This window comes from Ruegeria sp. AL7, from assembly GCF_056536105.1.
The window spans coordinates 1,592,474-1,645,268 of sequence record NZ_JBQFJF010000001.1 but is presented as its reverse complement, the minus strand read 5'-3'; the positions used below and the strand labels follow the sequence as shown (position 1 = coordinate 1,645,268).

64 protein-coding genes and 2 tRNA genes (2 of these 66 cut by a window edge) are annotated in these 52,795 nt (G+C 59.3%); 43 read left to right on the top strand and 23 right to left on the bottom strand.

The annotated features are described in order from the left end of the window. Positions 1-2,137, bottom strand: partial view of an ATP-dependent helicase HrpB gene (hrpB, locus tag ACR3E2_RS08200; RefSeq protein ID WP_480484526.1) — the 5' portion only. The gene continues 317 nt to the left of window position 1, outside the view; the window shows 2,137 of its 2,454 coding nt (coding positions 1-2,137); the start codon lies at positions 2,135-2,137; its stop codon lies beyond the left edge, outside the window. 172 nt (positions 2,138-2,309) lie between these two features. On the opposite strand from hrpB, the gene meaB reads away from it, so the two are divergent. The 5 genes from meaB to ACR3E2_RS08175 all read left to right on the top strand — a co-directional run bounded on the left by meaB (position 2,310) and on the right by ACR3E2_RS08175 (position 5,072). Next, entirely contained in the window at positions 2,310-3,281 is a 972-nt protein-coding gene (gene meaB / locus ACR3E2_RS08195) for a methylmalonyl Co-A mutase-associated GTPase MeaB (protein ID WP_209598140.1), read from the top strand. 232 nt (positions 3,282-3,513) lie between these two features. Further along, positions 3,514-3,801 carry a 50S ribosomal protein L28 gene (gene rpmB, locus ACR3E2_RS08190; protein WP_008756960.1) on the top strand — a complete coding sequence of 96 codons (288 nt, stop codon included), beginning with the start codon at positions 3,514-3,516 and terminating at the stop codon, positions 3,799-3,801. A 189-nt stretch (positions 3,802-3,990) separates the two neighbouring features. Next, entirely contained in the window at positions 3,991-4,140 is a 150-nt protein-coding gene (locus ACR3E2_RS08185) for a hypothetical protein (RefSeq protein WP_480484525.1), read from the top strand. 30 nt (positions 4,141-4,170) lie between these two features. Beyond that, the gene (locus ACR3E2_RS08180) at positions 4,171-4,560 is read left to right on the top strand and encodes a hypothetical protein (protein ID WP_480492710.1); all 390 of its coding nucleotides are present in this window, start codon (positions 4,171-4,173) and stop codon (positions 4,558-4,560) included. Positions 4,561-4,598: 38 nt separating this feature from the next. After that, positions 4,599-5,072, top strand: a complete 474-nt coding sequence (locus tag ACR3E2_RS08175; protein ID WP_209505710.1) for a copper chaperone PCu(A)C — start codon at positions 4,599-4,601, stop codon at positions 5,070-5,072. A 92-nt stretch (positions 5,073-5,164) separates the two neighbouring features. Here the strand turns inward: ACR3E2_RS08175 and ACR3E2_RS08170 are convergent, their stop codons facing one another. Next, positions 5,165-5,773 (bottom strand): HdeD family acid-resistance protein, encoded by a 609-nt coding sequence (locus ACR3E2_RS08170; protein WP_480484523.1) that lies wholly within the window; start codon positions 5,771-5,773, stop codon positions 5,165-5,167. A 62-nt stretch (positions 5,774-5,835) separates the two neighbouring features. Next, positions 5,836-6,534 (bottom strand): NAD-dependent deacylase, encoded by a 699-nt coding sequence (locus ACR3E2_RS08165; protein WP_480484522.1) that lies wholly within the window; start codon positions 6,532-6,534, stop codon positions 5,836-5,838. 27 nt (positions 6,535-6,561) lie between these two features. On the opposite strand from ACR3E2_RS08165, the gene ACR3E2_RS08160 reads away from it, so the two are divergent. Next, positions 6,562-7,005, top strand: coding sequence for a low molecular weight protein-tyrosine-phosphatase (locus tag ACR3E2_RS08160; protein ID WP_480484521.1), 444 nt, complete (start codon positions 6,562-6,564; stop codon positions 7,003-7,005). On the opposite strand, the gene ACR3E2_RS08155 is transcribed toward ACR3E2_RS08160, so the two are convergent. Further along, positions 7,002-7,955 (bottom strand): LysR family transcriptional regulator, encoded by a 954-nt coding sequence (locus ACR3E2_RS08155; protein WP_480484520.1) that lies wholly within the window; start codon positions 7,953-7,955, stop codon positions 7,002-7,004. The two genes, ACR3E2_RS08160 and ACR3E2_RS08155, sit on opposite strands and share 4 nt — an antisense overlap. Before the next feature lie 65 nt (positions 7,956-8,020). Further along, a complete protein-coding gene (locus ACR3E2_RS08150) occupies positions 8,021-8,329 on the bottom strand; it encodes a hypothetical protein (RefSeq protein WP_209598134.1) in 309 nt (102 codons plus the stop codon). A 193-nt stretch (positions 8,330-8,522) separates the two neighbouring features. Between ACR3E2_RS08150 and ACR3E2_RS08145 the strand changes: the two genes are divergently transcribed. From ACR3E2_RS08145 to ACR3E2_RS08135, 3 genes are all read left to right on the top strand, one after another. Then, complete coding sequence (locus tag ACR3E2_RS08145) at positions 8,523-9,536, top strand: hypothetical protein (protein ID WP_480484519.1); 1,014 nt, start codon at positions 8,523-8,525, stop codon at positions 9,534-9,536. Between the two features lie 163 nt (positions 9,537-9,699). After that, positions 9,700-11,499 carry a translation elongation factor 4 gene (lepA, locus tag ACR3E2_RS08140; RefSeq protein WP_480484518.1) on the top strand — a complete coding sequence of 600 codons (1,800 nt, stop codon included), beginning with the start codon at positions 9,700-9,702 and terminating at the stop codon, positions 11,497-11,499. A gap of 68 nt (positions 11,500-11,567) precedes the next feature. After that, entirely contained in the window at positions 11,568-12,611 is a 1,044-nt protein-coding gene (locus ACR3E2_RS08135; protein WP_480484517.1) for a hypothetical protein, read from the top strand. 349 nt (positions 12,612-12,960) lie between these two features. On the opposite strand, the gene ACR3E2_RS08130 is transcribed toward ACR3E2_RS08135, so the two are convergent. The 4 genes from ACR3E2_RS08130 to ACR3E2_RS08115 all read right to left on the bottom strand — a co-directional run bounded on the left by ACR3E2_RS08130 (position 12,961) and on the right by ACR3E2_RS08115 (position 15,950). Further along, positions 12,961-13,683 carry an SAM-dependent methyltransferase gene (locus ACR3E2_RS08130; protein WP_480492709.1) on the bottom strand — a complete coding sequence of 241 codons (723 nt, stop codon included), beginning with the start codon at positions 13,681-13,683 and terminating at the stop codon, positions 12,961-12,963. A 480-nt stretch (positions 13,684-14,163) separates the two neighbouring features. Beyond that, entirely contained in the window at positions 14,164-14,580 is a 417-nt protein-coding gene (locus ACR3E2_RS08125; RefSeq protein WP_480484515.1) for a type II toxin-antitoxin system Phd/YefM family antitoxin, read from the bottom strand. An 830-nt stretch (positions 14,581-15,410) separates the two neighbouring features. After that, a complete protein-coding gene (locus tag ACR3E2_RS08120) occupies positions 15,411-15,548 on the bottom strand; it encodes an entericidin A/B family lipoprotein (protein ID WP_209505735.1) in 138 nt (45 codons plus the stop codon). A 60-nt stretch (positions 15,549-15,608) separates the two neighbouring features. Then, a complete protein-coding gene (locus ACR3E2_RS08115) occupies positions 15,609-15,950 on the bottom strand; it encodes an ArsR/SmtB family transcription factor (RefSeq protein WP_480473625.1) in 342 nt (113 codons plus the stop codon). A 359-nt stretch (positions 15,951-16,309) separates the two neighbouring features. On the opposite strand from ACR3E2_RS08115, the gene ACR3E2_RS08110 reads away from it, so the two are divergent. The 6 genes from ACR3E2_RS08110 to ACR3E2_RS08085 all read left to right on the top strand — a co-directional run bounded on the left by ACR3E2_RS08110 (position 16,310) and on the right by ACR3E2_RS08085 (position 20,194). Further along, the gene (locus tag ACR3E2_RS08110; protein WP_480484514.1) at positions 16,310-16,942 is read left to right on the top strand and encodes an ATP-dependent Clp protease proteolytic subunit; all 633 of its coding nucleotides are present in this window, start codon (positions 16,310-16,312) and stop codon (positions 16,940-16,942) included. Between the two features lie 132 nt (positions 16,943-17,074). Continuing rightward, the gene (gene clpX, locus ACR3E2_RS08105) at positions 17,075-18,343 is read left to right on the top strand and encodes an ATP-dependent Clp protease ATP-binding subunit ClpX (protein ID WP_209505741.1); all 1,269 of its coding nucleotides are present in this window, start codon (positions 17,075-17,077) and stop codon (positions 18,341-18,343) included. 195 nt (positions 18,344-18,538) lie between these two features. Beyond that, positions 18,539-18,901, top strand: coding sequence for a RidA family protein (locus tag ACR3E2_RS08100; protein WP_480473622.1), 363 nt, complete (start codon positions 18,539-18,541; stop codon positions 18,899-18,901). A gap of 80 nt (positions 18,902-18,981) precedes the next feature. After that, positions 18,982-19,365: an NADH:ubiquinone oxidoreductase subunit NDUFA12 gene (locus ACR3E2_RS08095; protein WP_480484513.1), complete on the top strand. Its 384-nt coding sequence runs from the start codon at positions 18,982-18,984 to the stop codon at positions 19,363-19,365. An 11-nt stretch (positions 19,366-19,376) separates the two neighbouring features. Beyond that, complete coding sequence (gene mlaD / locus ACR3E2_RS08090; protein WP_480484512.1) at positions 19,377-19,829, top strand: outer membrane lipid asymmetry maintenance protein MlaD; 453 nt, start codon at positions 19,377-19,379, stop codon at positions 19,827-19,829. After that, the gene (locus ACR3E2_RS08085) at positions 19,826-20,194 is read left to right on the top strand and encodes a DUF2155 domain-containing protein (protein ID WP_480484511.1); all 369 of its coding nucleotides are present in this window, start codon (positions 19,826-19,828) and stop codon (positions 20,192-20,194) included. The genes mlaD and ACR3E2_RS08085 overlap by 4 nt, the downstream gene beginning before the upstream one ends. On the opposite strand, the gene aat is transcribed toward ACR3E2_RS08085, so the two are convergent. The 4 genes from aat to ACR3E2_RS08065 form a co-directional block, all read right to left on the bottom strand. Next, the gene (aat, locus tag ACR3E2_RS08080; RefSeq protein ID WP_480484510.1) at positions 20,140-20,781 is read right to left on the bottom strand and encodes a leucyl/phenylalanyl-tRNA--protein transferase; all 642 of its coding nucleotides are present in this window, start codon (positions 20,779-20,781) and stop codon (positions 20,140-20,142) included. The genes ACR3E2_RS08085 and aat overlap by 55 nt on opposite strands. A gap of 48 nt (positions 20,782-20,829) precedes the next feature. After that, a complete protein-coding gene (accC, locus tag ACR3E2_RS08075) occupies positions 20,830-22,179 on the bottom strand; it encodes an acetyl-CoA carboxylase biotin carboxylase subunit (protein ID WP_480484509.1) in 1,350 nt (449 codons plus the stop codon). Between the two features lie 9 nt (positions 22,180-22,188). Then, the gene (gene accB, locus ACR3E2_RS08070) at positions 22,189-22,683 is read right to left on the bottom strand and encodes an acetyl-CoA carboxylase biotin carboxyl carrier protein (protein ID WP_480484508.1); all 495 of its coding nucleotides are present in this window, start codon (positions 22,681-22,683) and stop codon (positions 22,189-22,191) included. A gap of 151 nt (positions 22,684-22,834) precedes the next feature. Continuing rightward, on the bottom strand, positions 22,835-23,371 hold the full coding sequence (locus ACR3E2_RS08065; RefSeq protein ID WP_209505755.1) for a LuxR C-terminal-related transcriptional regulator: 537 nt from the start codon (positions 23,369-23,371) through the stop codon (positions 22,835-22,837). Between the two features lie 209 nt (positions 23,372-23,580). On the opposite strand from ACR3E2_RS08065, the gene ACR3E2_RS08060 reads away from it, so the two are divergent. The 5 genes from ACR3E2_RS08060 to ACR3E2_RS08040 all read left to right on the top strand — a co-directional run bounded on the left by ACR3E2_RS08060 (position 23,581) and on the right by ACR3E2_RS08040 (position 29,481). After that, positions 23,581-24,873 carry a helix-turn-helix domain-containing protein gene (locus ACR3E2_RS08060; RefSeq protein ID WP_480484507.1) on the top strand — a complete coding sequence of 431 codons (1,293 nt, stop codon included), beginning with the start codon at positions 23,581-23,583 and terminating at the stop codon, positions 24,871-24,873. A gap of 77 nt (positions 24,874-24,950) precedes the next feature. After that, positions 24,951-25,331 (top strand): response regulator transcription factor, encoded by a 381-nt coding sequence (locus tag ACR3E2_RS08055; RefSeq protein WP_480484506.1) that lies wholly within the window; start codon positions 24,951-24,953, stop codon positions 25,329-25,331. Continuing rightward, complete coding sequence (locus ACR3E2_RS08050) at positions 25,328-25,636, top strand: hypothetical protein (RefSeq protein ID WP_209505761.1); 309 nt, start codon at positions 25,328-25,330, stop codon at positions 25,634-25,636. Before ACR3E2_RS08055 ends, ACR3E2_RS08050 begins: the two co-directional genes overlap by 4 nt. Continuing rightward, positions 25,636-28,314: a sensor histidine kinase gene (locus ACR3E2_RS08045; protein ID WP_267364699.1), complete on the top strand. Its 2,679-nt coding sequence runs from the start codon at positions 25,636-25,638 to the stop codon at positions 28,312-28,314. The genes ACR3E2_RS08050 and ACR3E2_RS08045 overlap by 1 nt, the downstream gene beginning before the upstream one ends. Positions 28,315-28,392: 78 nt before the next feature. Further along, complete coding sequence (locus ACR3E2_RS08040) at positions 28,393-29,481, top strand: FliM/FliN family flagellar motor switch protein (protein WP_480484505.1); 1,089 nt, start codon at positions 28,393-28,395, stop codon at positions 29,479-29,481. A 12-nt stretch (positions 29,482-29,493) separates the two neighbouring features. Here ACR3E2_RS08040 and ACR3E2_RS08035 read toward each other — a convergent pair whose 3' ends face one another. Genes ACR3E2_RS08035 through ACR3E2_RS08020 form a run of 4 tightly spaced genes read right to left on the bottom strand, consistent with a single transcriptional unit; the run spans position 29,494 to position 31,695 of the window. Continuing rightward, a complete protein-coding gene (locus ACR3E2_RS08035; RefSeq protein ID WP_267366616.1) occupies positions 29,494-29,925 on the bottom strand; it encodes a protein tyrosine phosphatase family protein in 432 nt (143 codons plus the stop codon). 9 nt (positions 29,926-29,934) lie between these two features. Next, on the bottom strand, positions 29,935-30,369 hold the full coding sequence (locus ACR3E2_RS08030) for a DUF6691 family protein (RefSeq protein WP_267366618.1): 435 nt from the start codon (positions 30,367-30,369) through the stop codon (positions 29,935-29,937). Then, positions 30,369-30,797, bottom strand: coding sequence for a YeeE/YedE family protein (locus tag ACR3E2_RS08025; RefSeq protein WP_267366620.1), 429 nt, complete (start codon positions 30,795-30,797; stop codon positions 30,369-30,371). Before ACR3E2_RS08025 ends, ACR3E2_RS08030 begins: the two co-directional genes overlap by 1 nt. Positions 30,798-30,831: 34 nt before the next feature. Continuing rightward, positions 30,832-31,695 carry an MBL fold metallo-hydrolase gene (locus ACR3E2_RS08020; protein ID WP_480484504.1) on the bottom strand — a complete coding sequence of 288 codons (864 nt, stop codon included), beginning with the start codon at positions 31,693-31,695 and terminating at the stop codon, positions 30,832-30,834. Between the two features lie 244 nt (positions 31,696-31,939). Here ACR3E2_RS08020 and ACR3E2_RS08015 point away from each other — a divergent pair, with 244 nt between their 5' ends. After that, positions 31,940-32,155, top strand: coding sequence for a hypothetical protein (locus tag ACR3E2_RS08015; RefSeq protein WP_209505776.1), 216 nt, complete (start codon positions 31,940-31,942; stop codon positions 32,153-32,155). Positions 32,156-32,164: 9 nt separating this feature from the next. Here the strand turns inward: ACR3E2_RS08015 and ACR3E2_RS08010 are convergent, their stop codons facing one another. Together ACR3E2_RS08010 and ACR3E2_RS08005 are read right to left on the bottom strand one after the other, a co-directional pair. Continuing rightward, positions 32,165-32,383 carry a hypothetical protein gene (locus ACR3E2_RS08010; RefSeq protein WP_209505778.1) on the bottom strand — a complete coding sequence of 73 codons (219 nt, stop codon included), beginning with the start codon at positions 32,381-32,383 and terminating at the stop codon, positions 32,165-32,167. Next, the gene (locus ACR3E2_RS08005) at positions 32,376-32,612 is read right to left on the bottom strand and encodes a hypothetical protein (RefSeq protein WP_480484503.1); all 237 of its coding nucleotides are present in this window, start codon (positions 32,610-32,612) and stop codon (positions 32,376-32,378) included. The genes ACR3E2_RS08010 and ACR3E2_RS08005 overlap by 8 nt, the downstream gene beginning before the upstream one ends. Before the next feature lie 17 nt (positions 32,613-32,629). On the opposite strand from ACR3E2_RS08005, the gene ACR3E2_RS08000 reads away from it, so the two are divergent. Continuing rightward, the gene (locus ACR3E2_RS08000; protein ID WP_209505782.1) at positions 32,630-32,893 is read left to right on the top strand and encodes a DUF2312 domain-containing protein; all 264 of its coding nucleotides are present in this window, start codon (positions 32,630-32,632) and stop codon (positions 32,891-32,893) included. 271 nt (positions 32,894-33,164) lie between these two features. Here the strand turns inward: ACR3E2_RS08000 and ACR3E2_RS07995 are convergent. Beyond that, a tRNA-Thr gene (locus ACR3E2_RS07995) sits at positions 33,165-33,239 on the bottom strand. An 83-nt stretch (positions 33,240-33,322) separates the two neighbouring features. On the opposite strand from ACR3E2_RS07995, the gene ACR3E2_RS07990 reads away from it, so the two are divergent. The 9 genes from ACR3E2_RS07990 (at position 33,323) to ACR3E2_RS07950 (ending at position 39,132) form a co-directional block, all read left to right on the top strand. Next, positions 33,323-33,478, top strand: a complete 156-nt coding sequence (locus ACR3E2_RS07990; protein ID WP_209505784.1) for a hypothetical protein — start codon at positions 33,323-33,325, stop codon at positions 33,476-33,478. Positions 33,479-33,484: 6 nt separating this feature from the next. Beyond that, positions 33,485-34,753: a UDP-N-acetylglucosamine 1-carboxyvinyltransferase gene (gene murA / locus ACR3E2_RS07985; protein WP_480484502.1), complete on the top strand. Its 1,269-nt coding sequence runs from the start codon at positions 33,485-33,487 to the stop codon at positions 34,751-34,753. Next, positions 34,750-35,226, top strand: a complete 477-nt coding sequence (locus tag ACR3E2_RS07980) for a DUF2948 family protein (protein ID WP_209598118.1) — start codon at positions 34,750-34,752, stop codon at positions 35,224-35,226. Before murA ends, ACR3E2_RS07980 begins: the two co-directional genes overlap by 4 nt. Then, complete coding sequence (locus tag ACR3E2_RS07975) at positions 35,227-35,748, top strand: GNAT family N-acetyltransferase (RefSeq protein WP_480484501.1); 522 nt, start codon at positions 35,227-35,229, stop codon at positions 35,746-35,748. Between the two features lie 61 nt (positions 35,749-35,809). Continuing rightward, complete coding sequence (hisD, locus tag ACR3E2_RS07970) at positions 35,810-37,111, top strand: histidinol dehydrogenase (RefSeq protein ID WP_480484500.1); 1,302 nt, start codon at positions 35,810-35,812, stop codon at positions 37,109-37,111. A gap of 98 nt (positions 37,112-37,209) precedes the next feature. After that, positions 37,210-37,689: a UPF0262 family protein gene (locus ACR3E2_RS07965; RefSeq protein ID WP_171722821.1), complete on the top strand. Its 480-nt coding sequence runs from the start codon at positions 37,210-37,212 to the stop codon at positions 37,687-37,689. A 3-nt stretch (positions 37,690-37,692) separates the two neighbouring features. Further along, positions 37,693-38,151: an arsenate-mycothiol transferase ArsC gene (locus tag ACR3E2_RS07960; RefSeq protein WP_480484499.1), complete on the top strand. Its 459-nt coding sequence runs from the start codon at positions 37,693-37,695 to the stop codon at positions 38,149-38,151. Further along, positions 38,148-38,546 (top strand): ketosteroid isomerase-related protein, encoded by a 399-nt coding sequence (locus ACR3E2_RS07955; protein WP_480484498.1) that lies wholly within the window; start codon positions 38,148-38,150, stop codon positions 38,544-38,546. Before ACR3E2_RS07960 ends, ACR3E2_RS07955 begins: the two co-directional genes overlap by 4 nt. After that, positions 38,539-39,132: a GNAT family N-acetyltransferase gene (locus tag ACR3E2_RS07950; RefSeq protein WP_480484497.1), complete on the top strand. Its 594-nt coding sequence runs from the start codon at positions 38,539-38,541 to the stop codon at positions 39,130-39,132. The genes ACR3E2_RS07955 and ACR3E2_RS07950 overlap by 8 nt, the downstream gene beginning before the upstream one ends. Before the next feature lie 160 nt (positions 39,133-39,292). Here the strand turns inward: ACR3E2_RS07950 and ACR3E2_RS07945 are convergent, their stop codons facing one another. Next, positions 39,293-40,072, bottom strand: coding sequence for a class I SAM-dependent methyltransferase (locus tag ACR3E2_RS07945; RefSeq protein ID WP_480484496.1), 780 nt, complete (start codon positions 40,070-40,072; stop codon positions 39,293-39,295). Between the two features lie 230 nt (positions 40,073-40,302). Between ACR3E2_RS07945 and ACR3E2_RS07940 the strand changes: the two genes are divergently transcribed. The 6 genes from ACR3E2_RS07940 (at position 40,303) to ACR3E2_RS07915 (ending at position 43,430) form a co-directional block, all read left to right on the top strand. Then, positions 40,303-41,178 carry a carbon-nitrogen hydrolase family protein gene (locus tag ACR3E2_RS07940; protein WP_480484495.1) on the top strand — a complete coding sequence of 292 codons (876 nt, stop codon included), beginning with the start codon at positions 40,303-40,305 and terminating at the stop codon, positions 41,176-41,178. Positions 41,179-41,269: 91 nt separating this feature from the next. Then, complete coding sequence (gene infA / locus ACR3E2_RS07935; RefSeq protein ID WP_005978431.1) at positions 41,270-41,488, top strand: translation initiation factor IF-1; 219 nt, start codon at positions 41,270-41,272, stop codon at positions 41,486-41,488. Positions 41,489-41,499: 11 nt separating this feature from the next. Next, positions 41,500-42,075, top strand: a complete 576-nt coding sequence (locus tag ACR3E2_RS07930) for a Maf family protein (protein ID WP_480484494.1) — start codon at positions 41,500-41,502, stop codon at positions 42,073-42,075. Continuing rightward, positions 42,075-43,097, top strand: coding sequence for a ribonuclease E/G (locus ACR3E2_RS07925; RefSeq protein WP_209508066.1), 1,023 nt, complete (start codon positions 42,075-42,077; stop codon positions 43,095-43,097). The genes ACR3E2_RS07930 and ACR3E2_RS07925 overlap by 1 nt, the downstream gene beginning before the upstream one ends. Then, a complete protein-coding gene (locus ACR3E2_RS07920) occupies positions 43,094-43,276 on the top strand; it encodes a DNA gyrase inhibitor YacG (RefSeq protein ID WP_480473599.1) in 183 nt (60 codons plus the stop codon). Before ACR3E2_RS07925 ends, ACR3E2_RS07920 begins: the two co-directional genes overlap by 4 nt. A 79-nt stretch (positions 43,277-43,355) precedes the next feature. Next, a tRNA-Phe gene (locus tag ACR3E2_RS07915) sits at positions 43,356-43,430 on the top strand. Positions 43,431-43,496: 66 nt separating this feature from the next. On the opposite strand, the gene ACR3E2_RS07910 is transcribed toward ACR3E2_RS07915, so the two are convergent. Continuing rightward, positions 43,497-44,675, bottom strand: coding sequence for a tyrosine-type recombinase/integrase (locus ACR3E2_RS07910; RefSeq protein ID WP_480484493.1), 1,179 nt, complete (start codon positions 44,673-44,675; stop codon positions 43,497-43,499). A gap of 10 nt (positions 44,676-44,685) precedes the next feature. After that, on the bottom strand, positions 44,686-45,090 hold the full coding sequence (locus ACR3E2_RS07905; RefSeq protein WP_480492708.1) for a hypothetical protein: 405 nt from the start codon (positions 45,088-45,090) through the stop codon (positions 44,686-44,688). 269 nt (positions 45,091-45,359) lie between these two features. Between ACR3E2_RS07905 and ACR3E2_RS07900 the strand changes: the two genes are divergently transcribed. The 6 genes in view from ACR3E2_RS07900 to ACR3E2_RS07875 are tightly spaced (at most 13 nt apart) and all read left to right on the top strand, a layout consistent with a single transcriptional unit that may run on beyond the window. Beyond that, complete coding sequence (locus tag ACR3E2_RS07900) at positions 45,360-45,608, top strand: helix-turn-helix transcriptional regulator (RefSeq protein ID WP_480484491.1); 249 nt, start codon at positions 45,360-45,362, stop codon at positions 45,606-45,608. A gap of 10 nt (positions 45,609-45,618) precedes the next feature. Continuing rightward, positions 45,619-46,125 (top strand): helix-turn-helix domain-containing protein, encoded by a 507-nt coding sequence (locus ACR3E2_RS07895; protein ID WP_480484490.1) that lies wholly within the window; start codon positions 45,619-45,621, stop codon positions 46,123-46,125. Beyond that, positions 46,100-47,176: a tyrosine-type recombinase/integrase gene (locus ACR3E2_RS07890; RefSeq protein ID WP_480484489.1), complete on the top strand. Its 1,077-nt coding sequence runs from the start codon at positions 46,100-46,102 to the stop codon at positions 47,174-47,176. The genes ACR3E2_RS07895 and ACR3E2_RS07890 overlap by 26 nt, the downstream gene beginning before the upstream one ends. Further along, the gene (locus tag ACR3E2_RS07885; RefSeq protein ID WP_480484488.1) at positions 47,160-49,808 is read left to right on the top strand and encodes a DEAD/DEAH box helicase family protein; all 2,649 of its coding nucleotides are present in this window, start codon (positions 47,160-47,162) and stop codon (positions 49,806-49,808) included. Before ACR3E2_RS07890 ends, ACR3E2_RS07885 begins: the two co-directional genes overlap by 17 nt. Before the next feature lie 13 nt (positions 49,809-49,821). Continuing rightward, the gene (locus tag ACR3E2_RS07880; protein WP_480484487.1) at positions 49,822-52,401 is read left to right on the top strand and encodes an N-6 DNA methylase; all 2,580 of its coding nucleotides are present in this window, start codon (positions 49,822-49,824) and stop codon (positions 52,399-52,401) included. Then, positions 52,401-52,795: the 5' portion of a hypothetical protein gene (locus ACR3E2_RS07875; protein WP_480484486.1), read on the top strand. 352 nt of this gene lie beyond the right edge of the window; 395 of the gene's 747 nt are visible here — the first part of the coding sequence; it begins with the start codon at positions 52,401-52,403; its stop codon lies off the right edge, out of view. The genes ACR3E2_RS07880 and ACR3E2_RS07875 overlap by 1 nt, the downstream gene beginning before the upstream one ends.

Sequence of the window (52,795 nt, the reverse complement as noted above, 5' to 3'; positions counted from 1 at the left end):
CGCGCCGGTCCAGTTCCTGGGACTGGGTCCAGTCCAGCCGCGCGCGCAAGGCGGGCAGCGGGTCGAACCGTTTCCAGTCCTCCGCGCTTTTGACACCGGACAGCATCGGCAACAGCCAGTCGTCCAGCTCGGCCATCAGACCCTCGACCGAAAAGTCGGGCAGGTCCACCCCGTCGGCGCGCACCAGTTCCACCCGCGCGGCCAGCCGTGCGGTGGCCCCGTCCAGCCGCAACCCCAGATCGCGCACCCCGTCCAGCATCGCGCGCGCCACGGCGTTGTCCGGAACATCCTTCCAGATGCGGTCGTCCAGCGTGATCGCTCCGAACCGCTCCTGCTGCCGGGACACGACCCGCCGTTCGCGTTTCGACCAGGCGCAAACCTCGACCCAATCGATCTGATCGGCGAACAGTTCGCGGATCTCGCGTTCCGAAATCTGGGTGGCCATCCGCACCTTTGCCTCGCGCGGGTTGCCATCGGTGTCAGTGACAACCAGAAAAGGCGCGGCGGCCAGTGAATCGCCGCTGTCCAGCACGACACCTTTGCCCCCCGACAACACATAACGCGGCGCATCGCCCTTGCGCCGCTGTCCGATACGATCGGGATAGGCGAGGGCGGCCATGGCAGCAGCGCTCAGATCATCCGTCTTGCTTCCGGCCTGTTTCCTCAACCGCTTGGCCTCGGCATTGATCCGATCCACGGCGCCCATGTTCACCTGCCAGACCCGGTTGCGCTGAAAGGTGCGCACATCCCGCTGTGCCTCTTGCCGCAAGGCGATATCCACCGGCGCGCCGCGCAGGGGGTCGCGCTCGGCCATCAAGGCGGCCAAAGGCGCGGCACTCGGTCCGGCCCGCACCAGCATATGCCCCAGCCGGGGATGCAACGGCAGCGCCGCCAGCGCCCGCCCGTGTTCGGTGATCCGCCCCTTGCCGTCCAGCGCGCCCAGCATCGCCAGAAGCGCGCGCGCCTCGACCATCGCGCCTTCGGGTGGCGGGGTCAGAAAGGCCAGATCGGCGGCATCCGCGCCCCACAGCGCCAGCTCCAGCGCCAGCCCGGTCAAATCGGCGGCTTCGATCTCGGCAGGCGGGTACGCGGCCAGCGCGCCATCCTCCCCCTTTGACCACAGCCGGTAACACAGCCCCTCGGCCACACGGCCCGCACGACCTGCGCGTTGCGTGGCCTCGGCCCGTGTTACCCGCTCGGTCACCAGCCGGGACATGCCCGAGCCCGGATCGAACCGCGCCCGCCGCGCTTGCCCCATATCCACCACCACCCGGATATCGGGGATCGTCAGCGAGGTTTCGGCAATCGACGTCGCCAGCACCACCTTGCGTCCGGTCTCAACCGGGGCAATCGCCGCGCGCTGGGCCGCAAAGGGCATGGCCCCGAACAGCGGGCGCACCGTGCAATTGGCGGGCAGGCGTCCGGTCAAGGCTGCCTCAGCCCGCCGGATTTCACCCTCACCGGGCAGAAACACCAAGATCCCGCCACCGGTGGAGCGGGTCTCGCGCTCGGCCTCAACGACCAGATCGACCAATGCATCCAGCCGCCGCGCCTGTGGCCCCAACGGCCGATCCAGCCAGCGCATCTCGACGGGATAACTCCGCCCTTCCGACGTAACCAGCGGCGCGGCCATCAGGTGCCCCACCGGGTCCGCGTCCAATGTGGCCGACATGGCCAGCAGAATCAGATCGTCCCGCAACGCGCCCGTGACCTCAAGGCACAGCGCCAAGCCCAGATCCGCGTTGAGTGAGCGTTCGTGGAATTCATCAAAGATCACCGCGCCGATGCCCGGCAGGTCAGGGTCCGATTGCAGCATCCGGGTCAGAATGCCCTCGGTCACCACCTCGATCCTTGTGTCTTTTGACACTTTCGCATCGCCCCGCACGCGGTAGCCAACACTCTGGCCCGCGCGCTCTCCCAGCGTCTCTGCCATCCGCTCTGCCGCGGCCCGTGCCGCCAGCCGCCGCGGCTCCAGCATCACGATCCTGCCGCCGCACAGACCCGCCTCCAGCATCGCCAGCGGAACCCGCGTGGTCTTGCCCGCACCAGGCGGCGCTTGCAGCACGGCCCGCCCCTGCGCGCGCAGGGTGTCCAGCAGGCCGGGTATGGCATCGTCTATGGGCAGGCGTAGGGTCATCCGGCCCTTATCCGCGATCCCGCGGGTGGCGTCCAGTTTCCGCGCTCAAATCGGCAAATCGCCCCGCACGAAATGACGCAGGCTGCGCGATCTTCGCACTTCCCGCCGCCTCCGGTCTGGACAAACGCCCCCCAAGCACGGCAACTGTTCCTGCCTCTAGGAACGGACGAGAATGCAGACAGACAGCCTGAGCGACAGAATTCTGAAGGGCGAGCGCCGGGCGCTGGCGCGTGCGATCACCCTTGTTGAAAGCAACCGCGCCGATCACCGGGCACAGGCCAGCGACCTTCTGGCACAGCTTGCCGGTTCGGGGCGTCAGGCGCTGCGTATCGGTCTGTCAGGCACGCCCGGTGTGGGCAAGTCCACCTTCATCGAAAGCTTTGGCATGATGCTGACCGGGCAGGGGCTGCGCGTCGCGGTTCTGGCGGTCGACCCCAGCTCGGCCCGCTCGGGCGGCTCGATCCTGGGCGACAAGACCCGGATGGAACGCCTGAGCCGCGAGCAGAACGCCTTCATCCGCCCTTCTCCCAGCCAGAGCCACCTTGGCGGCGTCGCCCGCCGCACCCGCGAGGCCATCGCCCTGTGCGAGGCCGCAGGCTATGACGTGGTGCTGATCGAAACCGTGGGCGTGGGGCAGTCGGAAACGGTGGTGTCCGAACTGTCTGACCTGTTTCTGCTGCTGCTGGCCCCGGCGGGCGGTGACGAGTTGCAGGGCGTTAAGCGCGGCATCATGGAAATGGCCGATATCATTCTGGTCAACAAGGCCGATGGCGACCTGAAAGCTACCGCCACCCGCACCTGCGCGGATTATGCCGGTGCCCTGCGGCTGTTGCGCAAACGCCCGCAGGATCCCGAAGGTTTCCCCAAGGCGATGACCGTTTCCGCTGTCGAAGAACACGGGCTGGAACAGGCCTGGGACGAAATGCAAACCCTGACCCAATGGCGCCGCGACACCGGTATCTGGGAGGCAAACCGCGCCGCCCAGGCCCGCTACTGGTTCGATCAGGAGGTCCGCCACGCCCTTCTCGCCCGCCTCGACACACCGCAGGCCCGCGCCGAGATGGAGCGCCTGAACGACGAAGTCTCGCAAGGGCGACTCAGCCCGGCGGTCGCTGCCGGTCAGCTTCTGGACACGCTCGGCTGAAGGGCCGTCATGGCCGTTTCACCTTTTGCCAAATACTCTTGCCAACGGCATGGCCCATCCGGGCCATTCCTGCATGGCAGGCAAATTGAAAGATTTCGCGCAGCCCGTCTTGACCCCCCGCGCGATTCCCACTACACGCATCCAACCAGTTTTCGGGCGCGACTTCGGGTTGCGCCCCTTGTGATTTGGCCGCGGGTATCCAGCCCGGCCTCCAGAAACAAAGGAAGAAACCATGTCGCGCCGTTGCGAACTGACCGGAAAAGGCCCGATGACTGGCAACAATGTCAGCCACGCCAAAAACAGAACTCGTCGTCGTTTTCTGCCGAACCTGAATGACGTTACCCTACAGTCCGAAACTCTGGGCCGTGGCGTCAAGCTGCGCATCTCGGCGGCTGCGCTGCGTTCGGTTGACCACCGCGGTGGTCTGGACGCGTTCCTAGCCAAAGCCAAGGATGATGAGCTGTCGGCAAACGCTCTGAAAGTGAAGAAAGAAATCGCCAAGGCGCAAGCTTCGGCCTAAGGTCTTTCAACCAACAGAATTTCAGGCCCTGCACCCTCTCGGTGCGGGGCCTTTTCTGTTGGGCCAGCCCCTTTCGGCCCCCATTGTTCTCAATCTGGAACTAATTTTTCGCCATTGGTGAACTTCTTCACATACAGGATTGCGAATCTGACCTAACGTCACTGTCATTCATCAGGCGGGGGCCACATTATGACGTTAAAAAGTTTTTATCTTTTCCTGTTTCTGGCCGCGGTATTCCGCAAGGCGATTGCAACCTGCACGCGGATGCAGCGCTGGGTGAACCGGTCCCATACCAGCTTCACCACAGACAGGGTGAAAAGACCCGGACTGGATTATTGAAAATCAGCTTCAAGCGCGACCCTTTGGCGCTTGAAGCTTTTCCCGCTGCTGACCTATAGCTGGGTCAGGATGAGACCTGTTGTTACCAGATTTCTGCCTTATGCGCTGTCCCTGCTGCTGGTTCTGACCGGGCAGGGGCTGGCCATGTCGCGCGGCATGGACAAGGCCGTGGGCCAGATGGTGCTGTGTACGGGCACCGGTCCGGTCGTCGTCTATATGGACGAAAACGGGCAACCGACTGTACCGCCGCATTATTGCCCGGACTACGCGATATCCCTGCTGGGGGCCGTTGCAGTTGCCGAACCGGCACTGCCAGCCGCACCGGAACAGGCGCAGCCGTCACCGCTGCGGCATCTGGGCAACCAGATCGCCCTGCCGGTTCCCGCAACCCCGGCCCGCGCGCCTCCTGTCAGCGTTTGAAACCCACCCTTTTCAAACCTTTATACAGGAGAGGCACGATGTCCCTCAAAACCACTCTGCTTGCAACTCTGGCCGCCGTGTCGCTGGCCATCCCCGCCTTTGCCGAAGGCCCCATCAAGGTTGACGACGCCTATGCCCGCTCCTCGGGCAAGACCGCCATCGCCGGAGCCGCGTTCATGATGATCCACAATCAGGGCGACGCCGATGACCGGCTGATCGGTGCAACCTCGGACGCGGCAGCGCGTGTGGAATTGCACACCCACAAGGTCGATGAAAACGGCGTAGCCAAGATGGTGCATGTCGAAGAAGGCTTTGCCATTCCGGCCGGTGAAACCCACATGCTGAAACGTGGCGGCGACCATGTGATGTTCATGGGGCTGACGGCCCCGTTCGAACAGGACGCCATGGTGCCGGTCACGCTGATCTTTGAAAAGGCAGGCGAGGTCGAGATCGAGATTCCCGTCGATCTGGAACGTCAGGACAAAGGCGGCCACGGATCACATTCGAACTAGGGCAGCGCCTGTCTTCGGGCCGCGCTGCGGCCCTCATCCATGCGTCAGGCCGGGCTTTGCCCGGCCTGATTTCCATGCGGCTGCGGATAGAGCTACTTGTTGATGGTTTTCATACCGACGCGGTCGCCCGCCTGCCGAAACCGAGAGGCCAGCCAGAACATCACAGCGGCCATGGCCAGCGCCGAGAATGCGATACCCCATCCCAGCGCAACCAGCGCCACCGCCGGCCAGATCATCAGGACAAGCCCGACGACAAGCGCGACAAATCCCGAGACGCGCATGGAACCGCGTTGCGGGTCACTTGCATGCATCTGCCCGGCAGCCGCCAGGGATCCGATCCCGATGATCAGTGCCCATGCGCCCATGAGGAAAAACGCCAGTTTCACCGTGCCTTCCGGCCAGATCAGCAGGACAAGCCCGATCAGAAGCGCGCTGATCGCAGCACCTCCCAGCACCCCGCGACGACCAACACCCAAAAGCGTCAGCCCACCGTCGAGGATCAGCAACACACCGACCAGCCGCAGCAGCAGCGCGATGCTGCCAGACGGCCAGAACAGCGCTGCAATACCGACAAGCCCGGCCAGCACCCCGCGCAGCAGAAAAGTCCACCACAGGCTGGACAGCTGTTCCCCCAGCATGTCACGCCCGGCCATGCTGCCGTCATCCAGGATTTCACCGGTGCGGGGGTCTTGATCAGTCATGGCGTGTCCTCCAGTCGCTATCGCAGATAGTGTACACAAATTAAGCCAGCGTTGTCTGTAGCTTAAGAATATCCCGCAAGAAGCTGACCGACCCATCGCGGAACCGTTTCGGATGCCCTGCCGACAATGCGCTCATCAAAGCCCGACGGCCCGGGCGTCGGCTCCAGATTGATCTCGACCGTCCGCGCGCCCACCGCCTGCGCCTCGTGGACAAAGGCCGCCGCCGGATAGACCTGACCCGAGGTGCCGATGGCGGCAAAGATCGATGCGCTGGCAAGGTGGTCGTAGATGTCGTCCATGTAATAAGGCATCTCACCGAACCAGACCACATCGGGCCGGGCGGTGGGCTGGCCGCAGGCGGGGCAGGGCTCGGCGACGGCCATCTCGGGCGGGGCGGGCCAGCGATGATCACACCCGGAACACAGGGCACCCGCCAATGTGCCATGCATGTGGATGACACCCGTCGCACCGCCCGCTTCATGCAGGCTGTCGACGTTTTGGGTCACGATCACGACCTCTGCGGGCCAGCCCTGCTGCAACCGCGCCAGCGCCATGTGGGCCGCATTGGGCTGCACAGCGGCGGCCTGAACGCGGCGCGCATTGTAAAACCCCTGCACCAAGGCGGGATCGCGCGCAAAACCTTCGGGTGTGGCCACATCCTCGATCCGGTGCTGCGCCCACAGCCCGCCTTCGTCGCGGAAGGTGCTCAGCCCGCTTTCTGCCGAAATCCCGGCCCCGGTCAGAATGACGATCTTTCCCATATCCCCTCCGCGCGTTACACCTTGGCCATGACACACCGTATCCTCTTTGTCTGCCTGGGCAATATCTGCCGCTCTCCCGCGGCCGAAGGCGTCTTTCGCGCCCGCGCGCCGCATCATGCAACCGACAGCGCCGGAACCATGGGCTGGCACGCGGGCAATCCGCCCTATGGCCCGATGCAGAAGGCCGCAAACCGCAGAGGCGTCGACCTCGGCGACCTGCGCGCGCGCCAGTTCACCGCCGCGGATTTCGACCGGTTCGACCTGATCATCGGCATGGATGCCCAAAACATCGCCGATATCGAAGACCTGCGCCCACCGGGCAACGGCACACCGGTTCGCCTGTTAACGGATTTCGCCCCTCAGACCGGTGCCGATCACGTACCCGATCCGTATTACACGCGGGATTTCGACGGCGCGCTGGACCTGATCGAAGCCGCAGTTGACGGGCTTGCCGCCCATCTGGACACCTAGCCGCCGGTCACCCGCAACTGGCCGCTCAGCCAGGGCAGCTTGGCAACCGCCGGGTCCACGATCTGGTTCTGCATCAGACGCCGGGTCATGCCCGCAACCTCCTGCGGGACCTGATCGGACCACTCGGTGCGCGCCAGCAGCGATATGTTGCGCGAGAACTCCCCGAACGGGGCAGGGTGCGCCTCCAGCCCCTCATGGAACCGCGCCGCGCGCATGAAGCCCAGCGGCGTCGTGATGGCCCAGCCCAGACCCCGCGCCACCATGGCCATCAGCGCCATGTGCGAGCCGATCTCGAACCGTTCCTCGAACACCTGCGACCGGCGCGCCAGATGCGCCTCGATCTGGCGGCTGATCAGCTGCTCGCGGGCATAGCGCAGAAACGGCAGCCGCTCCTGCACGGCCTCGACGCCCCCCGATCCCTGTGGGGCCACCAGAATGAACGGATCGTGGACCAGCGGGTATTCGACCACCCCCTCCAGCACTTCGCCGCTATGGGCGGTGACCGCCATATGCAGGCGCTGCTCGGCCAGCGCCTCGAACAGATCAAGGCTCGACAGGGTGATCAGCTTGAATTTCGACCGGGTCAGGCTGTCGGCCAGCAAGGTGGCCAGCCGCGGCGTCAGATCATTGTCGAAATCGTCGATCAGCCCGATCGACAGCGTGGTCAGATGGCCCAGATCCATGACCGACAGCTCGCTCTGGGCCATGTGCAGCTCGGACAGAACCGCCTCGGCCCGCGCAAGGAAACTGCGCCCCGCCTGCGTCAGCCGCATCGGTCGCCGCCCGTGATCGACCAGTTCGGTCCCCAGCGCGTTTTCCAGATTGCGCAATTGCTGCGAAACGGATGGCTGGCTGAGCCCCGTGATCTCGGCAGCCTGCGCCACCGATCCCGTCCGCGCCAATGCCTCGAACACTTCAAGGCCCCGCAGGGTCAGCCCTTTCATTACCATGCAATACACCTTTCGCTGCGCCTTTCTGGGACGCAGCGTGGATCAGGTCAAGCATTCTGAACGGGTTAGCTGCAGATCGCCTGCGCCATCTGGCCAAAGTTCTGGTACCGATCCCACAGCGCATCATCGCGCGCGGTTTTCGACATCTTCAACACCTGCGCCTGATGGGGGTCCTTGAACCATTTCGCCACGGTTTTCTGATCGCTGCGCGTCAACGCCTGATCCGCCACGCGCTGAATGCAGCTGCACCGGTCCCGCGTCGCCGCCGAGCGGTCCGACGCCATGCACGCCTGCCTGATCTGCGCCGCATCCGCGACCTGAGCCACCGCCGTCAGCGATGCCGCACAAAATGCGATAATGAGGAACTGTTTCATACTCGAGCCTCGTTTTTGCCTGCCCGGACGGGTCTTGCGCCCCTCTCGGTCTGCGGCGGAGTATGAATCAAACGGGCCCGCGGATCAATTGTTTTGACAGGCAAATCAAACGGTGTTGATTTGACGAGGACAAAAGCCGCGCATCGGGAAATGCCGGAAGCGAATTTGAGCGGCGAATACAAGGGGTAGGGCAGTGATTTCGATAAAAAAGCTGATTCTGTCAGCCGCAGTTTGGTTTTATCCAATGGTGGCTTTGTCGGAAGTGCCCTCTTTGCAAGGTCAAGACGCGCCGGAATTCAGAGAAGCGGTTCTAGCTTGGTTGGGTGGCGAAGATCTGGCTGCATTGCAAAGCCTTTCTGCTCAGGCCCAAAATGGAAACGCTGCAGCTCAAATATTGCTGGCGAACATCGCAAGTCGAAGTAGTTTTCATGCGCATGTGACGTCCGAAATGGATCGCAAGGATCGCATAGCTCTACTGCGAAAACCTGGTGGTCTGTCGGGCAAATCATGGCTAACGGAAGTGCAAAACTCCGAGCCTCTGGCCCTTGCCCTGCTACAAGTTGCCAAATTCGAGAATAAAGCTCCTGCGATTGCAGTGTTGGTCGAACTTGGTGAACCAATTACCGCGATGCTTGCAGCGCAATCTATGCTCTACGATGGTGAAGGGGCTGATTTGGTTGAGGTTTTGCAAGGCCTCGACCACAAACTACCCCAAGACGCCAGTGTCTTTTTGTTCTGGGCATTGTACCTGCAGAAACATAATTCGGAGGGTTCCAATCTGGGAGGTTCGGCATCGCTCGCTTGGCTGAATACTGGAGATGATCGCTTCTTATCTTCCGAACTAGCTTGGGGCCTATTTACTCCAAGAGAATTGATTAGTGACGCCGGCATCAGGGAAAAAGCAACGAAACTTAGCTCAGAGATAGTGGCCTGGACCCCCATTCGTAACTTTTGTAGCATTTACTGTGCGGATGAGGTCGCCGATTGTACGGTAACTGCTGCTGCGTTGCTCGCCTCACCTTATTCTCCAAGAAGCCCGCTACAGAGCTTGATCGCCAATGAAGACTATTGGTCGAGTGATCGCATTGAAGGCGACGTTGCGCGTTCAATTCTTGACATCCGGGATGTGGAGTTTGCTTCAGAGTATACGTACAATCAGTGCTTTACATCCAACATGCAGGCCCTTCAGCGAGCGCATTGGCCTTGAAACGGTGTTTCGCCGCAATGCAAGTTTATCTCCTGCATCAAGTTTGGTGCTAAGTACATTCCTTGAAGCGATTTGTATGCGATTGGCAATGAAGTTGTATTGGTCGCGGCAGATCATCTTGAACCATTGACCACAGCCCATTTCCGACGCATATCCCCACTCCATGACAGACCTCGCTCATATCCGCAATTTCTCCATCGTCGCGCATATCGACCATGGCAAATCCACCCTTGCTGACCGGCTCATCCAAGAGACCGGGACAGTGCAGGATCGTGACATGAAGGAACAGCTGCTCGACAGCATGGATATCGAGCGCGAGCGTGGCATTACCATCAAGGCCAACACCGTTCGGATCGACTATACCGCCGATAATGGCGAGACATATGTGCTGAACCTGATCGACACCCCCGGCCACGTGGATTTCGCCTACGAGGTCAGCCGGTCGATGCGCGCGGTCGAAGGCTCGCTGCTGGTTGTGGACAGCACCCAGGGGGTCGAGGCGCAGACGCTGGCCAACGTCTATCAGGCCATCGATGCCGATCACGAGATCGTGCCGGTGCTGAACAAGATCGACCTGCCCGCCTCCGATTGTGACCGCGTGGCCGAGCAGATCGAGGACGTGATCGGTATCGACGCAAGCGACGCCATCCGGGTCAGCGCCAAGACCGGGCAGGGCATCCACGAAACGCTGGAGGCGATCGTGCACAAACTGCCCGCGCCGCAGGGTACTCTGGACGCGCCGCTCAAGGCGATGCTGGTGGATTCGTGGTACGACGCCTATCTGGGCGTCATCGTTCTGGTCCGCATCATGGACGGCACGCTGAAAAAGGGGATGCGGGTCAAGTTCATGTCGAACGGCACTCTGCACCATGTCGACCGCGTCGGTGTCTTCCGCCCGGAAATGCAGATGATCGACAGCCTCGGCCCGGGTGAGATCGGGTTTCTCACCGCCTCGATCAAGCAGGTCCGCGACACCCGCGTCGGCGATACCATCACCAATGACCGCAACGGCACCGAAGTCGCACTGCCGGGCTTCAAACCCGCGCAGCCGGTGGTGTTCTGCGGCCTCTTCCCGGTGGATTCCGCCGAATTCGAAGACCTGCGCGACGCGATCGAAAAGCTGGCGCTGAACGACGCCTCATTCTCGTATGAAATGGAAACCTCGGCCGCGCTTGGCTTTGGCTTCCGCTGCGGCTTCCTGGGCCTTCTGCACCTCGAGGTCATCCGCGACCGGATCGAGCGTGAATATGATATCGACCTCATCACCACCGCGCCCAGCGTGATCTATCACGTCTACATGAAAGACGGTGAGATGATCGAGCTGCACAACCCCGCCGACATGCCCGACCTGTCCAAGGTCGACCATCTTGAGGAACCGCGCATCAAGGCGACCATTCTGGTGCCCGACGAATATCTCGGCGACGTGCTGAAACTCTGCCAGGACCGCCGCGGCATCCAGATGGACCTGACCTATGCGGGCCAGCGCGCCATGGTCGTCTATGACCTGCCCCTGAACGAGGTCGTCTTTGACTTCTACGACCGCCTGAAATCGGTGACCAAGGGTTATGCCAGCTTCGACTACCAGATGACCGGCTACCGTCAGGACGCGCTGGTCAAGATGTCGATCCTTGTGAATGACGAACCGGTCGATGCGCTGTCGACCATGGTTCACCGCGACCGGGCCGAGATGCGGGGCCGCGCGATGTGCGAAAAGCTCAAGGACCTGATCCCGCGCCACATGTTCAAAATCCCGATCCAGGCCGCCATCGGAGGCAAGGTCATCGCGCGCGAGACCCTCTCGGCCCTGCGCAAGGATGTGACCGCGAAGTGCTACGGAGGCGACGCCACGCGGAAACGCAAGCTGCTGGACAAGCAGAAGGCGGGTAAGAAGAAGATGCGTCAGTTCGGAAAGGTGGATATCCCGCAGGAGGCGTTTATCTCTGCGTTGAAGATGGACTCATAGACTAATTCTATCCGGAAATTGGTCCGAAGCTCGTTTGCTTGGTAGATAGAACATTTGGAAGTGTGCTGATGAAGCGGACTAAGACGTTTATTGTTGGCGCGGGCGCGAGTGCGGAGTTCGGACTGCCAACGGGAAACGAACTTGTCAAAAAGATTGAGCAGATTTGCAGAGTCGAAGTTGATAGCTTCGATATGCTTAGGTCGGGTGACACAAATTTCTGCCATGCTTTCAGCTATTTGCCAAAGACAAAAGAAAAGGGTTGGAACCGACAGTTTTTTGCATCAATTGCAAAAAGTATTCGTCAAAACATGGGGCTCGCGCCTTCAATTGACAACTTTCTCGACACTCATCAGTCAAAAGAGGGTTGGGCGGAAGTTGGGAAACTGGCTATCGCACGAACTGTTCTCGAGGCAGAAGCGCGTTCCCGACTCTGGTTCGACACGGGGAATACGTACAATCAACCGTCATTCGCGCAACTGCCAAATAATTGGCTTTCGGAACTGTTCCGAATACTGGTTGCTCAAAAAGGTGAGAGTGAGTTCTGTGCAGCACTTTCTTCCTGCCGGTTCATCACCTTCAACTATGATCGAGTTATCGAGCAGTTTTTTCATCAAGCAATAAAATCGTACTTTGGCGTGAGCAATGAAACTGCGAATACCATTTGTGTCAATTCGCTGAAAATTGTGCATGTCTATGGCAGCCTGGGAAACGTAAGTTGTTCTTATCCAAATTCATTCGGTAACTGGAAAGACCCTAGATACCTTGCAGAAGCTGCGATGGGCTTGAGGACTTTCACCGAAGGTGCTTCAGAACTAGGCGAAATTGAGCGCGCAAAATACTGGTTGAACTCTTCCGATCTGGTCTGTTTTTTGGGTTTTGGATTTCTTCCGCTCAATCTCCGCGCTTTGGCAACACAAGAGCATGATCGATATCTGCATAGTGTACGTTTAGGAACGGTTAAGGGCATTCCACCGTCAAACTTGGAAATCGCTTTAACCGTACTGAGAAATCAATGGTATGATAAGCGAGATTATACAATGCCGTTCGAAGACGTTAGTGCCAACGAGCTGATTTGGAGGAATTCACTTCTACTCTCAGAGGAAGACTTGTAAATCGAATTGTGCAAAATCTCTTTTACTTGTGGCTCAGTAGTTTCTACTTTTTGTCGCGCCAACCCTCCCGCCCGTCGAACCGAAGGTTCACCTTTGGCGAAACGAGCGGCGCGTTTGCGCCTCTCTTCGGTTCCATCGACCACCCGTAGGGCGGGCTTCAGCCCGCCAATCCGCCACTCCCCATTTTCCCGACCCCAAACCAATGCGCATGGACAGGCTGTGTCCGGTGGCGGGCTGAAGCCCGCCCTACGGGGTGGGGTTGGTTGGGCGGTTGTATCTGCGCTTGCGTCCTTGGGGCTTTGGCCGTTTGGGGCCTTCGGGTCTGCGGGTCAACCGCCGAAACCACACCTCACCCGCGCGGCACCAGATGCAACCATTGCATCGGAAAACCGCGCCCCTCGGACAGGATCGGCCATTTGAAATCATCCCCCAACCGGATAATCTCATCCATCTCGGACGTGTCGCGCACGCTTCCGTCCACATAGGTGACATCAAAATACCCGGCGCAGAACGCTTCGATCGCTTTCAGTTTCGCATCGCCATCCTCCACCATTTGGGGGTGCAGTTCGATCAGGAATTCCGATCTGCGGAAATGCGTCAGAAAATCTTCGGTCAACAGGCTGAATTCAACGCCCTCGATATCGATCAGAAAGAAGATGTCCGCCGGGTCAGGGGCCACGCTTGCGATGTTTTCAACCGTGTCCGTCAGCGCATCCCCAAACACCGTCACACGGTCGCCCACGCCGTTATGTTCCGCCGTTTCCCGGATGACATCCCGGCCTTTTGCCGAAACCTCAAAGCACACGCTTTTTTCAAACTGCCCGGCGGCCACCAGCCCGACGCCCCAAAAGCCGTCCGCCGCGCCGATATCCACCAGCACCGGCTTGTCCGAGTTGCTCAGCACCTTCAGGTTCTGCTGCTCATACAGGCCAAAGATTTTCGTGGCCGTATCCGAGTGCCCACCCCAGAATGCGTTTTCGACAAAGCGAAACCCCTTCATCGGTCCGCACAGCACCTGTCCGCGGCTTTGTTCCAGCACGAACAGTGAAAACTCGTTGCGGAACCTGCGCACAACGCTCTTGAACTCTCGATGTTGTCGTTTTGGAAATCGCATGTTCTGTCTGGGGCTTTTCATGTTGGGTCGGACGCCCCGGATGAGGGGCAGTTGCCTGAAATCCCTGTTTAAGTTGTGACGGGCGGTGTTGGAAGGAAAAACGCAATGCGCAATACCGGGCAGGGTGGGGTTTTCTTCTTGTCCACCTTTCCCGCGCATGAACCCTTGATGAAGTTTCCTTCAGACAGGTTGCAACCGCCGCGCACGTATCCAATCTCAGTCACAGGCCAGCACGGCCCGCATCCCAAAGGAGGGTGCCGATCATCAGATCAGAGATTTCCGTAGCCTGCGCACCGGGACTGTTTTCGACCCCGTTCCGGCCCGTCAGGTGAACCGAAGCGTTTCCGGCCCGGTCGGGTTGTTAAGGGGTATGAGCCGCCATTGCTCACGGATTGCGGCGGAGGGGGTGTTGGTAACACCGCCGGGCCGGAACGCTTCTCAGAAACGGAACCAGCGTCTCCATCGTGCGGAGGCAGGCCGGGCGACCAGTTCACCGCCTGCGACAGGATCCAGACCGCCCCGCGCCAGAATGCGGCGTTCCTCGGCGCGGGTCATCTGGATCTCGCGGACCTTCAGCGCGGCCTCGCGCGCGGTGACATAGCGGCCGTCCGGTCCCGGTTCCATGCCGGGGATGTTGCGCCCCTTCGACCACATCCCGCGCAGCCCCGACAGCGGGTGCTTCCATCCGATCTCGTCGTCATCCTGCAACTGCCAGATCCGGTTGGCCTCGGTCATCGAGACCAGCGCGGCCAGCGGCTTGCCGTGCCGGGTCAGGATGATCACCTCGCGCGGGTCCTGGGCGCGGGTGATCAGCGGCCCCAGATGGGCGCGGGCATAGGAAATGGTGCAGCGCATCGGCGAATCTCCGTCTGTACGATTCGTAAGATTGGGGGTCCGAGCGTTGTACAAATCGCACAATTTTGGCCTAACGGGCCGCGCGGAGCGTTTTGCACCCGCAGCATCGCCCGGATTTCGGGGATCAGGATTATGTCCGGATTTTTCCGCCCTCAACCCTTCGCGGGATGGGCATTTCTCAGGTTATCCACAAAATTCTCCCGCCGGATATCAACATCTTATCCCCGTCTAATTTTCATGCTGCAGTGCTATTTTCTTGTCGGATGCAGGGCGTGGTGCAACAGTCATCTCACCGCACAGGGTCTTCGGAACCGGGGCGGGACGCAAAGGCCAAGGGGGTCTGGGCAGAGGAAGGCGGATCTTAGGATTTGCGTTTAACTGCAAAGGCTTACCGGTGGGTGATCAGCCAGATATGGGTCTCAGACCCAGGTCGGGTGGCCATCATCTCAGACGGCCAATGCATGTCGCGATGAACCTTAGGGGACAAAGCGGCGGCTACAGTCTCTCAGGGGGCTGGGGCGACTGGATCGGAGTGCTCCTCGGGGTACGTCGACCCGGTAAGGCGTCAGGGCGTATCCGAAAGGGTACATGCAAAGACCGCGTCTGCGCACCTGACGCCTTTTCTTATGCCGAAATTCGGTTTCATACAGGCTACCACTCACCCCTGCCGAACGGGAACGGGGCTCTTCTGCGTGCGCGAAAGAGCCCCGATTTAGTGTCAGATATGCAATGCCGCGTCTATGCACCTGTAGGGCTAGACTACTGCGTGTGGGCGCAATCTTCAACCATATATTGCGTTAATGTCCGGCTCGCCCGCAAGATAAGCGCGCTTACAGGCTTTCCTGCACGTCCGAAGCTGCGTTCTGGATTGCATCCCCGGCCTTTTCGATATCTTTGCCCGCGCCTTTGGCGGTTTCGCAGGCGGTCAGTGCAAACAGGCTCAGGCCAATCAGAATTACGCGGATCATGTGTGTCTCCTCAGTGCTCGATACGGATTCGGTAGCACCTTTCTCGACACCAAGCCAGAGCTAGCCTTTGTCCTCACCGCAGAACAGCTCGTACACCACTTCAAGCATCCGGCGCGGGCGGTCATCGGCCAACCGGTAGAAGATGGTTTTGCCCTCTCTGCGCGGTATCACAAGCCCCTCCAGACGCAGGCGGGAAAGCTGTTGCGAAACAGCGGCTTGTCTGGCGGACAACAGCTCTTCCAACTCGGTAACAGATTTCTCACCGGACACCAGGTGACACAGGATCATCAGTCGGCCTTCGTGACTGATTGCCTTGAGGAAGTTGGACGCGCGTGTCGCATTATCGACCATACGATCCAGGTCGTGTTGCGACATGTCCTGAGACAGCTGTGGAAGTGCCATCGAATGTGTTCCTTGTGAACCCGTTGACCGGGCGTAGTTTCCGTAACGTAAAGCTCGTCGCCTGCGAGCCACTTCAGTACATGTTTCGATCAATTATTGCTATATGTATGAATCAAAAAACCGTGATGAAAAAAGGGGAACCCGCAGCCGTTTTCCCCGCAGCCCCTTTAGCGGGGCGCAATCATGGATAGGGTGCTGCTACGGGACAGCGGCAGGTGTGACAATCTTATTGACGGCGATCCACATTCATTCCGCGTTCTCACCGACACCCCCTTGCAGCCCCCCGGAGCCAACACTAAGACTCAGGTAACACTTGTTGGGATAATGTCCCGATCCACAGCAAAACAGGCAGGTTACGAATGTTCGATCCCGTAGATACCTACATGAATACGCTTGTTCCCATGGTCGTTGAACAGACCAGCCGGGGCGAGCGCGCGTATGATATTTTCTCCCGCCTGCTGAAAGAGCGGATCATCTTCATCAACGGCCCGATTCACGATGGCATGAGCCATCTGATTGTGGCGCAGCTGCTGCACCTTGAGGCGGAAAACCCCAACAAGGAAATCTCGATCTACATCAACTCGCCCGGTGGCGTGGTGACCAGCGGTTTGTCGATTTACGATACAATGCAGTATATCAAGCCGAAATGTTCCACGTTGGTGATCGGTCAGGCGGCCTCGATGGGATCGGTTCTGCTGGCCGGCGGCGAGAAAGGGATGCGCTTTTCGCTGCCCAACAGCCGGATCATGGTGCACCAGCCCAGCGGCGGATATCAGGGTCAGGCCAGCGATATCATGATCCACGCAGCCGAGACGCAAAAGCTCAAGGATCGCCTTTATGATATCTATGTGCGTCATACCGGGCAGACAAAAAAGGCGGTTGAAAAAGCGCTGGACCGTGACAATTTCATGAGCCCGGAAGAGGCCAAGGAATGGGGTCACATCGACGAGATCGTGGAAAACCGCGCAAAAATGGACGCGGATGAGGTCTGAGTTTCGGAGCCTGCACCACCAGTGCAGGAACCATTTTGAGATTGTAGCGGCCAAAGCGCTGGCCTAAGCTGCACGAACAGGCGAAAACGCATTCCCGCCGGGGGTGCTGGGATGAGGCCCGAAAGGTAGATCATGGCGACGAATTCAGGCGGTGACGGGAAAAACACGCTCTACTGCAGCTTCTGCGGCAAAAGCCAGCATGAGGTGCGCAAGCTGATCGCAGGCCCGACCGTTTTCATCTGTGATGAATGTGTCGAACTTTGCATGGACATCATCCGCGAAGAGACAAAGGCCAGCGGGCTGAAATCTTCGGACGGCGTTCCGACGCCCAAGGATATCTGTGAGGTGCTGGACGATTATGTGATCGGTCAAGCCACCGCAAAACGCGTCCTGTCGGTCGCGGTCCACAACCACTACAAACGTCTGAACCACGCCCAGAAAGCGGGCAATGATATAGAACTGGCGAAGTCCAATATCCTGCTGATCGGCCCCACCGGCTGTGGCAAGACGCTGCTTGCGCAGACGCTGGCCCGGATACTGGATGTTCCCTTTACCATGGCCGATGCCACCACGCTGACCGAAGCCGGTTACGTGGGCGAGGATGTGGAAAACATCATTCTCAAGCTGTTGCAGGCCAGCGAATACAATGTCGAACGCGCGCAGCGCGGTATCGTCTATATCGACGAGGTCGACAAGATCACCCGCAAATCCGAGAACCCGTCGATCACACGCGACGTGTCCGGTGAAGGCGTACAGCAGGCGCTGCTGAAACTGATGGAAGGCACCGTGGCCAGCGTTCCGCCGCAGGGCGGCCGCAAACACCCGCAGCAGGAATTCCTGCAGGTGGACACCACGAACATCCTGTTCATCTGCGGCGGCGCTTTTGCGGGTCTGGACAGGATCATTGCGCAACGCGGCAAGGGCTCGGCCATGGGTTTTGGCGCCGATGTGCGCGACAATGACGAGCGCGGCGTGGGCGAGATATTCAAAGATCTGGAACCTGAAGATCTGCTGAAATTTGGCCTGATCCCCGAATTCGTCGGTCGTCTGCCGGTTCTGGCAACGCTGGAGGATCTGGACGAGGAAGCACTGGTCACCATCCTGACCAAGCCAAAGAACGCCCTGGTCAAGCAATACCAGCGCCTGTTCGAGCTGGAAGATGTTGAGCTGGGCTTTACCGATGACGCGCTGAAGGCAATTGCCAAGAAAGCCATCGAGCGCAAAACCGGTGCACGTGGTTTGCGGTCTATTCTCGAGGATATCCTGCTGGATACCATGTTCGAACTGCCGGGCATGAAAAACGTCAGCGAGGTTGTGGTGAACGAAGAGGCGGTAATGTCCGACGCGCAGCCGCTGTTCATCTATGCCGATGCGGCCAAGGAATCGGCCTCGGCGGGTTGAGGCCGGGCTTTTTACCGCGACGGTGGAACTTCAGTTGAACCGGTTCAGGGGGCTCTGCCCCCGCTGCCCTTCGGGCATCTCCCCCGGGATATTTATAGCCAGATGAAGCTGGGGATCCGTTGCTCGCACGCGAAGGCATGCGCAATCAGGCAGCGGGAGCTTAAGTAAGCTTTCGAACAACAAAGGTGACGGATTATGACGGTGAAGCGCATTTCTTCGGGCGGTGAGTTTGAGGCTAAAGTCGGCTATTGCCGCGCAGTGGTTGCGGGCGGCTGGGTTCATGTCGCCGGGACCGTCGGGCAGGGCGAGGACGTGGTGGCGCAATGCCGGTCTGCGCTGGATGTCATCGGCAAGGCACTGGCTGAGGCGGGCGCAGGTTTTGAAGATGTGGTTCGGGTCACCTACATGTTGCCGGACCGCAATGAGTTCGCGCCGTGCTGGCCGGTTCTGGCCGAGACGTTTGGCGCCAATCCACCGGCTGCGACGATGATCGAATGCGGTTTGATTGATCCGAAGTACCGGATCGAGATCGAAGTGACCGCCATCCTGCCGCAGTGACACTGGAAGCCCAAGGGGCACTGGACCTTGGCGAGCCTTTGGTCCATACCTTCTCTCGACCGAAATGCCGGAGGCAGCCGATGGGAATCCTGAACAGTCTTTTACGAGCCGTGACCTGGTGGAACGGGTCAACACTGAACACGCAGCTTTATACGGCGCGCAAGGGTGTGAAAGTGGGCGAAGACAATGAAGGCAATGTGTTTTATCGCACCGCCGACGACAGCAGGCGCTGGGTGATTTTCAATGGCGAGGCCGAAGCCAGCCGGATTGACCCGGAATGGCACGGCTGGTTGCATCGCACCTGGGATGAACCCCCGACCGACAAGCCGCTGCCGCACAAAGCCTGGGAAAAACCGCATCAGGAGAACCTGACAGGTACGGCACTGGCCTATGCGCCTGCCGGGTCGCTGCGTCGGGCCAAGCCGGTTGAGCGCAGGGATTACGAGGCCTGGAGCCCGGAATAAACGAGGCGAAGATGTCGACCCATAACTGGACCGAAGTTCTTGTCGGAGGCGTCGTATTGGCCGGTGCCATCGCGTTTGGCGTCTATGCCAGCCAATCGACCGGCCTGTCGCAAGCTGCTGCGGGCTATGAGTTGGGCGCCTCGTTCCGGTCGCTGGAAGGGGTGGGCGTCGGCACCGATGTCCGTCTTGCTGGTGTGAAAATCGGCACTGTTACCGGGGTCAAGCTGAACCCGGATACTTATCGTGCTGACACGACTTTCTCTGTTGCGGAAGGCGTTCTTGTGCCCGATGACAGCGCCATCGTGATCTCGTCCGAAGGGCTGCTGGGTGGAAACTTTGTCGAAGTTATGCCTGGCGGTTCGCCCTTCTTTTTTGAACCTGGCGATGAGATTCAGGATACCCAGGGTGCGGTCAGCCTGATCTCGCTGCTGGTCAAGTTCGTGGCTGGAGATGGCGGCGAATGATGCGCGCCGCCCTGATTGCCCTGTTGCTGACTGGAACCGGCGCCGCCGCGCAGCAGAAAGTCAACTCTGGCCCCGGCGCCATGCTGCGGGGGCTCGACAAAGTTAGTGGCCAGACGGTTGATATCGAATTGCAGACAGGTCAGACCGAACCTGTGTTCGGGCTGGATGTGGCGCTGGGGGATTGCCGGTATCCGGTGGACAACCCGACAGGCGATGCCTTCGCCTATCTGACCATTTGGGAAACGGGCAAGGCGGATCAGCTGTTTGACGGCTGGATGATCGCGACCTCTCCGGCGCTGAATGCGCTGGATCACGCGCGATATGACGTTTGGGTCATCCGCTGTATCACACCTTCTGCGGACTGAGTGATCGGCGCAGCAAAGTCGGCGCTCTGGCTCAGGGCTTCTTCCAGTTCTTTCTTGTAAGCACCACGCGGGATTTCGATCGCCCCAAGGGATGCCAGATGCGCAGTCAGGAACTGCGTGTCAAAGAGGTGAAAGCCGGTTTGCCGCAGCCGGTCCACAAGATAGGCGAGCGCGATTTTCGAGGCATCCGTGCGGCGCGAAAACATGCTTTCGCCAAAGAACGCGGCCCCCAGCGTCACACCATATACGCCGCCCACCAGCGCCGCTCCGTCCCAGACTTCCAGTGAATGCGCATGACCGGATTGGTGCAACTGGCGATAAAGGACGTGCAGTTCCGCGTTGATCCAGGTGTCGGACCGGTCAGCGCACCCATCAACAACGCCGGAGAAATCCCGATTGATTGAAATCTCGAACCCGCAGTTCCGGATGCGGCGCGCAAGGCTGCGCGAGATGTGGAACCCGTCCAGCGGAAATATCCCGCGAAACTTGGGATCAACCCAGAACAGTTCAGGATCGTCGCGGTGTTCGGCCATCGGGAAGATACCGATGGAATATCCGTGCAGCAGCAGTTCGGGGGTCAGGCTCATGCCGGTGATAGGGCGACCAGAGGGCGCGGGCCCTCTGGCACATGGCCCTTATTTTTCCATGTTCTCCGCAAGCCAGCGCTCCAGCCAGTGGATGTTGTACTCGCCGCTGTGCAGATCGGGCTCCTGCAACAGGGCGTGGAAAAGGGGTACGGTGGTGTCGATACCGTCGACGATCAACTCTCCCAGCGCGCGTTGCAGACGCGCCAGCGCCTCGGCCCGGTCGCGGCCCTGCACGATCAGCTTGCCAATCAGCGAGTCGTAATAGGGCGGGATCGAATAGCCGTCATAAAGCGCCGAGTCCATCCGCACGCCCAGGCCGCCCGGCGCGTGATAGGCCGTGATCTTGCCGGGGCAGGGCGAAAAGTTCGGCAGCTTCTCCGCGTTGATCCGGACCTCGATGGCATGGCCGTTGATCTCAAGATCGTCCTGACCGAATGACATCGGTTCACCCGCTGCGACAAGGATTTGCTCGCGCACCAGATCGACGCCGAAAATTCCTTCGGTGACAGGGTGTTCCACCTGCAGGCGGGTGTTCATTTCGATGAAATAGAACTCGCCCTTTTCATACAGGAACTCGATGGTGCCTGCGCCGATATAGTTGATCTTGGCCACCGCGTCGGCGCAGATCTTGCCGATCCGGGCGCGCTCTTCGGCGGTAATGCAGGGGCCGGGGGCCTCTTCAAAGACCTTCTGGTGACGGCGCTGCAACGAACAATCGCGCTCGCCCAGATGCACCGCATTGCCCTTGCCGTCGCCAAAGACCTGAATCTCGATATGGCGCGGCGTGGTCAGATATTTCTCGATATAGACCTCGTCATTGCCAAAGGCGGCCTTGCCTTCGGCGCGTGCGGTCATGAAGGCGCTTTCCATCTCTTTCGCGTTCATCGCGACTTTCATGCCGCGCCCACCGCCGCCAGCTGTGGCTTTGATGATGACGGGATAGCCGAATTCCTCACCGATGCGCTTGGCGTCGGCCAGCGTGGGAACGCCACCGTCCGAACCGGGAACGCAAGGCACACCCAGCGCCTTCATCGTGTCCTTGGCGGTGATCTTGTCGCCCATGACGCGGATATGTTCCGCGGTGGGGCCGATGAACGTGATGCCATGATCTTCGACGATCTGCACGAACTCGGCGTTTTCGGACAAAAAGCCATAGCCGGGATGGATCGCCTGCGCGCCGGTGATCTCACAGGCCGAAATGATCGCGGGCACCGACAGATAGCTTTGCGGGCTGGGCGGGGGGCCGATGCAGACCGATTCGTCCGCCATGCGCACATGCATCGCGTCGCTGTCGGCGGTGGAATGGACGGCAACCGTTTTTATCCCCATCTCGCGCGCGGCGCGGATGACGCGCAGGGCGATCTCGCCTCGGTTGGCAATCAGGATCTTGTCGAACATGGGCCCGCCTTACTCGATGATGACCAGAGGGGTGCCGAACTCAACAGCGTCGCCATCGCCCACCAGCACGCGCTTGACGGTGCCCGATTTGGGGGCGTGGATGTGGTTCATGGTCTTCATCGCTTCGACGATCAGCAGCGTGTCGCCTTCAGACACTGTCGCGCCGACGGAAATGAAAGCGGGCGCGCCGGGTTCCGGCTGCATATAGACCGTGCCCACCATGGGCGAGGTGACAGCGCCCGGATGGCTGGCCGGATCTTCGGCGGCAGCAGGGGCCGCCGCGGGGGCCGCAGCCGGTGCCGCAACGGGGGCGGGCGTTGCCGCAGGGACGGCCACCTGAACCGGAGCGGCCACGGTCTGTGTCATACGGCTGACGCGCACGTTCAGGCTGTCTTCTTCGCCATATTCGCGTTTGACCTGCAATTCGGTCAGATCGTTTTCGCGCAGCAACTCGGCCAGAGCCTTGATGAATGCCACATCCGCTTCGTGTTTGGTGTCTGTCATGAGTATCCTCGACGGTTCCCCTTTGGCCCGTCTGTTTCTTGCGGGCTCTGATCAAATTACGCAGGGTTATAGGCTAAGCGGCGGTGCATGAAAAGCGCCGACTCGCACCATCTTTCATGCGTTCCACGCGTATTTCAAAGGGTCGGACAGGTCACAGGGGCATCCCCGATAATTTGGCGACCAGTTCAGACAGCTTTCGCGCGCCGAATTTTTCAAGCAAGCGGGCGCGGTAAGCCTCGATTGTGCGGTAACTCAGGCCCAGCTCTGCTCCGATTTCCTTGGCCGACAGGCCGCGGCAGGACAGGATGGCCACTTCGCGTTCACGGATGGTCAGCTCAACCAGCGGTCGTTCCTCGGATATGTCGGAAAAGCTCCAGATACCGTGGCGGAACGGGTCGTCGGGCGTCAGCGACCGGCCCCGGGCGCGGCACCAGAACAGATCCCCGCTGCGGCGGCGCATGACGCGCTCATCCGTGTAATACCCGGTGCCGCGCATCACCTGCAGGCTGCGTTCACCGATCCTCTCCCAATCCGCGACCGAAGGGTAAAGGTGCAACAGCGGCATGTTGCGATAGTCGTTTTCTTCTCCGCCAAAGGTGCGGGCAAATTGCAGGTTGCAGCGCCGGATGATCCGGTTTTCCAGCTCAACAAGCCCGATCGGCGCATATTCAAAGGCGGGGTCGCTCATGCGTGTATGGTGCCGGGAAAGCGCGCGAAAATGAAGGGGGGATGCGATGTCTTGCGCCAGATTGACGCCCGAAACCGATGCTGTGGTCTGCGCCAAGTTGTCAAAGTTGTAAATGTCATCTGAAAAGAAATGATTAACCTGCGGAAACAGATGCTATAATCTGAAAACGAGCGTGAAATTCGACGGGTCTGAATTCAGGGAAAGTAAACATGCGCGACACGTTGACAGGAAGTCGCATTCGCGAAAGACGGCAGATTGCCGGGCTGCGGCAGGCGGAACTGGCGCGGCAGGCCGGAGTATCGGCGTCTTATCTGAACCTGATCGAACACAATCGCCGCAGGATCGGGGGCAAGTTGCTGGTCGATATCGCGGCGGCGCTGGGCGTTGAACCTTCGGTCCTGACACAGGGGATCGAGGCAACTCTGGTTTCCGCCCTGCGCGAGGCGGCCGAGGATGCGGTCGGGCAGAAGGCCGAGATTGACGGGCTCGAGGAGTTCGCCGGGCGCTTTCCCGGCTGGGCCGGTGTTCTGGCGCAAATGCATCGCCGTGTCGTGTCTTTGGAGCGGAACGTCGAAACCCTGTCCGACCGCCTTACGCACGACCCGCAATTGGCCGCGTCGATGCACGAGGTTCTGTCAACCGCCGCCGCCATACGCTCGACCGCCGCGATCCTAGCGGATACCCAAGATATCGAGGCCGAATGGCGCGAGCGTTTCCACAAGAACCTGCATCAGGATGCCGAACGGCTGGCAGGCAGTTCCAAGGCGCTGGTGACCTTCCTCGACGAAAGCGACTCGGCGGTTGATCCGCGTGCCGTTCCCCTGGAAGAGGTCGAAGCCTTCTTTGAAGCCCGCGCCTACACGATTTCCGAACTGGAAGACGGGGGTGATGTGGACGCGGTTGACCTGAGCGGGCTCAATACCTCGGCGGCGCGCACCGTCGCGCGCGAAGTTCTCAGGATCTATCGCGCAGACGCGCAGGCGCTGCCGCTGGAGGCCGTCAAAGCGGTTGTTCAGCAGGGTGATCCGAACCCCATCGAACTGGCGCAGCGGTTCTCGGTTGATTTTGCCACCGTCCTCAGGCGCCTGGCCTTTCTGCCAGATGGCATCCTGTCACAACCGGTCGGCATGGTGCTGTGCGATGCGTCTGGAAGTATCCTGTTTCTCAAGCCGATTCAGGGGTTTACCTTGCCCCGACACGGCGATGTCTGCCCGCTTTGGCCGCTGTTTACGGCCCTCAGCCGTCCGCTGGTGCCGGTGCGCAAGCAGGTCGTCCTGACCGGCAGGTCCTCGGCCGTGTTCGAATGCGTCGCTTATGCGTGGCCGCATGCAGTGTCGGGATACGATCAGGACCCGGCCTATCGCTCGGTCATGGTGGTGCGCCCGGTCAGGGACCCGTCAGACGGGGTGCCGGTCACTCAGGTCGGGCCAAATTGCCGTGTCTGCCCAAACCGCGATTGCAAGTCCCGGCGCGAGCCGTCGATTTTGAGCGAAGGTTTTTGACACGTTCATGACAGACCGCTTAATCTGGCGGGAACCGGTCTCGGGATGGAAGACCGGTTATGGGAGGAATTGAACATATGAGCCGAAAGGTTCTGCTGATTGAGGACGAACCGAACATCGCCGAGGCTATCCGGTTCCTGCTGTCGCGCGAGGGATGGCAGGTCGAAACGCATGGCGATGGAACGGATGCGGTTCAGGTGATCCAGGGGGCGCAGCCCGATCTGGTCATTCTGGATGTCATGCTGCCGGGCAAGAACGGTATGGATATCCTGCGGGAACTCAGAAAAATGGAGGAACTGGCAGGCTTGCCGGTTCTGATGCTGACCGCACGGGGTCAGTCGCGCGACCGGGAAATGGCTGAAAACGCAGGCGTCAGCCGCTTCATGACCAAACCGTTTTCCAATGCCGAAGTTCTGACAGCCGTGCGTGACCTTCACGCGCAGGCGACGCGTTTATGATGTCCGGCGAGGGCAACAAGACCAAACCACCGGGCACACGCCCCTCGCTTTTTCTGGAACGACAAAGCTATCGTCGTCACAGGTTGACGGATGCCGCCCGGATTTTGCCCTTTCTGGGTGCGGCGCTGCTGGCCCTTCCGTTGCTGTGGCCAGACCCGTCCGGCGGGGATGCGGCGGTGCCCTTGTCCTCGGCGATGTATTACATATTCCTCTGCTGGGGCGCGCTGATCCTGGCCGGGTTTGTCTTTGGGCTGGCCGCCCGCCGCATGGCCGCGCGCGAGGGATCGGACACGGGCGCTGAGTGATGGCCACCATAAACGTTCTGATTCTGGTTTGCCTTGCCTATGTCGTGTTCCTGTTCGCAGTGGCCTTCGCCGCGGATCGCATGGCTGCGGCCGGGCGCGGAAAATGGTTGCGTTCACCCGTGATCTACACGCTGTCCCTGTCGATCTATTGCACCGCCTGGACATTTTATGGCGCGGTGGGCAACGCAGCGCGGTCGGGGCTGGAATTTGTCACCATCTACCTCGGTCCGACGCTGGTGATGGTCGGCTGGTGGTGGGGGCTGCGCAAGCTGGTGCGCGTCGGGCGCAGCCAGCGGGTCACCTCGATCGCCGACCTGCTGTCGTCCCGGTATGGCAAGTCGAACACGCTGGCGGTCTGCGTGACCATTCTGGCGGTGCTCGGCGGCACGCCCTATATCGCGCTGCAACTGCAGTCGATTACCCTGTCCTTCTCGATCTTTGCCGAGGCTGACCCATCAGGCCTCTACCGCGAAGGGTCCAGCGTGTTTTGGGTCGCGGCTGGTCTGGCCGTGTTTGCCATCCTGTTCGGCACCCGCAATCTGGACGTGAACGAACGTCATCATGGCGTGGTCACGGCCATCGCGGTCGAGGCCGTTGTCAAACTGTTTGCGCTGATCGCCGTGGGCGTTTTCGTGGTGTGGGGGATCGCGGGCGGCATTGGCCCGATGATGGACCGGATCGACGCCTCGGAAATCGGCCAGTGGAATGTCGATGCCGGGCGTTGGACGACGTTCATCTTTCTGTCCGCCGCCGCCTTTATCTGCCTGCCCCGGATGTTTCAGGTGATGGTGGTGGAAAACGATGACGAAGGCCATCTCAGAACCGCTGCCTGGGCTTTCCCGCTCTACCTGCTGTTCATGAGCCTGTTTGTCGTGCCCATCGCCGTGGTCGGACTGGACCTGCTGCCCCAGGGCGCCAACCCCGACCTGTTCGTGCTGACCGTGCCGCTGTCCCAGGGCAATGACTGGCTGGCAATGCTGTCCTTCATCGGCGGGTTTTCCTCGGCTACCTCGATGGTCATCGTTAGTGCGATGGCCCTGTCGACAATGGTGTCGAACCATGTGGTCATGCCCATCTGGCTGAACACGCAGGAAGGCACCGGCTCAGTATCGGGCGATGTGCGCAACATTGTCCTGATGGCACGCCGAGTTTCCATTGCCGCCATCATCGCGCTGGGCTTTTTCTACTACCGGCTGTCCGGGGGCGGTGCGGCGCTGGCCTCGATCGGGTTGATCGCCTTTGCCGGTATCTCGCAGATTCTGCCAGCGTTGGTCGGGGGGCTGTTCTGGCGCAGGGCGACCCGGACCGGGGCGCTGGTCGGGCTGACCGTTGGCTTTGTGCTGTGGATATACACCCTGCTGCTGCCGGGAATGGGCGGCGCGTGGATGCCCGAAACCGTGCTGCAAAACGGCTTGTTCGGCCTTGGCTGGCTGCGCCCTCATGCCCTGTTCGGGATCGAGGGGATCGATCCGATGGTGCATACGGTGATGTGGTCCTTGTCCCTGAACACGCTTGCCTTCTGCGTCGCGTCCCTGCTCAGCTTTCCCAGCCCGTTGGAACGGTTGCAAGGGGCGCAGTTCGTCAACGTCTTTGATCACTCGGTCGCGCCGCGCGGGTGGTCCGGGTCGGTGGCGCAAAGCGAAGACCTGATGATCATGACGCAGCGCATTCTGGGCACCGGCCCCACGCAGGAGTTCTTTCAGGCCGAGGCGCAAAAACAGGGTGGCCGTTCGCACCTGCCAGAGCCGACGCCGGGCTTTCTCAACCGTCTGGAACGCGAGCTCAGCGGCTCGGTCGGTGCGGCCATGGCCCATGCGATGATCGGCCAGATCGTGGGCGGATCGTCGGTCTCAGTCGAGGATCTGCTGGCCGTGGCAGACGAATCCGCGCAACTGCTGGAATACTCCGGCCAGCTCGAGGAAAAGTCCTCCGAACTCAGCCGAACCGCTCGGCAATTGCGCGAGGCTAACGCCAAGCTCACCCAGATTTCCGAACAGAAGGACAGCTTCCTGAGCCAGGTCAGTCACGAATTGCGCACGCCGATGACCTCGATCCGGGCGTTTTCGGAAATCATGCGTGACACCGATGGCCTCAGCCGCCAGGAGCAGACCCGCTATGCCGCGATCATTCATGACGAAGCCCTGCGCCTGACCCGGCTGCTCGATGATCTGCTGGATCTGAGCGTGCTTGAAAACGGGCAGGTCAGCCTCAATCTCAGCGATGACAGCCTGCGCTCGGTTCTGGACCGCGCCGTGCCCAGCGCTCTGGCCGGGGCGGACCGAAAGATCACCGTCCGCCGGACCCGCACGGCCGAGCGGATTTTCCTGCATACGGATCTGGATCGGTTGGGACAGGTGTTCATCAACCTGATCTCGAATGCGCAGAAATACTGCGACGCGGACGATCCGGTGCTGGTCATCTCTGCCCATGATGTCGGCGGGCGGGTCATCGTCGATTTCATCGACAATGGCAGTGGCATCCCACCTGGCGCGCGCTCGATGGTGTTTGAGAAATTTGCCCGCGTGGGCGGCGACAAGGCTGGCGGAGCGGGGCTTGGTCTGGCCATCTGCCGCGAAATCATGCAGCGGCTGGGGGGTGAGATCACCTATCTGCCGGGGCAGGGCGGCGCGGCCTTCCGGATCAGCCTGCCACAGGCCTACCAGCAGGCGGCGCAGTGACGCGGCCATAAAGAACTTGGTAACGCCCGAGGGTGTAAACCGGTTGCCAGGTTCTGGAACAATTGGTGATCGGGCGTCATGTCACAAGATGTCAATGCCGCGTTGGCGCGCAAACTGTCCGTCGGGCAAAAGGATCTGGGGGATCGCCCACGCTCGGTTCTGCGGGCGCTGCGCCTTGGGTTCGCGCGGGCTGCGGGCGACCGGCTGAACCTGCCGCTGGCGGTTATCGGGGCAAAACAATCCAGCCAGTCGCAAGACGTGCCGGGGGACGCGGCGGGGCAGGATTGGCTGCTGCTGGTGTTTGACGGCCCCGAAGGCCGCGCCGCGGCCTGTCTCAACCCGAATGTGGTCTCGGCCATTGTTCAGGCCCAGACCATTGGTCAGGTCCTGTCCGGTGATCCCGGCACACGCACGTTCACGGATACCGACGCCGCCATCGTGGCCCCCTTGATCGAAGCCGCGTTGACCGGTTCCGCCGCTTTGTTCGACGCCTCAAGCGATCAGATTTGCCTTGCAGGGCTGGAATTTACCTCGCGCGCCAAGGATTTGCGCACCCTGTCACTGGCGATGACGGAAGAGGCGTACCGCATTTTCGAACTGACCGTCGATCTGGCGAACGGAGAGCAGCAGGGTCGCATCTCGGTCTTTCTGCCGGAACTTCCTTCCGTCCCGGATGTGGCAGAAGATACCGGGGAAAAGGCTGACCTGCGTATGGATCAGTGTTCAGGCGTGATGCGGGCGGAACTGACCGCCGCGCTGTGCCGCATGTCGCTGCCGCTGTCCGACCTGTCCGGAATGCGGATCGGGGACATTCTGCCGTTGCGCGGGGCGCGTCTGGACCGGACCGAGGTTCTGACGATTGACCGGACACGCGCCGGTATCGGTCGCCTTGGGCAATGCGGTGGTCTCCGGGCCGTGCGGCTGAATGAAGCCGCTGCATTGCCGGCCCTGACCGGCGCTGACGCGCAGGACTTCATCGCCAGCAAAAGTGGAACACCACCGCAGGATCATCCGGTCGAACCAGCTGTGCATGATGCGCACGCCCAGCCCGTCCCGGCCGGGGTGTCAGATCTGACAGATAGCGATCTGATCGTGAACGATTCCGAACGGATGGTCGCTGAAATCACGCAACTGGCGGGGTTGGCACCCCCGGAGTCCACCAGCTAGGTTGAGGGGCACTCAGCCGCCAGTGCCGCGGATCTGGTCCAGCATGGGGCGCAAATTGTCCAGCTGATACCCGGCTTTGCCGGTCGCACTCAGGATGTCGTCCGTGCTCATGTGGTCGCACTGGCCCAGGGCCCAGACAACCGAACACCGCGTGCCCGAGGCGCAATAGGCCAGAACAGGGCCACTGCCGTTTTCCGCCATGTCGCGCTGCCGCTTCACGTTCTCAGGTGTCATCGTCTGGTGGGTCAGCTCCAGCACCTCATATTCCATACCGGCGGCCCGCACCGCTTCGCCGATCGCGTCGGATTGCATGGCCGGGGGAACTTCGGCATTGGGCCGGTTGCAGATCACTTTGGCAAAGCCAGCCTCGGCGATGGCCGGAACATCCTCGACCGTGATCTGCGGCGAGACAGCATAGCGGGGGGTAATCTGACGAATCTCCATGCCAATTCCTTAGGCCGCGTTTGCCGCCCTGTCCAGTTGCGCGCCCAGCGGTGGTGCCACGAACATCCCAGCCGCCATTGCAACCAGAAAGACCAGCCCGCCCAGCCCGCCATAGCTCAGCGAGGCCATTGCCGGTCCGGGGCACAGCCCGGCCAGTCCCCAGCCCATCCCGAACAGAACCGAACCCACGATCAGCCTGCGATCAACCTCGGGCTTTGCAGGGGGTGGAAAGGCTCCGCCGGTCAGGGCGTTTTGCCGTCCGGTTGTCATCCGCCACGCCACAAGCATCGGCAGGATGGCACCGGCCATCACAAAGGCCAGCGTCGGATCCCAGTTGCCAAACACATCCAGCCAGCCCTGAACTTTTGTGGTGTCTGTCATGCCCGAAATCAGCAACCCGGCGCCGAACAGCGATCCGGCGATCAATGAAATGAAAAGGCGCATCAGATCACTCCCAACACATGACGCAGCAGCACAAGGGTGACGCCCCCGGCAAGGATATAGAAAACGGTGGCCACGATGCCGCGCAGCGAGAACCGAGAGATCCCGCACACCCCGTGCCCCGAGGTACAGCCATTGGCGATCCGTGTACCGATACCGACCAGCAGCCCGGCCAGAATGACAACACCCAGATTGCTGGTAAGATGCGTCTGGGCCTCGGGCAGGATCAACGGGCGCAGAAGAAGGGGCATTCCGACAAGCCCCGCAATAAAGGCCAGCTTTTCGGCCATGCTCCCCTTGGCGCTGCCATCGACAAGGCCGCCCAGAATGCCGCTTGCGCCCATGATCCGGCCATTGCCCAGCAGGTAAACCGCCCCGGCCAGACCGATCACCAGACCGCCGCACAGCCCCCAGATCCACTCTATATTCATGTGGGATTTCCCTTTGTGATTTGTTGTGCCCGCGTCACAGCTTGTTGACCGGCAGTTTCAGGAAAACATCGCCCTGTTCATCCGCCGGGGGCATCTGACCGGCCCGCATGTTGACCTGCAAAGACGGCAGGATCAGGCGCGGCATGGCCAGCGTGGCGTCCCGCGCGTCGCGCATTTCCACGAAGTCTTCGATGCTGCGCCCCTGTCCGATATGGACGTTCAGCGCCTTCTGCTCACCCACCGTCGTCTCCCACGCGTATTCGTCGCGGCCCGGGGCCTTGTAATCATGCCCGACATAGATGCGAGTGTTGTCCGGCAGCGACAGTATCTTCTGGATCGACTGGAACAGCGTGGCCGACGATCCTCCGGGAAAATCGCAGCGCGCTGTGCCGAAATCGGGCATGAACAGCGTGTCACCAACAAATGCCGCATCGCCAATCACATAGGTCATGCAGGCCGGTGTATGGCCGGGGGTGTGCAGCACGTCGCCCCGCATCTGGCCGATGTGAAAACTGTCGCCTTCCTTGAACAGCGCGTCAAACTGGCTGCCATCGCGCTGAAATTCGGTTCCTTCGTTGAAAACCTTGCCAAACGTGTCCTGCACGGTGACGATCTGATCGCCAATCCCGATCTTGCCGCCCAGCTCCTGTTGCAGATAGGGGGCCGCGGACAGGTGGTCGGCATGGACATGGCTTTCCAGAATCCACTCGACCTTAAGGTCCTGCGCGCGCACAAAATCGATGATCCTGTCCGCCGAAATTGTCGACGTCCGCCCCGAGGCATGGTCGAAATCCAGTACGCTGTCGATGATGGCACAGGCCCGTCCCTGAGGTTCATGAACCACGTAGGAAACCGTAAAGGTCTGCTCGTCAAAAAACGCTTTCACTTTCGGTGTCATGATCTTCTCCGTTTCGGTCTCGCATATCATATATGTGAATTGGAATGTGATGCAATATCGAACCTGAATTTGATGCCGGTCAAAGCAACCGCTGTAATTCTGGCTTAATCTTTAACCTATCCGCGTCAGATTGCCGAAACTTCGACCATGGCAGGCAATTTCCCGCACAAGGCTACGATATTATCTGCGGGTCGTAATCCCGTTACGTATATTGGGGATACTGGCGCCACTTGGGAGGATAGTTATGACACCGACTGGTCTTTATTCCGAAGCCGAGCAGCTTGAACGTAAGCTTGTGAACGCGGGTCTGGAAACGCGTTTGGCGCTTCAGCCGAGTGTGAGTAAGATTGTTGACCGGATGCGGCAGCAGGGGATGGAGGTGCCTTCGCGCCTGCGTCGTCTGGATGCGGCCTTGTGCGAAGATGCGATTGAAGCGCAGTTTGATAACTTGCCGGTGTGAACCGGATGGTCATCCAAGGGAAATCCCGAGGATGACCAGCATCAATCCAAGCACCGACAGAAACAGCGAGGCCAGGTTCCAGGGCAAGACCCCCTGAACCACCGCGCGCAGCTCGTCATCCGACAGACCGGCCTTGCGCGCCCGCATCACGCGAAGAATGCACCAGACCAGACCGGCAAGCCCGGCCACAGACAGGGCTGCACCGCCCCAGGTGATGAATTCAAACATGGTTCCCCGCATATCCTCGTGACCTGATCACGCGCTTAACGGATCGGTTGGGGTCATACAAGTGCGCCAGCCCATTGGGTGCTTGCGACCCGGGCGGCAGCACTGTATCCGGCATTCCACACCAGGGTTTCAGCCTCTGGGACAGGCGTGTTTCGAAGGTGCCCCCGATGATCGGGCCACCGCCGTTCACCGCCAGCCGCAGGCTGACCTCTTCTGGTTGCAGGTCCATAACCGGGAACAAAAAAGATGAGCATGTCTGAAGAAGCAGAAGCAAATTACAAGGTCACCGCGGGCGAGCTGCGCCAGTTTGTGGAACGTATCGAGCGCCTGGAGATGGAAAAGAAAGACATCGCCGACCAGATCAAAGAGGTCTACGCCGAAAGCAAGTCGCGCGGCTATGACGTAAAGGCCCTGCGCAGCATCATTTCCCTCAGAAAAAGGGACAAGGATGACATCGCCGAGCAAGAGGCCGTCATCGAAATGTACAAAGAAGCGCTGGGCATGACCTAAAGCCCGACCGTCACGAAACGATCTATGGCTCTGGAATGGGTTCAATGCCCTGAAAGAGCCACTGGCCCAAGGGATGCAACGGGCGCGCAGCAGTTCCCCTTGCCAAGCGCATGGTACTACCACGCACAGCGCTCGACGCCTCCGGGCTGTATCGAACCGCCCATAAACCAAACGCGCACCACAAAAGTCTCTGACACGCCAATAGCCAAAGACGCCGGAACACCCAAACCCTTCCGGATGAAAGCGTGCTTTTTCACAGGAAAATGAAGGATGGTGCTGCTGGAGAGAATTGAACTCTCGACCTCTCCCTTACCAAGGGAGTGCTCTACCTCTGAGCTACAGCAGCGCTGTGGGCGGGTGATTAGACTCAAACGAAACGCGGCGCAAGGGTGTCTGGACGGTTTTTTTCGCCTCCTGTAGAGAAAGATCATGACGGATAAAAATTCACCCAAAAAACAAGGTAAACCCGGCGATGCGCGCGAGGCGCGGCTGAAGGCGGCGCTCAAGGCCAACATGGCGCGTCGCAAGGCGCAGGCCAAGGCGCGCGCGGCCGCAGGGGACAAGCCTGACAAGGACGAGGGATAAGAGCAGATGGATTCGATTCTGGTAACGGGCAATGGCCCGCTGAACGGTCAGATACCGATTGCGGGGGCCAAGAATGCGTGCCTGACACTGATGCCCGCAACATTGCTGAGCGAAGAACCGCTGACGCTGACCAATGCGCCGCGGCTGAGCGACATCAAGACCATGACCGCGCTGCTGCAATCGCTGGGGGCCGAGGTGTCGTCGCTGCAAGACGGTCAGGTGATTGCAATGTCCAGTCACAGCCTGACCAGTCAGACCGCCGATTATGACATCGTGCGCAAGATGCGTGCGTCCAACCTTGTGCTGGGCCCCTTGCTGGCGCGGTTCGGGCAGGCGGTCGTGTCACTGCCAGGCGGTTGTGCGATCGGCGCGCGGCCAATGGACCTGCATGTCGAAGGGCTCGAGGCGCTGGGCGCCGAGATCGAGCTTAGAGATGGGTATCTGCACGCCAAGGCTCCGGGCGGTCTGAAAGGCGCCGTGCATCAGATGCGCTTTGCCTCTGTCGGAGCAACAGAAAACATCGTCATGGCCGCCACGCTGGCCAAGGGCACCACGGTGCTCAAGAACGCCGCGCGCGAACCCGAGATCGTCGATCTGGTTGGATGCCTGCGCAAGATGGGTGCCCAGATCTCTGGCGAAGGCACCCCGACCATCGAAATTCAGGGCGTCGATCGCCTGCACGGGGCCACACATCAGGTTGTCACCGACCGGATCGAGCTGGGCACCTATATGCTGGCCCCGGCGATTTGCGGTGGCGAGGTGGAATTGCTGGGCGGTCGCATGTCGCTGGTCGATTCCTTTGCGGCCAAGCTGGATGCGGCAGGCGTCAGCGTTTCAGAAACCGAAGGAGGTCTGAAAGTGGCCCGCAAAAACGGGCGCGTGCGCGCGGTGGATGTGGTGACCGAACCTTTCCCCGGCTTCCCGACCGACCTGCAGGCGCAGATGATGGCGCTGATGTGTACGGCCGAGGGCACCTCGGTTCTCGAAGAACGCATTTTCGAAAACCGCTTCATGCACGCCCCCGAACTGGTGCGCATGGGCGCGCAGATCGAGGTGCATGGCGGCACCGCCACGGTGACCGGGGTCGAACGTCTGAAAGGCGCGCCGGTGATGGCGACCGACCTGCGGGCTTCGGTCTCGCTGATCCTTGCCGGATTGGCGGCAGAAGGGGAAACAACGGTCAGCCGGGTCTATCATCTGGACCGCGGATATGAACATGTGGTGCGCAAGCTGGAAGGTGTGGGCGCAAAGATTGAACGGATCAAGGGCCAATGACAGACGCAAGTTTTGAAGACGGGCGCGAGGCGCCGCTAAATCTGGGGGCCGAGGATGCAGATGACCTTCAGGTGATCTCGACTCTCGCGCAGGATGCCGTGTTTCCGGTGACCGAGATGAAGTGGCAACCGTCGCAGCGCCGTTTTGGCCTGCTGCTGAACCGCTTTCGTTGGGAAGACAAGGATGCCGCCGCCCGCCGCGACCGCCCGTTTGAACGGGTGCAATCGGTGCTGGTCTTCGGTTCGGTTCTCTCGGTGTCCAGTCAGGGCATTGATCGCGGTGACACCGACATGATCATGTCGCTGATGTCGGTCGTTTTCGAACCCGGCGAGGATGGCGCGGGCCATGTCCTGCTGACGCTGGCCGGTGACGGTGCGATCCGCCTGACGGTCGAGGCGCTGGATGCCACCCTCAAGGACGTGACGCGCCCTTATCAGGCCCCCTCCGGTCAGGCCCCGCATCACCCCGAATAGATGCAGAACAAGCGCGGGATTTCTCAGGCGTTTTCAAAGGTGCCCGAAGGGATCTCCCTGCGTCCGGCCACCGTGTTCGACGTGTTCGACCTCAGCCGGGTTCTGATCCGTTCGATCACGCAGCTTTGCGCGGCCGATCACAAGAATGACCCGGACCATCAAAGGCGGTGGACCGATAACAAGGACCCGGCCACCATACGGGGCTGGTTCAGGCCCGGATCGCAGATCTGGCTGGCCGAACACCGGGGGCAGGTGGCCGCCGTCGGGGGGCTGTTGGAAACTGGGACGGTCACTTTGCTCTATGTCGATCCGGATCATACGAGGCAGGGCGTGGGGCGAGCGCTGCTCAACCGGCTGGAACGGCAACTGACTGTGTGCGGCTGTGCCGAGGCGCATCTGGATGCCACCCAAACGGCGCACGCGTTCTATCTGAAACAGGGATGGCAACCGGCAGGCCGGTCCGGTGACTGGCACGGCATTCCGCAATACCCGATGCGCAAATCGCTGCACCCCGTGGGCTGAGGGTTGAGGCCGCGCGCTCCGGGCGATATGTCCCAATGCGCAACGCCCGGAGTGCCAGATCATGCCCGTTTTCCTTGATACCAAATCGCCCGATTTCGAACCCGCCTTCCGGACCCTGCTCTCGGCCAAGCGCGAGGACAGCCCGGATGTGGATGCGGTTGTGGCGCAGATCATCGACGACGTGCGCAACCGGGGCGATGCGGCGGTGATCGAACTGACGGCCAAATTCGACCGGCTGGCGCTGACGCCCGAAACGCTGGCCTTCAGCGCACAGGAGATCGCGGATGCGGTGGCGCAGGTCGGGGCCGACGATCGCGCGGCGCTGGAACTGGCCGCTTCCCGTATCCGGGCCTATCACGAAAGGCAATTGCCCGAGGATCAGGAATGGACGGATGCGACGGGCGCAACACTCGGCTGGCGCTGGTCTGCTGTCTCGGCCGCAGGGCTTTACGTGCCGGGTGGGCTGGCCTCGTACCCGTCATCGGTGCTGATGAACGCCATCCCGGCCAAGGTGGCCGGTGTGGAACGGCTGGCCATCGTGGTGCCCACGCCCGAAGGGCAGGTGAACCCGCTGGTGCTGCTGGCGGCACAGCTGTCGGGTGTGGACGAGGTCTATCGCATCGGCGGCGCGCAGGCCGTGGCAGCGCTGGCCTATGGCACCGATACTATCGCGCCGGTCGACAAGATCACCGGGCCGGGCAACGCCTTTGTCGCCGCCGCCAAGCGGCGCGTCTTTGGTAAGGTCGGTATCGACATGATCGCTGGCCCCTCGGAAATTCTGGTCATCGCCGACAAGGACAATGAGCCTGACTGGATTGCGCTGGACCTGCTCAGCCAGGCCGAACATGACGAAAGCGCGCAGTCGATCCTGATCACTGACGACGCGGCATTCGGCCAGTCCGTCGCGCAGGCGGTCGAAAAACGGCTGGAAACCCTGCAACGCCGTGCCATCGCCGGGGCCAGCTGGCGCGACTACGGCGCGGTGATCACTGTGCGCAACCTAGACGAGGCCGCAGCCTTGTCCAACCGCATTGCCCCGGAACATCTGGAACTATGCGTGGCCGACCCGCGCGCGTTGAGCAAAAAAACCATCCACGCCGGAGCCATCTTTCTGGGTCAGTACACCCCCGAAGCCATCGGCGATTATGTGGGCGGCCCCAACCACGTGTTGCCCACCGCCCGCTCGGCACGGTTTTCGTCTGGCCTCAGCGTGATGGATTTCCTCAAACGCACCACGCTTAGTCAGATGACTCCCGAAGCCCTGCGTGCCATCGGCCCTGCTGCCGAACAGCTGGCGCAATCGGAAAGCCTCGAGGCGCATGGCCTCTCGGTCACCGCGCGCCTGAACCGCCTGAATGGCTGAAATGACGCAAAGACCGGGCGCATATGGCGTTTCTGTGCGTTGCCCGTTGAATATCATTGTTATAGGTCTGTGCTGACGCAAGGAATGTGACTGTAAAGATGACCCGCATCTCGCATATCGAACTGGATGATAGAAATCTGCCGCCGCCCACGCCCGAGATCGAGCAGGAGCGCAAGGTCGCCATCTATGATCTGCTGGAAGAAAACAGCTTCTCGCTGCCCAAACGCGACGACCGCGTTGTGCCCGAGGGCCCCTATCGCCTCCAGCTTTCGATCCGCGACAAACGGCTTGTCTTCGACATTGAAACCGAGGCCAACGAAAAAGCGGCCGAGTTTCACCTGTCGCTCGGTCCCTTCCGGCAGGTGGTCAAGGATTACTTCCAGATCTGCGAAAGCTATTTCGATGCGGTGAAATCGCTGCCGCCCAGCCAGATCGAAACCATCGACATGGCCCGCCGGGGTATCCACAACGAAGGCAGTCGCGTGTTGCAGGAACGGCTGGAAGGCAAGGCAGATGTCGACACCGACACTGCTCGTCGCCTGTTCACGCTGATCTGCGTTCTGCATTTTGGGGGCTGACGCGTGAAGCCTCTGCCGCAGTCGGTCTTGTTCTGTTGCGACCACAACGCGGTTCGGTCCCCAATGGCCGAGGGGCTGATGAAGAAATTCTATGGCACCGGCACCTATGTTCAGTCCGCCGGTGTGCATAACGATCTGGAAATCGACGGCTTCAGCATCGCGGTCTGCCACGAGGTGGGCGTGGAACTGTCCCGCCACCGCTCGCGCTCCTTCGACGAGATGCAGGAATGGGGCGATGACCTCAGCTCGTTCGATCTGGTCGTGGCGCTTTCACCCGCCAGCCAGCGTCAGGCGCTGGAACTGACCCGTGTTTTTCACCTCGATGTCGATTATTGGCCAATAATGGACCCTACCGGGATGGGCGAGACCCGCGAACAAAAGCTACATCACTACCGACAGACCCGCGACCAGATCATTCAGCATCTGAAAGACCGCTGGGGCGAACCAACGGAGGGGATATGAACCAGACCGTCAAAACCTATTTCGATGCCTTCAACGCCGGTGACGTCGATGGCATGCTGGCCTGCCTGTCTGATGACGTGGCCCATCACGTGAACGAAGGTCAGATTCGCGTCGGCAAGGAAAAGTTCGCCGCCTTTTGCGCCCATATGAACCGCTGCTACCGCGAAAACCTGACCGACATCGTCGTGTTCGAGGCTCAGGGCGGCACCCGCGCCGCGGCCGAGTTCATCGTCAACGGCACCTATCTGGAAACCGACGAGGGCCTGCCCGACGCGCACGGCCAGACCTATCGCCTGCCTGCCGGGTCGTTCTTTGATCTCAGGGACGGCAAGATCACCCGCGTCACCACCTTCTATAACCTTGCAGACTGGACCAAACAGGTCTCGAATGGCTGACGTCAGTGACGTCCGCCCCCTGACCGGAGCGGCACTCGGGGCCGCTCTGGACGATGTCGCCCGCCTGCGGATCCGGGTGTTTCACGCCTGGCCCTATCTCTATGACGGCGATCTGGAATACGAACGCAAATACCTGCAATCCTACCGCGACAGCGACAAGGCCATTGTGGTCGGCGCCTTAGACGGCGACCGCCTGATCGGCGCCTCGACCGGCGCACCCCTGAACGACCACGCCGACGATTTCGCCGCGGCCTTCGCAGACACCGGGCTGGACCTGTCGCAGATCTTCTATTGCGCTGAATCCGTCCTGCTGCCGGACTATCGCGGGCAGGGGGTTGGCCACAAATTCTTCGACACGCGCGAGGGGCACGCCCGCGATCTGGGCTTCGCCAAATGCGCCTTTTGCAGCGTGCAACGCCCCGCCGACCACCCTCTGCGCCCCGACAACTACCGCCCGCTGGATACCTTCTGGCGCGCCCGCGGATACAAGCCCTTACCCGGCGCAATCGCCCAATTCTCGTGGAAGGATATCGGGGAGGAGGGAGAAACGCTGAAGCCGTTGCAGTTCTGGATCAGGGATTTGTAGGGTTCGGGTTGGGGGCGGTGGAGCAGGGTTTTTCTGTGTTTTGCCGGGAGTGTGGCCAAAGAGCTGCCATGTGCTGCAGGTGCAGTGTTGATCATTTTTATTGACAGCAGTGCGGACATAGCTGCCGTTTGTTGTCGTTGCCCCAATGTCTGCTTGCCGATCAGGATGGTTTGCTGACGGAGAAACTAAATCGGCCAGTCGAGAAGAAATGCTCCCCACTTGCATTAAGTGCCGATTGTTCTTCTGCCCACGCCTGCAGTTCATCATCTGGAACAGTTTTTTGTCCCTTCACGTAAGCCACAATGAAGGGCACCACCATTTCGCCATAGCAACCATCGTACCTGTCCGTATTTATGATGGAGAAATAGCTCACCTCATTAACGATCAAACCCGCGTTCCGAAGGCGAGCAACAAGCGTTCGTGGAAGTTTGCTGTCGGCGCAATGCGGTGCAAAAGCCTTGAGGACCTTCTCCATTCGATCCGGATTCTCGCTATGCCAACAGACGCCCTCCCAGTCCGTCGCAAGGATCAGCCCACGCCCTCCGGGCTTCAGAACACGAAAAACCTCGCTGCAAAACTTCGCTACATCAGGCACGTATTCAGCTACTTGGGTGCTAACGACCACATCGAAATAACTGTCTTCAAACGGGAGTTCGGTCGCGTCGGCGCAACGATAGCTTAGCCAGTCATGCTCACTTCGTTTGGTTGCGCGTTCCACCATCTGTTCCGAAATGTCGATGCCTACAACTTCACCATTGGGTCCTGTTTGATCCGCAATTTTAGCCGCGAGAAAGCCGGGGCCGCTTCCAATATCCAAGACCCGCTCACCCTTTTGAACCGAAATCCTTCGAAGGGTGTCGTCTCTTTGAGAAACTACGTCCGGTCCAAGGTAAACCGCCTCCAGTCGCTCCGCTGCGGCGGCGTCGTATTCCATACCCATAGAGTAATCCCCCCCAATTCCTGGCAGTCACGCTAGCATTGCGTCTGCCGGTATGGAAGTGGGGCGGCATCGCTGAGCGTTACCGATACGAAGGCAATTCAGACGTTGGAGCTCTCTGCAGCATTGGGGAATAAAGCTCGTCCACCCCTCCCCCAGAACCAGATTGATCTGTACACGCGGCGGCTCTCACGGTTTAGTGCCACGACACATCGGCTCAGGGGATCCCATCAATGAAAGTCGCAACCGCAGCGTATAATCTCGACTGGCTCGACAGCTGGGCGCAGTACGAGGACAAGCTGGACCGTTGGGTTGCCGAAGCTGCCGGGCAGGGGGCCGGGCTGCTGGTGTTCCCCGAATACGGCGCGATGGAGGTGTCGACGCTCGATGGTGCCGACGTGGCGGGTGATCTCGAACGCTCGATCCGCGCGGTTTCCGACCGGTTCGAAGATGTACAAAATTTGCACTCGCGTCTCGCAAGTGCGTACAAAACGTACATTCTGGGCGCATCGGCCCCGGTTGTGGATGGGTTCGGCCGCCCGGTGAACCGCGCCGCGTTCTACGCCCCGGACGGTGGCCGCGACCATCAGGACAAGCAGATCATGACCCGCTTTGAACGCGAGGACTGGGACATTGCGCCGGGTGGTTCGCTCAAGCTGTTCGACACCGCGCTGGGTAAAATCGGTGTTCTGATCTGCTATGACAGCGAGTTTCCCCTGCTGGGCCGCGCACTCAGCGATGCGGATATGATCCTTGTACCGTCCTGCACCGAAGCGCTGTCAGGGTATTGGCGTGTTCGCATCGGGGCAATGTCAAGAGCATTGGAAAATCAATGCGTTACGGTTATGTCGTCACTGGTCGGAGCCAACGACTGGTCCGAGGCAGTGGACATGAACACCGGCATGGGCGGCGTTTTCGGCCCGCCGGACAAGGGGTTTCCGGCCACCGGAGTGCTGGCCGAGGGCGCTCTGAACCAGCCCGGCTGGACCTATGCGGATGTCGACCTGTCCGCCATCGCCGAGGTCCGAGCCGATGGCCATGTGCTGAACCGGACCCATTGGCCAGAGCAGGACGCCCGAGTCGAAACGGTCACATTATCCACCCTTTAGATGAATCCGCCCTTGAAATAAGGGAAAAATAGGCTCATTTAAGCGCACATCCCCGCAGATTCTGCGGGCGCAACCTAATGATGGAGACAACATGGCCAAGGAAGATACGCTCGAATTTCCCGGTGTCGTGAAGGAACTCCTGCCTAATGCGACGTTTCGGGTCGAGCTGGAAAACGGCCATGAAATCATCGCACATACGGCAGGAAAGATGCGCAAGAATCGCATCCGTGTTCTGGCCGGCGACAAGGTTCAGGTCGAGATGACCCCCTATGATCTGACCAAGGGTCGGATCAACTACCGCTTCAAATAACGCCTGCCGAGATGGCGTTTATCCTGGGATCAGGCAGCCCAAGGCGGCTGGACCTGCTGGCGCAGCTTGGCGTGCAGCCCGACGCCATCCGCCCCCCTGATATCGATGAAACACCACTGAAAGGTGAGCTGCCGGTTCCGTATTGCAGTCGCATTACGCGTGAAAAAGTAAAGGCAGTTCAATCGGATAGCGATGACATCACGCTTTGCGCGGACACGACAGTTGCGCTGGGGCGGCGTATTCTGGGCAAGCCCGAAGATGAGGGTCAGGCCGCAGAGTTCCTGTACGCTCTGTCCGGTCGCCGCCACCGGGTGATCACCTCGGTCGCCGTTCGGCGCGGGGATCGCATTCTGCAACGTGATGTCGTCTCGCAGGTCAAGGTCAAACGCCTGTCTGACGTTGAAATCAACGCTTATCTGGCGACCGGTGATTGGCAAGGTAAAGCTGGGGCCTACGCGATCCAGGGCCTTGCTGGTGCGTTTATCCCATGGATTTCGGGCTCATTCACTGGCATCGTGGGGCTGCCCCTGTCCGAGACTGCCGCCTTGCTGCAAGGGATCGGCTACCCACTATATCGCGAGGCATGATGAAGGGTCGCACCATCGTTTTGGACCATATCCAAGGCCGCGAGGCCGCGGCATTGATGGTCGACGGAAAGCTTGATGATCTCCTGATCGCCGCCGACGCGCCGGCACCCGGCACCATCTATCGTGCCCGCGCCGATCGACCGGTCAAGGGGCAGGGCGGCATGTTCCTGACGACACCCGACGGCCCGGCTTTTCTTCGACAGGTCAAAGGGTTAGCGCCGGGTGCCACGCTTCTGGTGCAGGTGGGCGGATATGCCGAGCCCGGCAAGGCCATCCCTGTAACCAACCGCATCCTGTTTAAAAGCCGCTTTGCCATTGTCACACCCGACGCGCCGGGCCTGAACATCTCGCGCAGCATCAAGGATGAAGACAAGCGCGATCAACTGCTTGAAATCGCGCATGAACAAATGGGCGACAGTCCCTACGGGTTGATCCTCCGCTCCTGCTGCATGGATGCGGATGCCGGTGACATTGCTGACGACATTTCGGCCATGCTTGCGCAAGCTGAACAAGTGATGACGGACGAGGGCTCCGACGTCGAACTGCTCAGCGAAGGTGACAGCCCGCATATCCTCGCATGGCGCGACTGGACCGATCCTGCCGAGGTTGTGACGAAAACCGGCAGTTTTGAAACCCATAGTGTGCTGGACGCGCTGGATGTCGCCCTTGGTGTTTCCGAGCCTCTCCCCGGAGGCGGATACCTCTATATCGAACCGACCCGCGCGTTGGTGGCCGTTGACGTGAACACAGGCGCGGATACGTCGCTGGCGGCCGGGACAAAAGCCAACTTCGCTTGTGCCAAAGCTTTGCCACGTGCATTGCGTGTGCGCGGGCTGGCGGGGCAGATCACACTGGATCTGGCTCCGATGCCCAAGAAAGACCGCCGAGGGTTCGAATCCGCCCTGCGTGCGGCCTTCAAGTCGGATCCGGACGAGACGATACTGGCGGGATGGACACCTCTGGGGCATTTCGAGTTGCAGCGCAAACGCAGCCGGTTACCTGTCGCTGAGGTCCTGAAATGAGCTGTCCGATCTGCGGAGAAGAAACGCAAAAGAAGTTCCGCCCGTTCTGTTCGAAACGCTGCGCAGACATTGATCTGGCCAAGTGGCTGAACGGCTCTTACGCGGTCCCGTCTCAGCGCGAAGACGACCCTGAGACCGAGGCCGATGCGGACGAACGCAATACAATGCGACCGCACTGAAAAAATGTAAAAAAGCCTCTGGACACTGCCGGTAGCAAGTCATAGAACGCCTCCACCCAACGACAAACGTCGTTCCCGTGCCCGGGTAGCTCAGGGGTAGAGCAGTGGATTGAAAATCCTCGTGTCGGTGGTTCGATTCCGCCCCCGGGCACCATAAAAATCAAGGACTTAGGATCAATTTGGCTTGGTGCACTCAGGTTTACGTGTAATTCGTGTGTAATCAGGCCGAACTTTTCGGCTTTAGTGCGCGGATATTGTTTTCTGGAACAGCGCTGACCCGACCTTCAAGCCGATCCATCGCCGCCTCAATGTGTGATCCGCTTTGGTGCGCGTATCTCGCAACCATAGACAACGTCTTATGACCGGAAATGCGCTGAACTGTGGGCAGGTCAACACCTGCCTGCACAAGGTGTGTTACCGCCGTATGGCGGAGCGTATGCGGCGTTATCTCGTCTGGATTGAGCCCGGCTCGTTCGGCGGACCGACGAAACGCTTTGCGGATCGTGTGGACATGGCCGGTGGCGCTTCCCGGGGAAGGGAACAGCCATTCACAGCCTGGCGGCAACATGTTCATACGCTTTGATAGATACTCAGCCAGTTCGCGCGTGATGGGCTGCTCACGAGACCCGGCCTTTGCCTGTGGAACCCAGATCACTCGCTTTTTGACGTCAACATCTTCGCGACGGATTGCAAGAATTTCCGCGTGGCGCATCCCTGTGTGAAGTCCGACCATTACGAAGGCATGGACGTTTTCGTTGTGATCAGATGCCGCTGCTTCCAGCAATGCTACGCACTGATCATCAGTCAGGTACACGATCCGCTGATTGTCTTCCTTGAAACGAACGATCTTGACCGACTTGCTTTTGATCCACTTCCACTCGACCGCTTGGTTCAATAGGTGGGACAACGTTGCCAGTTCTCGGTTCACTGTCGCCTTCGCTGCGCCAGCAGACCGGCGGGCCTTCTTGTAACGTTCAACATCGAAGGACTCGATGGAACTCAACGGCTTGGCTGAAAGAAAAGGAACCAAATGCTGCCTTAGCTGGCGTTCCTTGATTTCGATATTTTTTCCGTCACTTTCCCGCAGCCTTTGTACGTAGCGATCTGCGGCTTCTTCGAAGCTCAGTGGCGTCTTGCGCCCTTCGGGCAACTCCAAGCGCTGACGCCTTGCATCCGTTCGGGCTTGGGCGATGAAGTCTTCGGCCTGCTGTCTCGTCACGCCGTCAGACTCTCGACCGATCACGCGATGAATGCGCCGACGGTCAACCATGATATTGACCGAGAAAACTCCATCACCATTGGCGTCGCGACGAAAAGTTATTCCATGTTCCGTGATGGAGCCGCCTGTTCCAAGGGCTCGCATCGCTGGACGCGTTAACTTCGAAAACCGGATAGCCATACGCGATACCTCAGAATGGAATTTCGTCGTCTAAGTCTCTGCTGGGCTTCGGAGGCGGCTTCGAGGCAGCTTTTGGCAAAGCAGAAAGCTCTTCATCTCCATTTGCTACGGCAACCAGAACGTCCCAGTGTTCGTCCACCCGGTCACGAATGATCGACTCCAAATCAACGTCCCATTTCCAGCGGTCATTGGTCCAGTGTCCTCGCCAAAAGTAGCCATTTTCTTCAATAAGCGACCAGATTTCTTGCTCATCTATGGTCATCAGTTCGGGTGCAATGATTCCAAGTGAGACCAGCCGTTGGCTTTCCTTAACATTCCAAAGCACGTCGGCACGGTCCCCGAATGTGTCGGGTTCCCCATAATTCGGATCACGCCACTTGTTGATGACTTGTGTTTGGATGCGTTCGTCAAGCATGGCCTCAATGTAAGAGGACTTCGTCCGGCGCTGTGATCTAGCCGCCAGTTCACAGAGGTAATTTAGCCGTGGGTCCAGCCGAATCGATACCGTTTCTGTCCGTCCAAGACGTGATCCTGAGCCCCTTGAAGCTTTCTTTGCCATGATGTCCTCGTGTCGAAACATTCGTTCTTGATCCAATTTGCACGTTATGTGTTGAGTTTCAATACATGTCTTGCTCTTCTTTTCTTGTACTGACCAAAGAAACCTATTGAGCAAGGAAACAAACCATGAAAACAGACACCAATACGCAGCGCGTCTTCATTCACCCTGATGGGCGGATGGATCGCAAGAATGCCGCCCGTTACTTGGGCTGCTCGCCGAAGACGCTCGCCGACTGGGCGATGAAAGGCCAAGGGCCGGAGTACGTTCTTCTAGGCGGACGCGCGTTCTACTTTCTGGAAGACCTGCAATCTTGGATCGCAGCCGCGCCTCGTCTCGTCGGAACCGGCGGTCGGCAAAGCCAAGCGAACGGCTAGGGCCGCCGGGATGCCGGGAAACAAGAACCCGGATCGCAGGCGTATTCGTGTTCGGCGAAGCTATTCGGTTCCAGAGATAGCGGCGCTCCTAGATGTTCACGAGCACACGGTTCGCCGATGGCTCAAGAATGGATTGGGTTCGATTGATGGTCAAAAACCAACGCTGATACACGGCGCAGAATTGCGCCGGTATCTCGACGCCCGCGCCAAGGGCCGGAAGCAAAAATGCAAACCGGATGAGATGTATTGCCTTTCGTGCCGCGCACCGCGTCTACCCACTCTGGGCTCTGTCCACATTGCTGATCAGAACGAGAAAACGGTTCGTCTGGTTGGGGCTTGCTGCACATGTGGCCGGAAAATCTGCCGCGCGGGGAGCGCTTCAAAGCTACAAGAGTACGCCGCGTCATTCGGCCCACTCCAAAGGCGGACTCCAAGCCTAAAGGGGAGCAGCATTTCCCTCTTGAATGGTGACTCAAAGGAGCAAAAAGAAAATGGACAAATTCAACGCGGGAAATGAACGGATCAAGAGAGAATACGCTGAGTTTCTGCGTGATGCGGATCAAAAGTCAGAAGCCACTGTGCGCGGAATTGAGAAGGCGATCCTGCGCTTCGAGGAGTACACAGGTTACTGCGACTTTGGACGCTTCAATCGAGATCAGGCGAAAGGTTTCAGGGCGGAGCTGTCCTCCCCCGTCGACGAAAGCAAACGCCTTGGAAACTCGACGGTCCTATCGACCTTGAAAGCGGTGCAACGCTTCTTCCGTTGGCTGTCAGTACAGCCGGGCTTCAAGTCCAAAATCGACACCAACGCCATCGCTTACTTCAACCTCTCCGAAAAAGACATACGCGCAGCGACATCTTCCCCTTCGAAGCCCTCGCCGACCATGGATCAATTGAAGCGCGCACTGACATCGATGCCTTCGGAGACCGTTTTGGAGAAGCGTGATCGTGCCGTATTTGCTCTTCTCATGATGACTGGCATCCGTGACAATGCAGCCGCCTCCTTGCTGCTCGGTCATGTCGACATCGATAGGCAGATGATCATTCAAGACCCGAAAACGGTCCGCACCAAGAACAGCAAGCTGATCGAGTCAGTTCTGTTGCCGCTTGGCCCTGAGATTGAAGACGTTCTGTTTTCTTGGGTCTACTACCTGCGTGACGAACTTCAGTGGCAACCAGATGATCCCCTCTTCCCTCAATCGCGGCAACGGATTGATCCCCAAAAAGGACCAATCGTGGATGGCCTTAAACGTCAAGTCTGGTCGAATTCCCAGCCGATCCGTCAGATTTTCAAGCGCGCGTTTGATAATGCTGGGCTGCCATACTTCACCCCGCATCGGGTGCGGAACACCGTTGTTGAATACGCTTACCTCACCTGTCGGACGCCTGAAGAATTCAAAGCGTTTAGTCAAAACCTTGGGCATGAAAGCGTAGTCACAACGCTTTCCAGCTATGGTCAGATCCCTCTTTCTCGACAACGCGAGCTGATCCGCAACGCTGGCAAGAGCAAGGACTTAGACGCTAAGCTCGAACGCTTGCTGGAAAAACTGGATGTCAAGGACTTATAGGTCGAAACAGAAGGTAGCACTGGAAGTCGCGCCTCTGCTGTGGCTAATTGGGCTTGTTTCATTCAACGAGCGTGTTCTCGCAGGGGGTGCTGTTTTGGCAAGCAAGGAGGCGACTGCCAGAATTAAGATCAATAGACTCCTAGAGAATGCTGGTTGGCGGTTTTTCGATGACGAAAATGGCCCGGCCAATATTGTTTTGGAGCCAAACGTAAAGATCAAACAGAATGACTTGGATGCACTTGGGGAGGACCTGGAGAAGACCTCCAATGGTTTCGTCGACTTCTTGCTGTTGGACGGAGATGGTAAACCTCTCGTCGTTTTGGAGGCGAAATCAGAAGGCTTGGACCCGCGAGTCGGCAAGGAGCAGGCTCGTCGTTATGCGCGCAATCAGGACGCCCGTTTCGTCATCCTCAGCAATGGAAATATTCACTATCTCTGGGATTTGAGACAAGGAAATCCGACAGTAATCTCGGCGTTTCCAGCGCCTGAAGAGATTGGAAACCACTACAAATTCGAGCCTGATGCTGAGCGCTTGGCCTGCGAGCATGTTGACGAAGACTACATCGCAATTACTCAGATGCCCGGTTATTCTCAAGAAGCAGCATGGCGCGTTGGAGCCGAACGCGCCAGCTTCATTGAGAGGAACAATCTGCGCTTTTTGCGAGAGTATCAGCTTGGTGCTGTGCGTAGCGTTCAAGAGGCCGCGAAGAATGGCGCGACCCGATTTCTTTTCGAAATGGCTACAGGCACAGGTAAGACGTTAACATCTGCCGCCCTGATCAAGCTGTTCCTCAAAACTAGAAATGCCAAGCGTGTTTTGTTTCTGGTTGATCGCCTTGAGTTGGAAGTGCAGGCCGACAAAGCATTTAAGGGCTATCTAAAGAACGATTTCACATCCGTGATCTACAAAGAACAGAAGGATGATTGGCGAAAGGCCGATATCGTTGTGACGACCGTACAGTCGCTTTTGTTCAACGATAAATTCCGTCGTCACTTTGCGCCCACAGATTTTGATCTCGTGATTTCGGACGAGGCGCATCGTTCAATTGGTGGCAACGCGAGAGCCGTCTTTGAGTTTTTCATCGGTTACAAGCTGGGTTTGACCGCTACGCCACGCGACTATCTTAAAGGTAGTAAGAAGAACGGTTCTGAGCGCGATCCACGCGAGACCGAACGGCGCACCATGCTCGATACCTACAGGACTTTCGGATGTGCTTCGGGCGATCCAACCTATCGCTACTCCCTCATTGATGGTGTGCGAGACGGGTTTCTAATCAATCCCTATGTTGTCGACGCCCGTACGGGTGTGACGACCCAACTCCTCTCCGATGAAGGTTTCGTTGTTGAGACCGTCGATGAGGATGGGAATGAAGCCAAAGAAGCGTTTGCGGGCAGGGATTTCGAGAAGAAGTTCTTTGCAGAAGCAACCAACTTAGCTTTCTGCAAGACGTTGCTTGAGCATGGCCTGCGTGATCCGATCTCTGGTGAGTTCGGCAAGACCATTGCCTTTGCTGTAAGCCAAAACCACGCAGCAAAAATCACCCAAGTATTGAATGAAATGGCCGATCAACTTTGGCCGGGGCGATACACATCCGATTTCGCAATGCAAGTCACCAGCCAAGTGAAGATGGCTCAGGATATGACAGTGAACTTTGCCAACAATAACCTTGGCGGGCATAGCAAATTCTTGGATAATTATCGCACATGCAAGGCGCGGGTCTGCGTCACCGTTGGCATGATGACCACGGGCTACGATTGTCCTGATCTCTTGAACCTCGCCCTTATGCGGCCTGTGTTTTCGCCCTCGGACTTTGTTCAGATCAAAGGGCGTGGGACGCGCAAGCATAACTTTGTTGAAGAGATGTTCGATCCAGCCAAGAAAGCTGCCCTTGGCGATGTCGCAAAAGGCACCTTTCGGCTCTTCGACTTCTTTGCCAACTGCGAATACTTCGAGGAGAAGTTCAAATATGATGAGGAACTGACGCTTCCGCCTCCGCCAACAATGCCGTTGTCAACCGGGGGAGGAGGGGGGGAAGGCCCCCAAGGAGTCGGTACCTATGAGCATTTCGATCCTGATGATGTCGTATCAAAGGTTGAAACCCAGATCGGCACTGAGGGGATGCGGATTGACCGTGAGTTGTTTCGCAAGTTCGAAGAGCACGTGCGAGGCGACGATACGCTTTCCCAACTGGTCGAGGCGCAGAATTGGGAGGCCGCAACCCGCCACGTGATCGAAGAAATCTTCGACAAGCCAAGCGAGTATTTCAACCTTGAGAAACTGCGCCGTGCCGCAGGGGTGGACCGCCGTATCTCGGTGCGAGAGCTGATCGAAAAGGCGTTCGGCTTTATCCCCAAATTCAAAAGTAAGTCCGAGCTGATCGAAGATGAGTTCCAGAAGTTCCTCACCGACCAGCGGCCCGAGGAAGGCGACCGCATCCGTGAAATGCGCTATTTCTTCGAGGCCTACATCCGCGATGCCCACGTTCGTGCCAAGATCGACTCTGGCCAGTTCGCGGACCTCAATGTACATCCCACCTTCACCACGCGCGATCTAAAGGATGTTCCTCAAGAATGGCGCAGACGCATCCCCGAATACATCAAGGACTACGTGTCCCTCAATCCGTTCATGTGACGAAAGACCCGCAATGCTCGACGCCGAAACAAAAAGAAGAATTGATACCTGCCGCGACATCCTCGTGGGCAAGGTGCCGGACCCGAAAAGCCAAGTTGAACAGATCACCGTCGCGCTGATCTACAAGTTCATGGACGACATGGACCTTGAGGCCGAGGAGATGGGCGGCAAGCCCACCTTCTTTACGGGTGAGTATGAGAAGTTCCGCTGGTCCAAGCTTGTCGCCCCCGGTGTCACCGGGCAGGACATGCTCAACACATATTCCGAAGCGCTGACCAAAATGGTCGAGAATGACGGTCTGCCCGCGCTCTTCCGGCAAATCTTCCGCAACGCGTATCTGCCGTACCGTGATCCTGAAACGCTCCGCTCCTTCCTGCGCGAGATCAACAGCTTCACCTATGACCACAGCGAACGTCTGGGCGATGCCTTTGAGTACCTGCTGTCCGTCCTCGGTAGCCAAGGCGACGCGGGGCAGTTCCGCACACCGCGCCATATCATCGACTTCATGGTCGAGATCATCGACCCGCAGAAGAACGAGGTCATCATGGACCCGGCTTGCGGCACAGCGGGCTTTCTGATCTCGGCCTACAAGCACATCCTGAAAATGAACTCCTCGGATGTGGTGAATGGCAACGGGGCCGAGAACGCGGGCGATGCTGCCGAGCAGGCCATCGAGAACCCGAAGCGCTTCAAGGGTGATCTGCTGGACCAAGCAGACCGCCAACGCCTTGCCCACAATATCAAGGGCTATGATATCTCGCCAGATATGGTGCGGCTCAGCCTTGTGAACCTTTATCTGCATGGCTTTGCCGATCCAAAGGTCGAGGAATACGACACGCTCACGTCCGAGGACAAATGGACGGAAATGGCGGATGTCATCCTTGCCAATCCGCCCTTCATGTCGCCGAAAGGCGGGATCAAACCGCACACCAAGTTTCAGGTGCAGTCAAAGCGCAGTGAAGTGCTGTTCGTCGACTACATCGCTGAGCACCTGACGCCGAATGGTCGCGCTGCCATCGTCGTGCCCGAGGGGATCATCTTTCAAAGCCAGAGCGCCTATGTCGCCCTGCGCAAGATGCTGGTGGAGAACTACCTTGCCGCCGTGATCTCGCTGCCTGCGGGGGTGTTTAATCCCTATTCGGGCGTGAAGACCTCTATCCTGATCCTCGACAGGGCCGTGGCCAAAGCGAGCAAGCATGTTGCTTTCTTTAAGGTTGAGAATGACGGCTTCCAGCTCGGCGCACAGCGCAAGGCGCAGAAGGGATCACAGCTTCCTAAGGTGAAGGCCGAGCTAGTTGCTTGGATGCAAGCCGCGAGGGGCGGGGCTGGCGAGGAATTGGAGAGCGTCCTTGGAAATGCTGTGGAACGTAAGAAGGTCGCCGAAGACGGTGAATTCAACCTGAGCGCCGAGCGCTATCAAGAAAAAGCCGTTGTCCAGCGTGCTTGGCCAATGGTTCCACTCGGTGAAATCTCATCTCGGATGAGCGGGGGCACCCCCTCGAAAGCCAATGAGAGCTTTTGGCAAGGTGACATTCCGTGGGTGTCCCCAAAGGACATGAAAGCAGACGTGATCACTGATACAGCGGATCACATTTCTGCCGAAGCCGTTGGTAATAGCGCGACATCATTGGTTCAGCCGGGCACTATCCTTTGCGTGGTAAGGTCGGGGATTTTGAAACACTCGTTCCCTGTCGCGATTGCTGGGCGCGAAGTCGCGTTCAACCAAGATTTGGTTGCACTGAACGCCAAAGAGGATCGGCTCTTGCCGAGCTTCCTCTATTGGAACCTGAAAGGTCGCAGCCAAGAGATATTGGCGAAGGGAATTAAGCCTGGTGTTACCGTACAGAGCTTTCATTCTGGGTTCTTCAAGAACTGGGAAATTCCCCTGCCGCCGCTTGAGGTGCAGCGGGAGATTGTGGCCGAGATCGAGGGCTATCAGCGCGTCATCGACGGTGCCCGCGCCGTCATCGACAACTACCGCCCGCACATTCCGATTGATCCTGAGTGGCCGCGCGAGAAACTAGAGCAGATCACGCACAAGATTACAGATGGCACCCATAAAACTCCAACTTACACAGAAGCCGGTGTGCCGTTTTGGCGTGTGACGGATTTGACGGGTAGCAGCTCAACAAAGAAATTTATTTCTGCTGAGGAACACCAAGAGCTGATAAAACGATGCAACCCTGAGAAAGGCGACATTCTCTACTCGAAGAATGGCACCATTGGCGTCGCAAAGGTGGTGGATTGGGATTTTGATTTTAGCATATTCGTGAGCCTTGCATTACTGAAGCCCAAGAATGACCTCATCAGCTCGAAGTATCTTGAGTACTTCTTGAACACACCTGATGCGTTGCGGCAGGCTACTTCGCGATCAAAGTCAGGGACCGTGACCAACCTACATCTCGTTGACATAAGGACGATACAAGTTCCATTGCCGAGTATAGAGAAGCAGCAGGCTATTGTTGAGGAATTGAATGATGAGCATGAGATCATCAAGGGCAACCGCGATCTGATCATTCGCTTCGAAAAGAAGATCGACGCCGCCATCGCCCGTGTCTGGGGCGAGGCCAAGGCGGATGAGGAGGCGGCCTAATGGAAGAGGCGCTGGGGCTTGGCGAATACCTCCCGCAATCCTTCGCTGCTGCGGATGAGCAGGCCTATCTCGATTTCCTCTGGTCAGCCTTTCAGACGAACTACGAGGCCGAACGCTACGAGTTTGCCAGCCTTGCCTTTCACCTGCTTTACATGAGCTTTGTCAGCTTCTCGATCTGGCAAATCCGCCTCGCGCGACCTGAGCCGTTCCGCATGGCGATGGTCGGGTTCCGCTCAGACGACGAGGGCAAGCTGATGGATTGCGCCACGCCCTTCAAATTCTACGACAAGCTCAAGGAAGCGCAGATTTTCCGCTTCTTGAAGTTGATCGGCTGCGACAACCAGCAGATCGGAGAGTTCGCCAAATTTGTAAAGCGCCGCAACAAGATCGCTCA

Excerpts from the sequence above, each read along its gene's own strand:
- ACR3E2_RS08110 (WP_480484514.1), top strand. The coding sequence starts at position 16,310 with ATGTTCGATCCCGTAGATACCTACATGAATACGCTTGTTCCCATGGTC.
- ACR3E2_RS08170 (WP_480484523.1), bottom strand. The coding sequence starts at position 5,773 with ATGACTGATCAAGACCCCCGCACCGGTGAAATCCTGGATGACGGCAGC.
- ACR3E2_RS08000 (WP_209505782.1), top strand. The coding sequence starts at position 32,630 with ATGAGCATGTCTGAAGAAGCAGAAGCAAATTACAAGGTCACCGCGGGC.
- ACR3E2_RS08115 (WP_480473625.1), bottom strand. The coding sequence starts at position 15,950 with ATGGCACTTCCACAGCTGTCTCAGGACATGTCGCAACACGACCTGGAT.
- ACR3E2_RS07955 (WP_480484498.1), top strand. The coding sequence starts at position 38,148 with ATGAACCAGACCGTCAAAACCTATTTCGATGCCTTCAACGCCGGTGAC.
- ACR3E2_RS08045 (WP_267364699.1), top strand. The coding sequence starts at position 25,636 with ATGGCCACCATAAACGTTCTGATTCTGGTTTGCCTTGCCTATGTCGTG.
- ACR3E2_RS07890 (WP_480484489.1), top strand. The coding sequence starts at position 46,100 with ATGGACAAATTCAACGCGGGAAATGAACGGATCAAGAGAGAATACGCT.
- ACR3E2_RS07905 (WP_480492708.1), bottom strand. The coding sequence starts at position 45,090 with ATGCTTGACGAACGCATCCAAACACAAGTCATCAACAAGTGGCGTGAT.
- ACR3E2_RS08065 (WP_209505755.1), bottom strand. The coding sequence starts at position 23,371 with ATGAGCGACCCCGCCTTTGAATATGCGCCGATCGGGCTTGTTGAGCTG.
- ACR3E2_RS08100 (WP_480473622.1), top strand. The coding sequence starts at position 18,539 with ATGACGGTGAAGCGCATTTCTTCGGGCGGTGAGTTTGAGGCTAAAGTC.
- ACR3E2_RS08175 (WP_209505710.1), top strand. The coding sequence starts at position 4,599 with ATGTCCCTCAAAACCACTCTGCTTGCAACTCTGGCCGCCGTGTCGCTG.
- ACR3E2_RS08085 (WP_480484511.1), top strand. The coding sequence starts at position 19,826 with ATGATGCGCGCCGCCCTGATTGCCCTGTTGCTGACTGGAACCGGCGCC.
- ACR3E2_RS08020 (WP_480484504.1), bottom strand. The coding sequence starts at position 31,695 with ATGACACCGAAAGTGAAAGCGTTTTTTGACGAGCAGACCTTTACGGTT.
- ACR3E2_RS08135 (WP_480484517.1), top strand. The coding sequence starts at position 11,568 with ATGAAGCGGACTAAGACGTTTATTGTTGGCGCGGGCGCGAGTGCGGAG.
- ACR3E2_RS08125 (WP_480484515.1), bottom strand. The coding sequence starts at position 14,580 with ATGCGCTGCACCATTTCCTATGCCCGCGCCCATCTGGGGCCGCTGATC.
- ACR3E2_RS07975 (WP_480484501.1), top strand. The coding sequence starts at position 35,227 with ATGCAGAACAAGCGCGGGATTTCTCAGGCGTTTTCAAAGGTGCCCGAA.
- ACR3E2_RS07965 (WP_171722821.1), top strand. The coding sequence starts at position 37,210 with ATGACCCGCATCTCGCATATCGAACTGGATGATAGAAATCTGCCGCCG.
- ACR3E2_RS07910 (WP_480484493.1), bottom strand. The coding sequence starts at position 44,675 with ATGGCTATCCGGTTTTCGAAGTTAACGCGTCCAGCGATGCGAGCCCTT.
- ACR3E2_RS07945 (WP_480484496.1), bottom strand. The coding sequence starts at position 40,072 with ATGGGTATGGAATACGACGCCGCCGCAGCGGAGCGACTGGAGGCGGTT.
- ACR3E2_RS07880 (WP_480484487.1), top strand. The coding sequence starts at position 49,822 with ATGCTCGACGCCGAAACAAAAAGAAGAATTGATACCTGCCGCGACATC.
- accB (WP_480484508.1), bottom strand. The coding sequence starts at position 22,683 with ATGACAGACACCAAACACGAAGCGGATGTGGCATTCATCAAGGCTCTG.
- ACR3E2_RS08050 (WP_209505761.1), top strand. The coding sequence starts at position 25,328 with ATGATGTCCGGCGAGGGCAACAAGACCAAACCACCGGGCACACGCCCC.
- ACR3E2_RS07885 (WP_480484488.1), top strand. The coding sequence starts at position 47,160 with ATGTCAAGGACTTATAGGTCGAAACAGAAGGTAGCACTGGAAGTCGCG.
- infA (WP_005978431.1), top strand. The coding sequence starts at position 41,270 with ATGGCCAAGGAAGATACGCTCGAATTTCCCGGTGTCGTGAAGGAACTC.
- ACR3E2_RS07980 (WP_209598118.1), top strand. The coding sequence starts at position 34,750 with ATGACAGACGCAAGTTTTGAAGACGGGCGCGAGGCGCCGCTAAATCTG.
- ACR3E2_RS08185 (WP_480484525.1), top strand. The coding sequence starts at position 3,991 with ATGACGTTAAAAAGTTTTTATCTTTTCCTGTTTCTGGCCGCGGTATTC.
- ACR3E2_RS07900 (WP_480484491.1), top strand. The coding sequence starts at position 45,360 with ATGAAAACAGACACCAATACGCAGCGCGTCTTCATTCACCCTGATGGG.
- aat (WP_480484510.1), bottom strand. The coding sequence starts at position 20,781 with ATGAGCCTGACCCCCGAACTGCTGCTGCACGGATATTCCATCGGTATC.
- clpX (WP_209505741.1), top strand. The coding sequence starts at position 17,075 with ATGGCGACGAATTCAGGCGGTGACGGGAAAAACACGCTCTACTGCAGC.
- ACR3E2_RS08165 (WP_480484522.1), bottom strand. The coding sequence starts at position 6,534 with ATGGGAAAGATCGTCATTCTGACCGGGGCCGGGATTTCGGCAGAAAGC.
- ACR3E2_RS07990 (WP_209505784.1), top strand. The coding sequence starts at position 33,323 with ATGACGGATAAAAATTCACCCAAAAAACAAGGTAAACCCGGCGATGCG.
- rpmB (WP_008756960.1), top strand. The coding sequence starts at position 3,514 with ATGTCGCGCCGTTGCGAACTGACCGGAAAAGGCCCGATGACTGGCAAC.
- ACR3E2_RS07895 (WP_480484490.1), top strand. The coding sequence starts at position 45,619 with ATGCCGGGAAACAAGAACCCGGATCGCAGGCGTATTCGTGTTCGGCGA.
- ACR3E2_RS08150 (WP_209598134.1), bottom strand. The coding sequence starts at position 8,329 with ATGAAACAGTTCCTCATTATCGCATTTTGTGCGGCATCGCTGACGGCG.
- ACR3E2_RS07925 (WP_209508066.1), top strand. The coding sequence starts at position 42,075 with ATGAAGGGTCGCACCATCGTTTTGGACCATATCCAAGGCCGCGAGGCC.
- lepA (WP_480484518.1), top strand. The coding sequence starts at position 9,700 with ATGACAGACCTCGCTCATATCCGCAATTTCTCCATCGTCGCGCATATC.
- murA (WP_480484502.1), top strand. The coding sequence starts at position 33,485 with ATGGATTCGATTCTGGTAACGGGCAATGGCCCGCTGAACGGTCAGATA.
- ACR3E2_RS08040 (WP_480484505.1), top strand. The coding sequence starts at position 28,393 with ATGTCACAAGATGTCAATGCCGCGTTGGCGCGCAAACTGTCCGTCGGG.
- ACR3E2_RS08120 (WP_209505735.1), bottom strand. The coding sequence starts at position 15,548 with ATGATCCGCGTAATTCTGATTGGCCTGAGCCTGTTTGCACTGACCGCC.
- ACR3E2_RS08060 (WP_480484507.1), top strand. The coding sequence starts at position 23,581 with ATGCGCGACACGTTGACAGGAAGTCGCATTCGCGAAAGACGGCAGATT.
- ACR3E2_RS07950 (WP_480484497.1), top strand. The coding sequence starts at position 38,539 with ATGGCTGACGTCAGTGACGTCCGCCCCCTGACCGGAGCGGCACTCGGG.
- ACR3E2_RS08030 (WP_267366618.1), bottom strand. The coding sequence starts at position 30,369 with ATGCGCCTTTTCATTTCATTGATCGCCGGATCGCTGTTCGGCGCCGGG.
- ACR3E2_RS08035 (WP_267366616.1), bottom strand. The coding sequence starts at position 29,925 with ATGGAGATTCGTCAGATTACCCCCCGCTATGCTGTCTCGCCGCAGATC.
- ACR3E2_RS08015 (WP_209505776.1), top strand. The coding sequence starts at position 31,940 with ATGACACCGACTGGTCTTTATTCCGAAGCCGAGCAGCTTGAACGTAAG.
- accC (WP_480484509.1), bottom strand. The coding sequence starts at position 22,179 with ATGTTCGACAAGATCCTGATTGCCAACCGAGGCGAGATCGCCCTGCGC.
- ACR3E2_RS08160 (WP_480484521.1), top strand. The coding sequence starts at position 6,562 with ATGACACACCGTATCCTCTTTGTCTGCCTGGGCAATATCTGCCGCTCT.
- ACR3E2_RS08155 (WP_480484520.1), bottom strand. The coding sequence starts at position 7,955 with ATGGTAATGAAAGGGCTGACCCTGCGGGGCCTTGAAGTGTTCGAGGCA.
- meaB (WP_209598140.1), top strand. The coding sequence starts at position 2,310 with ATGCAGACAGACAGCCTGAGCGACAGAATTCTGAAGGGCGAGCGCCGG.
- ACR3E2_RS07920 (WP_480473599.1), top strand. The coding sequence starts at position 43,094 with ATGAGCTGTCCGATCTGCGGAGAAGAAACGCAAAAGAAGTTCCGCCCG.
- ACR3E2_RS08025 (WP_267366620.1), bottom strand. The coding sequence starts at position 30,797 with ATGAATATAGAGTGGATCTGGGGGCTGTGCGGCGGTCTGGTGATCGGT.
- ACR3E2_RS08095 (WP_480484513.1), top strand. The coding sequence starts at position 18,982 with ATGGGAATCCTGAACAGTCTTTTACGAGCCGTGACCTGGTGGAACGGG.
- ACR3E2_RS08010 (WP_209505778.1), bottom strand. The coding sequence starts at position 32,383 with ATGTTTGAATTCATCACCTGGGGCGGTGCAGCCCTGTCTGTGGCCGGG.
- mlaD (WP_480484512.1), top strand. The coding sequence starts at position 19,377 with ATGTCGACCCATAACTGGACCGAAGTTCTTGTCGGAGGCGTCGTATTG.
- ACR3E2_RS07940 (WP_480484495.1), top strand. The coding sequence starts at position 40,303 with ATGAAAGTCGCAACCGCAGCGTATAATCTCGACTGGCTCGACAGCTGG.
- ACR3E2_RS07930 (WP_480484494.1), top strand. The coding sequence starts at position 41,500 with ATGGCGTTTATCCTGGGATCAGGCAGCCCAAGGCGGCTGGACCTGCTG.
- hisD (WP_480484500.1), top strand. The coding sequence starts at position 35,810 with ATGCCCGTTTTCCTTGATACCAAATCGCCCGATTTCGAACCCGCCTTC.
- ACR3E2_RS08005 (WP_480484503.1), bottom strand. The coding sequence starts at position 32,612 with ATGGACCTGCAACCAGAAGAGGTCAGCCTGCGGCTGGCGGTGAACGGC.
- ACR3E2_RS08055 (WP_480484506.1), top strand. The coding sequence starts at position 24,951 with ATGAGCCGAAAGGTTCTGCTGATTGAGGACGAACCGAACATCGCCGAG.